General features: G+C 62.1%; 63 protein-coding genes and 4 tRNA genes (1 of these 67 running past the window's edge). 58 read left to right on the forward strand and 9 right to left on the reverse strand.

The genetic code is table 11. The features are described 5' to 3' along the window. Positions 1 to 113: 113 nt before the first annotated feature. Positions 114 to 189, reverse strand: a tRNA-Thr gene (locus NKI64_RS29760). 158 nt (positions 190 to 347) lie between these two features. On the opposite strand from NKI64_RS29760, the gene NKI64_RS29765 reads away from it, so the two are divergent. From NKI64_RS29765 to NKI64_RS29775, 3 genes are all read left to right on the forward strand, one after another. Further along, positions 348 to 530 carry a hypothetical protein gene (locus NKI64_RS29765; RefSeq protein ID WP_023667458.1) on the forward strand — a complete coding sequence of 61 codons (183 nt, stop codon included), beginning with the start codon at positions 348 to 350 and terminating at the stop codon, positions 528 to 530. Between the two features lie 120 nt (positions 531 to 650). Then, complete coding sequence (locus NKI64_RS29770; protein WP_023688402.1) at positions 651 to 860, forward strand: hypothetical protein; 210 nt, start codon at positions 651 to 653, stop codon at positions 858 to 860. Between the two features lie 202 nt (positions 861 to 1,062). Continuing rightward, a complete protein-coding gene (locus tag NKI64_RS29775) occupies positions 1,063 to 1,371 on the forward strand; it encodes a BA14K family protein (protein ID WP_023667455.1) in 309 nt (102 codons plus the stop codon). 74 nt (positions 1,372 to 1,445) lie between these two features. Here NKI64_RS29775 and NKI64_RS29780 read toward each other — a convergent pair whose 3' ends face one another. Both NKI64_RS29780 and bhcR read right to left on the reverse strand, forming a co-directional pair. Continuing rightward, positions 1,446 to 1,841, reverse strand: a complete 396-nt coding sequence (locus tag NKI64_RS29780) for a hypothetical protein (RefSeq protein WP_352563352.1) — start codon at positions 1,839 to 1,841, stop codon at positions 1,446 to 1,448. Positions 1,842 to 1,861: 20 nt separating this feature from the next. Beyond that, entirely contained in the window at positions 1,862 to 2,680 is an 819-nt protein-coding gene (gene bhcR / locus NKI64_RS29785) for an HTH-type transcriptional regulator BhcR (RefSeq protein WP_023681470.1), read from the reverse strand. A 203-nt stretch (positions 2,681 to 2,883) separates the two neighbouring features. Between bhcR and gcl the strand changes: the two genes are divergently transcribed. The 3 genes from gcl (at position 2,884) to NKI64_RS29800 (ending at position 6,733) form a co-directional block, all read left to right on the forward strand. Then, complete coding sequence (gene gcl / locus NKI64_RS29790) at positions 2,884 to 4,665, forward strand: glyoxylate carboligase (protein WP_027050436.1); 1,782 nt, start codon at positions 2,884 to 2,886, stop codon at positions 4,663 to 4,665. A gap of 168 nt (positions 4,666 to 4,833) precedes the next feature. After that, positions 4,834 to 5,631, forward strand: a complete 798-nt coding sequence (hyi, locus tag NKI64_RS29795) for a hydroxypyruvate isomerase (RefSeq protein WP_023715773.1) — start codon at positions 4,834 to 4,836, stop codon at positions 5,629 to 5,631. A 214-nt stretch (positions 5,632 to 5,845) separates the two neighbouring features. After that, on the forward strand, positions 5,846 to 6,733 hold the full coding sequence (locus NKI64_RS29800) for a 2-hydroxy-3-oxopropionate reductase (RefSeq protein ID WP_023715772.1): 888 nt from the start codon (positions 5,846 to 5,848) through the stop codon (positions 6,731 to 6,733). A 43-nt stretch (positions 6,734 to 6,776) separates the two neighbouring features. Here NKI64_RS29800 and rlmB read toward each other — a convergent pair whose 3' ends face one another. Continuing rightward, entirely contained in the window at positions 6,777 to 7,628 is an 852-nt protein-coding gene (gene rlmB / locus NKI64_RS29805; RefSeq protein ID WP_023681467.1) for a 23S rRNA (guanosine(2251)-2'-O)-methyltransferase RlmB, read from the reverse strand. Positions 7,629 to 7,838: 210 nt separating this feature from the next. On the opposite strand from rlmB, the gene NKI64_RS29810 reads away from it, so the two are divergent. Both NKI64_RS29810 and NKI64_RS29815 read left to right on the forward strand, forming a co-directional pair. Continuing rightward, positions 7,839 to 7,923 (forward strand) — tRNA-Tyr (locus NKI64_RS29810). A gap of 28 nt (positions 7,924 to 7,951) precedes the next feature. Further along, positions 7,952 to 8,025, forward strand: a tRNA-Gly gene (locus NKI64_RS29815). A gap of 16 nt (positions 8,026 to 8,041) precedes the next feature. Here the strand turns inward: NKI64_RS29815 and NKI64_RS29820 are convergent. Beyond that, on the reverse strand, positions 8,042 to 8,431 hold the full coding sequence (locus tag NKI64_RS29820) for a VOC family protein (protein WP_023688409.1): 390 nt from the start codon (positions 8,429 to 8,431) through the stop codon (positions 8,042 to 8,044). A 98-nt stretch (positions 8,432 to 8,529) separates the two neighbouring features. Here NKI64_RS29820 and NKI64_RS29825 point away from each other — a divergent pair, with 98 nt between their 5' ends. Continuing rightward, positions 8,530 to 9,423, forward strand: coding sequence for a helix-turn-helix transcriptional regulator (locus NKI64_RS29825; RefSeq protein ID WP_352671734.1), 894 nt, complete (start codon positions 8,530 to 8,532; stop codon positions 9,421 to 9,423). On the opposite strand, the gene NKI64_RS29830 is transcribed toward NKI64_RS29825, so the two are convergent. Continuing rightward, the gene (locus NKI64_RS29830; RefSeq protein WP_023667447.1) at positions 9,413 to 9,889 is read right to left on the reverse strand and encodes a YidB family protein; all 477 of its coding nucleotides are present in this window, start codon (positions 9,887 to 9,889) and stop codon (positions 9,413 to 9,415) included. The genes NKI64_RS29825 and NKI64_RS29830 overlap by 11 nt on opposite strands. A gap of 131 nt (positions 9,890 to 10,020) precedes the next feature. On the opposite strand from NKI64_RS29830, the gene NKI64_RS29835 reads away from it, so the two are divergent. Beyond that, positions 10,021 to 10,278: a GlsB/YeaQ/YmgE family stress response membrane protein gene (locus NKI64_RS29835; RefSeq protein WP_023667446.1), complete on the forward strand. Its 258-nt coding sequence runs from the start codon at positions 10,021 to 10,023 to the stop codon at positions 10,276 to 10,278. A 65-nt stretch (positions 10,279 to 10,343) separates the two neighbouring features. Here the strand turns inward: NKI64_RS29835 and NKI64_RS29840 are convergent, their stop codons facing one another. Further along, complete coding sequence (locus NKI64_RS29840; RefSeq protein WP_023681464.1) at positions 10,344 to 11,231, reverse strand: DMT family transporter; 888 nt, start codon at positions 11,229 to 11,231, stop codon at positions 10,344 to 10,346. Between the two features lie 313 nt (positions 11,232 to 11,544). Between NKI64_RS29840 and tuf (NKI64_RS29845) the strand changes: the two genes are divergently transcribed. The 16 genes from tuf (NKI64_RS29845) (at position 11,545) to NKI64_RS29920 (ending at position 32,083) form a co-directional block, all read left to right on the forward strand. Then, positions 11,545 to 12,720 (forward strand): elongation factor Tu, encoded by a 1,176-nt coding sequence (tuf, locus tag NKI64_RS29845; RefSeq protein ID WP_023723394.1) that lies wholly within the window; start codon positions 11,545 to 11,547, stop codon positions 12,718 to 12,720. Positions 12,721 to 12,868: 148 nt separating this feature from the next. Next, positions 12,869 to 14,503, forward strand: a complete 1,635-nt coding sequence (locus NKI64_RS29850; protein ID WP_352671737.1) for a COG3904 family protein — start codon at positions 12,869 to 12,871, stop codon at positions 14,501 to 14,503. A gap of 327 nt (positions 14,504 to 14,830) precedes the next feature. Next, positions 14,831 to 16,489 carry a COG3904 family protein gene (locus NKI64_RS29855; protein WP_352671740.1) on the forward strand — a complete coding sequence of 553 codons (1,659 nt, stop codon included), beginning with the start codon at positions 14,831 to 14,833 and terminating at the stop codon, positions 16,487 to 16,489. A gap of 92 nt (positions 16,490 to 16,581) precedes the next feature. Further along, on the forward strand, positions 16,582 to 17,064 hold the full coding sequence (locus tag NKI64_RS29860; RefSeq protein WP_023694880.1) for a group II truncated hemoglobin: 483 nt from the start codon (positions 16,582 to 16,584) through the stop codon (positions 17,062 to 17,064). A gap of 159 nt (positions 17,065 to 17,223) precedes the next feature. Beyond that, a tRNA-Trp gene (locus tag NKI64_RS29865) sits at positions 17,224 to 17,299 on the forward strand. Positions 17,300 to 17,727: 428 nt separating this feature from the next. Continuing rightward, positions 17,728 to 18,192 carry an Hsp20 family protein gene (locus NKI64_RS29870; protein WP_023695292.1) on the forward strand — a complete coding sequence of 155 codons (465 nt, stop codon included), beginning with the start codon at positions 17,728 to 17,730 and terminating at the stop codon, positions 18,190 to 18,192. A 73-nt stretch (positions 18,193 to 18,265) separates the two neighbouring features. Then, positions 18,266 to 18,664: a hypothetical protein gene (locus NKI64_RS29875; protein WP_352538179.1), complete on the forward strand. Its 399-nt coding sequence runs from the start codon at positions 18,266 to 18,268 to the stop codon at positions 18,662 to 18,664. A gap of 557 nt (positions 18,665 to 19,221) precedes the next feature. Beyond that, positions 19,222 to 19,425, forward strand: coding sequence for a preprotein translocase subunit SecE (secE, locus tag NKI64_RS29880; protein ID WP_023667439.1), 204 nt, complete (start codon positions 19,222 to 19,224; stop codon positions 19,423 to 19,425). A gap of 27 nt (positions 19,426 to 19,452) precedes the next feature. After that, entirely contained in the window at positions 19,453 to 19,980 is a 528-nt protein-coding gene (nusG, locus tag NKI64_RS29885) for a transcription termination/antitermination protein NusG (RefSeq protein WP_006333333.1), read from the forward strand. Between the two features lie 172 nt (positions 19,981 to 20,152). Next, entirely contained in the window at positions 20,153 to 20,581 is a 429-nt protein-coding gene (rplK, locus tag NKI64_RS29890; protein ID WP_006333334.1) for a 50S ribosomal protein L11, read from the forward strand. A gap of 4 nt (positions 20,582 to 20,585) precedes the next feature. Then, complete coding sequence (gene rplA / locus NKI64_RS29895) at positions 20,586 to 21,284, forward strand: 50S ribosomal protein L1 (RefSeq protein ID WP_023667438.1); 699 nt, start codon at positions 20,586 to 20,588, stop codon at positions 21,282 to 21,284. 374 nt (positions 21,285 to 21,658) lie between these two features. Further along, complete coding sequence (gene rplJ / locus NKI64_RS29900) at positions 21,659 to 22,177, forward strand: 50S ribosomal protein L10 (protein WP_023667437.1); 519 nt, start codon at positions 21,659 to 21,661, stop codon at positions 22,175 to 22,177. A 54-nt stretch (positions 22,178 to 22,231) separates the two neighbouring features. Then, positions 22,232 to 22,609, forward strand: a complete 378-nt coding sequence (gene rplL / locus NKI64_RS29905) for a 50S ribosomal protein L7/L12 (protein ID WP_023667436.1) — start codon at positions 22,232 to 22,234, stop codon at positions 22,607 to 22,609. Positions 22,610 to 22,857: 248 nt separating this feature from the next. Next, positions 22,858 to 26,994: a DNA-directed RNA polymerase subunit beta gene (gene rpoB, locus NKI64_RS29910; RefSeq protein WP_352671744.1), complete on the forward strand. Its 4,137-nt coding sequence runs from the start codon at positions 22,858 to 22,860 to the stop codon at positions 26,992 to 26,994. Positions 26,995 to 27,141: 147 nt separating this feature from the next. Next, positions 27,142 to 31,338 carry a DNA-directed RNA polymerase subunit beta' gene (gene rpoC / locus NKI64_RS29915; protein ID WP_023667434.1) on the forward strand — a complete coding sequence of 1,399 codons (4,197 nt, stop codon included), beginning with the start codon at positions 27,142 to 27,144 and terminating at the stop codon, positions 31,336 to 31,338. Positions 31,339 to 31,417: 79 nt separating this feature from the next. After that, positions 31,418 to 32,083: an O-methyltransferase gene (locus tag NKI64_RS29920; RefSeq protein ID WP_023702453.1), complete on the forward strand. Its 666-nt coding sequence runs from the start codon at positions 31,418 to 31,420 to the stop codon at positions 32,081 to 32,083. A 46-nt stretch (positions 32,084 to 32,129) separates the two neighbouring features. Here NKI64_RS29920 and NKI64_RS29925 read toward each other — a convergent pair whose 3' ends face one another. Both NKI64_RS29925 and NKI64_RS29930 read right to left on the reverse strand, forming a co-directional pair. Then, positions 32,130 to 33,065, reverse strand: a complete 936-nt coding sequence (locus NKI64_RS29925; RefSeq protein WP_023702452.1) for a Gfo/Idh/MocA family protein — start codon at positions 33,063 to 33,065, stop codon at positions 32,130 to 32,132. A gap of 105 nt (positions 33,066 to 33,170) precedes the next feature. Then, positions 33,171 to 33,452 (reverse strand): hypothetical protein, encoded by a 282-nt coding sequence (locus tag NKI64_RS29930; protein ID WP_023694876.1) that lies wholly within the window; start codon positions 33,450 to 33,452, stop codon positions 33,171 to 33,173. Between the two features lie 495 nt (positions 33,453 to 33,947). Between NKI64_RS29930 and rpsL the strand changes: the two genes are divergently transcribed. The 32 genes from rpsL to NKI64_RS30090 form a co-directional block, all read left to right on the forward strand. Beyond that, positions 33,948 to 34,319: a 30S ribosomal protein S12 gene (gene rpsL / locus NKI64_RS29935; protein WP_006333356.1), complete on the forward strand. Its 372-nt coding sequence runs from the start codon at positions 33,948 to 33,950 to the stop codon at positions 34,317 to 34,319. A 76-nt stretch (positions 34,320 to 34,395) separates the two neighbouring features. Continuing rightward, on the forward strand, positions 34,396 to 34,866 hold the full coding sequence (gene rpsG, locus NKI64_RS29940) for a 30S ribosomal protein S7 (RefSeq protein ID WP_008875664.1): 471 nt from the start codon (positions 34,396 to 34,398) through the stop codon (positions 34,864 to 34,866). Positions 34,867 to 34,896: 30 nt separating this feature from the next. After that, positions 34,897 to 36,987, forward strand: a complete 2,091-nt coding sequence (gene fusA, locus NKI64_RS29945; protein ID WP_023667430.1) for an elongation factor G — start codon at positions 34,897 to 34,899, stop codon at positions 36,985 to 36,987. A gap of 65 nt (positions 36,988 to 37,052) precedes the next feature. Continuing rightward, positions 37,053 to 38,228: an elongation factor Tu gene (gene tuf / locus NKI64_RS29950; RefSeq protein WP_023723394.1), complete on the forward strand. Its 1,176-nt coding sequence runs from the start codon at positions 37,053 to 37,055 to the stop codon at positions 38,226 to 38,228. Between the two features lie 69 nt (positions 38,229 to 38,297). Beyond that, positions 38,298 to 38,606 (forward strand): 30S ribosomal protein S10, encoded by a 309-nt coding sequence (rpsJ, locus tag NKI64_RS29955; protein ID WP_010909272.1) that lies wholly within the window; start codon positions 38,298 to 38,300, stop codon positions 38,604 to 38,606. A 61-nt stretch (positions 38,607 to 38,667) separates the two neighbouring features. Continuing rightward, the gene (gene rplC, locus NKI64_RS29960) at positions 38,668 to 39,396 is read left to right on the forward strand and encodes a 50S ribosomal protein L3 (RefSeq protein ID WP_023682606.1); all 729 of its coding nucleotides are present in this window, start codon (positions 38,668 to 38,670) and stop codon (positions 39,394 to 39,396) included. Beyond that, positions 39,396 to 40,016, forward strand: a complete 621-nt coding sequence (gene rplD / locus NKI64_RS29965) for a 50S ribosomal protein L4 (protein WP_023672750.1) — start codon at positions 39,396 to 39,398, stop codon at positions 40,014 to 40,016. The genes rplC and rplD overlap by 1 nt, the downstream gene beginning before the upstream one ends. Then, the gene (locus tag NKI64_RS29970) at positions 40,013 to 40,306 is read left to right on the forward strand and encodes a 50S ribosomal protein L23 (protein ID WP_023672751.1); all 294 of its coding nucleotides are present in this window, start codon (positions 40,013 to 40,015) and stop codon (positions 40,304 to 40,306) included. Before rplD ends, NKI64_RS29970 begins: the two co-directional genes overlap by 4 nt. A gap of 22 nt (positions 40,307 to 40,328) precedes the next feature. After that, positions 40,329 to 41,162: a 50S ribosomal protein L2 gene (gene rplB / locus NKI64_RS29975; RefSeq protein WP_023706515.1), complete on the forward strand. Its 834-nt coding sequence runs from the start codon at positions 40,329 to 40,331 to the stop codon at positions 41,160 to 41,162. 16 nt (positions 41,163 to 41,178) lie between these two features. Further along, positions 41,179 to 41,457, forward strand: a complete 279-nt coding sequence (rpsS, locus tag NKI64_RS29980; protein ID WP_006205463.1) for a 30S ribosomal protein S19 — start codon at positions 41,179 to 41,181, stop codon at positions 41,455 to 41,457. Between the two features lie 2 nt (positions 41,458 to 41,459). Then, entirely contained in the window at positions 41,460 to 41,849 is a 390-nt protein-coding gene (rplV, locus tag NKI64_RS29985) for a 50S ribosomal protein L22 (RefSeq protein WP_006205462.1), read from the forward strand. Further along, entirely contained in the window at positions 41,849 to 42,574 is a 726-nt protein-coding gene (gene rpsC, locus NKI64_RS29990) for a 30S ribosomal protein S3 (RefSeq protein WP_023672753.1), read from the forward strand. Before rplV ends, rpsC begins: the two co-directional genes overlap by 1 nt. 26 nt (positions 42,575 to 42,600) lie before the next feature. After that, positions 42,601 to 43,014: a 50S ribosomal protein L16 gene (rplP, locus tag NKI64_RS29995; RefSeq protein WP_006205460.1), complete on the forward strand. Its 414-nt coding sequence runs from the start codon at positions 42,601 to 42,603 to the stop codon at positions 43,012 to 43,014. 13 nt (positions 43,015 to 43,027) lie between these two features. Further along, on the forward strand, positions 43,028 to 43,228 hold the full coding sequence (gene rpmC / locus NKI64_RS30000; protein WP_006205459.1) for a 50S ribosomal protein L29: 201 nt from the start codon (positions 43,028 to 43,030) through the stop codon (positions 43,226 to 43,228). A gap of 11 nt (positions 43,229 to 43,239) precedes the next feature. Then, a complete protein-coding gene (gene rpsQ, locus NKI64_RS30005; protein ID WP_010909280.1) occupies positions 43,240 to 43,479 on the forward strand; it encodes a 30S ribosomal protein S17 in 240 nt (79 codons plus the stop codon). 72 nt (positions 43,480 to 43,551) lie between these two features. Next, positions 43,552 to 43,920, forward strand: a complete 369-nt coding sequence (rplN, locus tag NKI64_RS30010; RefSeq protein ID WP_006205457.1) for a 50S ribosomal protein L14 — start codon at positions 43,552 to 43,554, stop codon at positions 43,918 to 43,920. 12 nt (positions 43,921 to 43,932) lie between these two features. Further along, positions 43,933 to 44,247, forward strand: coding sequence for a 50S ribosomal protein L24 (rplX, locus tag NKI64_RS30015; RefSeq protein ID WP_013531428.1), 315 nt, complete (start codon positions 43,933 to 43,935; stop codon positions 44,245 to 44,247). Continuing rightward, positions 44,240 to 44,839, forward strand: a complete 600-nt coding sequence (gene rplE, locus NKI64_RS30020) for a 50S ribosomal protein L5 (protein WP_023672755.1) — start codon at positions 44,240 to 44,242, stop codon at positions 44,837 to 44,839. The genes rplX and rplE overlap by 8 nt, the downstream gene beginning before the upstream one ends. 27 nt (positions 44,840 to 44,866) lie before the next feature. Next, complete coding sequence (gene rpsN / locus NKI64_RS30025; RefSeq protein ID WP_010909282.1) at positions 44,867 to 45,172, forward strand: 30S ribosomal protein S14; 306 nt, start codon at positions 44,867 to 44,869, stop codon at positions 45,170 to 45,172. Between the two features lie 12 nt (positions 45,173 to 45,184). Next, complete coding sequence (gene rpsH / locus NKI64_RS30030; protein ID WP_006205453.1) at positions 45,185 to 45,583, forward strand: 30S ribosomal protein S8; 399 nt, start codon at positions 45,185 to 45,187, stop codon at positions 45,581 to 45,583. A gap of 41 nt (positions 45,584 to 45,624) precedes the next feature. After that, entirely contained in the window at positions 45,625 to 46,158 is a 534-nt protein-coding gene (rplF, locus tag NKI64_RS30035) for a 50S ribosomal protein L6 (protein ID WP_023688413.1), read from the forward strand. A 140-nt stretch (positions 46,159 to 46,298) separates the two neighbouring features. Further along, entirely contained in the window at positions 46,299 to 46,658 is a 360-nt protein-coding gene (gene rplR / locus NKI64_RS30040; RefSeq protein WP_352671751.1) for a 50S ribosomal protein L18, read from the forward strand. A gap of 153 nt (positions 46,659 to 46,811) precedes the next feature. After that, positions 46,812 to 47,375: a 30S ribosomal protein S5 gene (gene rpsE / locus NKI64_RS30045; protein WP_006333394.1), complete on the forward strand. Its 564-nt coding sequence runs from the start codon at positions 46,812 to 46,814 to the stop codon at positions 47,373 to 47,375. Between the two features lie 24 nt (positions 47,376 to 47,399). After that, entirely contained in the window at positions 47,400 to 47,597 is a 198-nt protein-coding gene (rpmD, locus tag NKI64_RS30050) for a 50S ribosomal protein L30 (RefSeq protein WP_006205449.1), read from the forward strand. Between the two features lie 22 nt (positions 47,598 to 47,619). Beyond that, entirely contained in the window at positions 47,620 to 48,090 is a 471-nt protein-coding gene (gene rplO / locus NKI64_RS30055) for a 50S ribosomal protein L15 (RefSeq protein WP_023672760.1), read from the forward strand. Positions 48,091 to 48,347: 257 nt separating this feature from the next. Beyond that, positions 48,348 to 49,688 (forward strand): preprotein translocase subunit SecY, encoded by a 1,341-nt coding sequence (secY, locus tag NKI64_RS30060; RefSeq protein WP_023672761.1) that lies wholly within the window; start codon positions 48,348 to 48,350, stop codon positions 49,686 to 49,688. Further along, positions 49,685 to 50,293 carry an adenylate kinase gene (locus NKI64_RS30065; RefSeq protein ID WP_023701778.1) on the forward strand — a complete coding sequence of 203 codons (609 nt, stop codon included), beginning with the start codon at positions 49,685 to 49,687 and terminating at the stop codon, positions 50,291 to 50,293. Before secY ends, NKI64_RS30065 begins: the two co-directional genes overlap by 4 nt. A 211-nt stretch (positions 50,294 to 50,504) precedes the next feature. After that, on the forward strand, positions 50,505 to 50,873 hold the full coding sequence (gene rpsM / locus NKI64_RS30070) for a 30S ribosomal protein S13 (RefSeq protein ID WP_006205445.1): 369 nt from the start codon (positions 50,505 to 50,507) through the stop codon (positions 50,871 to 50,873). A 125-nt stretch (positions 50,874 to 50,998) separates the two neighbouring features. Further along, positions 50,999 to 51,388, forward strand: a complete 390-nt coding sequence (gene rpsK / locus NKI64_RS30075; RefSeq protein ID WP_006205444.1) for a 30S ribosomal protein S11 — start codon at positions 50,999 to 51,001, stop codon at positions 51,386 to 51,388. Positions 51,389 to 51,490: 102 nt separating this feature from the next. Continuing rightward, a complete protein-coding gene (locus NKI64_RS30080) occupies positions 51,491 to 52,501 on the forward strand; it encodes a DNA-directed RNA polymerase subunit alpha (protein ID WP_023682599.1) in 1,011 nt (336 codons plus the stop codon). Between the two features lie 105 nt (positions 52,502 to 52,606). Then, positions 52,607 to 53,038, forward strand: a complete 432-nt coding sequence (gene rplQ / locus NKI64_RS30085; RefSeq protein ID WP_023691248.1) for a 50S ribosomal protein L17 — start codon at positions 52,607 to 52,609, stop codon at positions 53,036 to 53,038. A gap of 198 nt (positions 53,039 to 53,236) precedes the next feature. Beyond that, a protein-coding gene (locus NKI64_RS30090) for a DegQ family serine endoprotease (RefSeq protein WP_023688416.1) crosses the window boundary here: on the forward strand, positions 53,237 to 53,864 show its beginning. 866 nt of this gene lie beyond the right edge of the window; the window shows 628 of its 1,494 coding nt (coding positions 1–628); it begins with the start codon at positions 53,237 to 53,239; its stop codon lies off the right edge, out of view.

The following is a 53,864-nucleotide window of genomic DNA, read 5'->3' on the forward strand; positions in this document are numbered from 1 at the left end:
GATGATGAGACATGCAGGCTCGAACCACTCCAAAACCCCTTCGGGCCAAAAGTGTTACCCATGTCTCCGATATAAACCGTAACCTATGTGTCCGGAATGGACCGAGCGAAGGGTGGTGCCCCCGGACGGAATCGAACCGCCGACCTTCGGTTTACAAAACCGCTGCTCTACCAGCTGAGCTACAAGGGCACGGCGCTCCGGTTAGCATATTTCGTGCGCCAGTAAAGACAAAACTCCGTTTTCGATCGCTAATGGACCCCGCCGAGGTGGGCGGGCCGCCATGCTGAAAACCGCCAATGCGATCCCTACATATCTCTCAGGTGCAAACGCATCGAACGGGGTGTCGCATGATCAGACTTGTCATCATCCTGCCGCTTGTCGTCATTGCCTGGCTGCTTGCGGTAAAGCTCATCAGGGACGTGAAGAGCGCCAATGTCGACTGGACCGGCATCGCCGCCATCGTCGGTTTTATCGCGATGGCGTTTTGGCTGCGGCATGTGACTGGGATGGGGATGAATGGTGAATGGTGAATGGGCGAACGCCTTTCGGACCATTGACTACTCACTACTCGCTCAAAACCTCGAACCTTTCACCACGTCACCCCGACTGATCTCCAGAGGCGAATGGTCGCCTCGATCAAGGAGATCATCATGTTGAAGCGCAGTCTTACTTCGGGCCTGGTCGCCATCTTCGTCGCCACCGGCGCGCTCGCCGGTACCGTGCAGTCGTCCTCCGCTCACAGCCATCATCACCACCATCACAAGCACCACGACAAGCCCTCTTGGTGGTGGAACCATCAACACAAGCACCATCACCACAAGCATCATCATCACCACGGCAAGGTGATCATCTTCCTTTGAGCGAGACGACCTGCCTCGCGGAAGGGCGGCTTCGGCCGCCCTTTTTTGCGTTGAGCGCTCGATCGATCAGATCTTGGTTTCCATCGGCTGATTTCCGGCCTTCAAGAAAATCCCAAATTCTTTCGAACCTTTTTCCGCGCCGAAACGACAGATGATCAAGAGGCGGATGGATCGCCTCTCGCAACGAAACAAGGAGATCGTCATGTTCACGCGCAAAATCGCTTCTGCCCTCATCGCCAGCACCGTCGCCGCCACCTCGCTGGTCGGCACCGTCCAGCCCTCGGCCGCCCACAGCCATCACCACAACCGCGAAATCGGCATCGGCATCGCCGCCGGCGTCGGCGGCTTCGTGCTCGGCAGCCTGCTCAACCAGCAGCCCCGCACCGTCTATGTCGACGACGAGGGTGGTTCCTGGCACGTCCGCCGCTGCGCCAATCGCTACGCCAGCTACGATCCGTACTCCGACACCTATGTCGGCTATGACGGCTACCGCCACTATTGCCGCCTCTAAGAGGAGGCTCCCCACAAGAAGGAGGGGCTGTACGCAGCCCCTCTTTCCTACATTTGAGCGCGTGGCAGTGTCAGCTACGGTTTGGAGATCGGTAATCCGGCTGCATGGCAGGTGCCGACAACACCACCGCTCGCATTCAGCGATTGATCGCCCATGGCGATGAGTTCGAAGCTGCTTCCTTCATCCGGATAGATCTTGGCGGCGAACGGTTGGTCTGTTGTATGACCACCGGACGATGACTTCGCGGCGACATGGCCGCAGACCACGATTTCCCGGCGGCCGTTGAGCGTCCGCTCGCCGGCGCGCATCGTCCCGAATTTGGCGGATACAGGATCCTGCAAATGCTGGCGAATGCCGATCGTGATTGTCTCCTCCAAAGCGAGCGAGATCGGAATCTCGCTGACTTGCTGGGAGACAGGGGCGGGTTCGGGCGCCGTCGCCACGCATCCGCACAGTGAAGCGGCGAGCAAAAGCTGAAGCGTTCTCCGCATTATAATCGGAACCCGCCGATCATCCTCGTCACCTCAGCGGCGGCGTCGCGCACCAGCGGCCCGATCTCGTCCAGCCGCTCCATCGTCACCCGCACCGTCGGTCCGGAAACCGAGACACCGCCGATCGGCTCGCCGAACTCGTTGAAAATGGCGGCGGCCACGCAGCGCATGCCGGGATGCCGCTCCTCGTCGTCGACCGACCAGCCACGGTGCTTGATGACAGCCAGGTCATGGGCCAGCGCCGAAATGTCGGACAGCGTCTTGTCGGTGAAGCGCTGCAGGCCCGACTTGCGCAGGATGGCGGCGACGCGTTCCGGCTCGAGCTGCGCCAGCACCGCCTTGCCGATGCCCGAGGCATGGAAAGAGCTGCGCGTGCCCGGGCGGAAGAAGGCGCGGATCGCCTGATGGGTCTCGACCTGGCTGACGAAAACGACGCAATCGTCCTCGGCGACGCCGAGATTGGCGGTTTCACCGGTCTTCTCCATCAATTCCTGCATGACCACGCGGGCCCGGTCGACAAGCTTGCGGCGGCGCAGGAAGGCGGCACCCATGCGGTAGGTCTCGACGCCGATCGACCACAGCTGGTCCGATGTATCGAACTCGACCATGCCGTGGTTCTGCAGCGTCGTCAGCATGCGGTAGGCGGTGGACGCCGCGAGCTCGCTACGCGCCGAAATCTCGCTCAGCGACAGGCCACTGCCTTCAGCGACGATGGCCAGGATGCGCAAGGCCCGGTCCAGCGACTGTACAGAACCGGCCTCGGACGGACCGTTGAAAGCGCGCGGCCGGCCGCGCTGGCGTTTTTCGCTGGTTTCCATGGCGGCATTGTCGCCGGTTTCGCCGAAATCGCAATGAAAAACTTTTTCACAGATTCTGGTGCCCGGATTCATGAAAAACGGAAAAGCCAGCGAAATCAGTGGACAGGAGCCGTTTTCTAGAAATGAAAAATTATTCTGAAAAAATTGAAAAATGAAAACCATACTGGCATTGTCGGTCGACCAACAATTTGCGGAGGCTGGACATGGCCAGGATGCGCGCTGTAGATGCAGCGGTTCTCGTTCTCGAAAAGGAAGGCGTTTCCTGCGGCTTCGGCGTGCCGGGCGCGGCGATCAATCCGTTCTATTCGGCGCTGAAGGCGAGGGGCTCGATCCGCCACATCCTGGCGCGCCATGTCGAGGCGGCCTCGCATATGGCCGAGGGCTACACGAGAGCTAAATCAGGCAATATCGGGCTGTGCATCGGCACGTCGGGCCCGGCCGGCACCGACATGGTCACCGGGCTCTATTCGGCGGCGGCGGACTCCATCCCGATCCTGTGCATCACTGGTCAGGCGCCGCGGGCACGGCTCAACAAGGAGGATTTCCAGGCTGTCGATATCGCCGCCATAGCCGCACCCGTCGCCAAATGGGCGGTCACGGTCATGGAGCCCTATCTCGTGCCGATGGCGCTGCAGAAGGCATTTCACCTGATGCGCTCGTCGCGACCGGGCCCGGTGCTCATCGACCTGCCGGTCGACGTGCAATTGGCCGAGATCGAATTCGATATCGATGCCTATGAACCGCTGGTCCCGTTCAAGCCGGCAATGTCGCGCGCCCAGGCCGAAAAGGCCTTGGCGATGCTCAATGCCGCGGAAAAGCCGCTGATCGTCGCCGGCGGCGGCATCATCAACGCCGATGCGTCGGATCTGTTGATCGAATTTGCCGAGATAACGGGCGTGCCGGTCATCCCGACGCTAATGGGCTGGGGCGCGATCCCCGACGACCACCGGCTGATGGCCGGCATGTGCGGGCTGCAGACCTCGCATCGCTACGGCAATGCGACGATGTTGGAAGCCGATTTCGTCTTTGGCATCGGCAATCGCTGGGCCAACCGCCACACCGGTTCGGTCGATGTCTACACCAAGGGCAAGAAATTCATCCATGTCGACATCGAACCGACCCAGATCGGCCGGGTGTTCGCGCCGGATCTCGGCGTCGTCTCGGACGCCGGTGCGGCACTAAAGATGCTGCTCGACGTCGCCACCGAATGGAAGACGGCAGGAAAGCTGCGCGACTGGTCGGGCTGGGCGAAGGAATGCCAGACCCGCAAGAAGACGATGAAGCGCAAGACGCATTTCGAGCAGGTGCCGCTGAAGCCGCAGCGCGTCTATGAGGAGATGAACAAGTCGTTCGGCCGTGACACCACCTACGTCACCACGATCGGCCTCTCGCAGATCGCCGGGGCGCAGTTCCTGCATGTCTACAAGCCGCGCAACTGGATCAATTGCGGCCAGGCCGGCCCGCTCGGCTGGACGCTGCCGGCAGCGCTTGGCGTGCGCGCCGCCGATCCGGATCGCACCATCGTGGCGCTGTCGGGCGACTACGACTTCCAGTTCATGATCGAGGAACTGGCGGCCGGCGCACAGCACAAACTGCCGTATATCCATGTCGTCGTGAACAATGCCTATCTCGGCCTGATCCGCCAGGCGCAGCGCGGTTTTGCGATGGATTTCGAGGTGAGCCTGGCCTTCGAGAACGTCAACCGCGCCAACGATCCGGAGGCCGGCTACGGCGTCGATCATGTCGCGGTCGCAGAAGCGATGGGCTGCAAGGCGGTCCGGGTGCGCAAACCGGAAGAGTTCGCCGGCGCGTTCAAGGAAGCGCAGCGGCTGATGAAGGAATACCAGGTGCCGGTGGTGCTCGAATTCATCCTCGAGCGCGTCACCAACATTTCCATGGGCACGGAAATCGACAAGATCACCGAATTCGAGGACCTTGCCGAAAGCCATGAGGATGCGCCAACGGCGATTGTGTTGCTCGATTAGGCGCGCCGATATTCAGGTGAGACAGGCCTGCAAACGGCGCCTTCCTGCGCTTCCGGTGCTCACGTACAGAAAGTACGTTCCGCTCCGGTTTTCGAAAGTCACCGTTTTCGACTCTGCCCGACCTGAATCTCAACACGCCTAGGGCCAAGCAGAAGAAGGAGAAAAAGAATGCCGCGTTTTTCAGCCAATCTGTCGATGCTCTTTGGCGAGCATGAGTTCCTCGATCGCTTCGATGCCGCAGCCCGCGCCGGCTTCAAGGGCGTCGAATATATCGGCCCCTATGATCATACGCCTGACGTGGTCGCGGCCCGGCTGAAGAAGAACGGCCTGACACAGGTGCTGTTCAACCTCCCGGCCGGCGACTGGGGCAACGGCGAGCGCGGCATCGCGGTTTTGCCCGACCGCGCGCCGGAATTCCGGCAAGGCATCGCCAAGGCGATCAGCTATGCCCATGCGCTCGGCTGCGAGCAGGTCAATTGCCTCGCCGGCATCGCGCCGCAGGGCGTGGATCGTTCGGTGCTGGAAAATACTTTAGCCGAGAACCTCGCGTTTGCAGCCGAGAAACTGGAGCAGGCCGGCATCCGGCTTTTGATCGAGCCGATCAACACGCGCGACATACCGGGTTTTTTCCTGAACTATTCGGAGCAGGCGCTGGCGCTGATCGAGCGCGTCGGTTCGAAGAACCTGTTCCTGCAATACGACATCTATCACATGCAGATCATGGAGGGGGATCTCGCCCGTACCATCGAGGCCAACCTCGGCCGCATCGCGCATATCCAGCTTGCGGACAATCCCGGCCGTCACGAGCCGGGGACGGGCGAGATCAATTATCCCTTCCTCTACGAGCATATCGACAGGATCGGCTATTCCGGCTGGGTCGGAGCGGAATACAAACCGAAGGCGGGGACGGAGGCTGGGCTGGGGTGGTTTCGGGAGCTTAACGGGCAGGGGAGTGCCGCGGCTTAGCTGTTACGATTGAAGTCGCGTTCCTTCGCGCCCCCCTCTGGCCTGCCGGCCATCTCCCCCACAGGTGGGGAGATCGGACGTCATCCCGGCTTTCGCTCCCCAACATTGCAGGGTGAGCGAGGCGCCGAAACTGCCAATCTCCCCACAAGTGGGGGAGATGGCCGGCAGGCCAGAGGGGGCGCGAAGGAACTCAGCCTCAACAAAGGAGAAAACAATGGAAACCATCGGCTTCATCGGCCTTGGCATCATGGGCGCGCCGATGGCGGGGCATCTCCTGGATGCCGGCTACGCCGTCATTGCCAGCGACCACCGCTCGAAGCCGCCGGCCGATCTCGTCGCCAAGGGCTTGAGAAGCATCACCGGCCACGCGGCAGTGGCGAAGGCCGCGGATATCATCATCACCATGGTTCCCGACACCCCGCAGGTAGCCGAGGTGCTGTTCGGCGAGAACGGTGTCGCTTCCGGCCTGAGCAAGGGCAAGCTGGTCATCGACATGAGCTCGATCTCGCCGATCGAGACCAAGGTTTTCGCCAAGAAAATCAACGATCTCGGCTGCGACTATCTTGACGCGCCGGTGTCGGGCGGCGAGGTCGGCGCAAAGGCGGCGTCCCTGACCATCATGGTCGGCGGCGAGGACAAGGCGTTCGAGCGCGCCAAGCCCGTGTTCGAAAAGATGGGCAAGAACGTCACGCTTGTCGGCCCGAACGGCGTCGGCCAGACCACCAAGGTTGCCAACCAGATCGTCGTAGCCCTGACCATCGAGGCGGTCGCCGAGGCGCTGGTCTTTGCCGCAAAAGCCGGCGCCGACCCCGCCAAGGTCCGGCAGGCGCTGATGGGCGGGCTGGCGGCATCGCGCATCCTCGAGGTGCATGGCGAGCGCATGATAAAGCGCACCTTCGCGCCGGGCTTCCGCATCGAACTGCACCAGAAGGATCTCAGCCTGGCCCTGGAAGGCGCCAAGGCGCTCGGCGTCTCATTGCCCAACACCTCGACGACGCAGCAGCTGTTCAACTCGTGCGCGGCGAATGGCGGGGCGAAAGAGGATCATTCGGCGCTGGTGCGGGCGCTGGAGCGGATGGCGGGGCATGAAGTGGGTGAATAGTGAACGGTGACGGTAAGAACGCTTTCCATTCAGCATTCACTATTCACTTTCCAAGGAACTTCCGTGCCGCATAAAGGCTCACCGCCGCGGCGTTCGACACGTTGAGCGAGCGGATGGCGCCGGGCATGTCGAGGCGGGCGAGTGTCGTCACCGTCTCGCGCGTCTTCTGGCGCAGGCCCTTGCCTTCGGCGCCGAGCACCAGGGCTATCTTTTCGCCTGAAAAACTCGTTTCGAGTTCGGCCGGCCCGTCCGAATCGAGGCCGATGGTCTGGAAGCCGGCTTCGTGCAGCTGTTCCAGCGCGTCGGCGAGGTTCTTCACCTCGACCTGGTCGATATGTTCCAGCGCGCCGGAGGCGGATTTGGCCAGCACGCCGGATTCCTGCGGGCTGTGGCGGGCCGTGGTGATCAGCGCACCGGCGCCGAAGGCGACCGCCGAGCGCAGGATGGCGCCGACATTGTGCGGGTCGGTGACCTGGTCGAGCACCAGCACCAGTTTGGTATCGCCGAGCGCGTCAAGGCGCTTGGGCTTCAGCGGCTCGGCCTCGATCAGCACGCCCTGGTGGACGGCGTCCGAACCGGTGATCTTGTCGATGTCCTTCGGCTCGACCAGTTCGGCCTTGAACGGCAAAGCGGCGAGGTCGGCGATCGCCAGCCGCTCGGCGGCATTGCGCGTCACCAACATCTTTCTGATCCGCCGGCGCGGATTGTCGAGCGCGGCGCGCACCGTGTGCAGGCCATAAAGCCGCACCAGCCCGTCGGCGGCGTTCTCGCCCGGCGGCACCGGCTGGCGCGGCCGGAAGGCAGGCGCGCCGCCGGCCTTCTCGTCGCGATGAGCGCGACGCAGCTTGGCGTAGTGGGTGTCTTTGGCGGTCTTGGACGTGTTGTCATTGCTCATGGCCGGCTTCTATAGCCGCGTCGCCGGGCCATGGATACAGGCAGAAAGCCGGCTTGCCGGGTGAGCTGTCAAAATCAGCGCATTTTGCCTTGCGGTGCGGTTGACACCCACTGGCCTTGCCGCCATAAGGCGCTTCGCTGATTTCGGACAAAACCCTGGTTTCGACCTGATCGGCGAGAATGCCTCGTTGCAAGGCTTCGACGGCAGGCTGGAGAGGTGCCCGAGTGGTTAAAGGGGACGGACTGTAAATCCGTTAGCTTAGCTTACGTTGGTTCGAATCCAACCCTCTCCACCACTGCCAGCCCGCGAACCTTGAGGACGATGCGGGTATAGCTCAGTGGTAGAGCAGCAGCCTTCCAAGCTGAATATGCGGGTTCGATTCCCGCTACCCGCTCCAAACTCCCCACTCCGCATCAGATCTCAGCGAATATCTCGACAACGTTGCCGTCCGGATCGCGGAAGAACACTGTCCTGTGGCCCCATTCCTGGTCGGTGAGCGGCAGGACCGGCTGCACGCCCTTGGCCTGAAGCGCCTCGGCGCAAGCAGCGACCATCTCCGGCGCCACCCGGAATGCCAGCTGAAGCGACAGCGCATCCCGCTGCTGCGGCGTGTCGTTGAACATCATGCCGAGGCTGGTCAAGGCCAGCGTGTTCGGGCCGACCCGATATTCGATCCACCTGTCGCCGAGTTCGCGCTGCAGATCAAATTCCATCACATCCCCGTAGAAGTGCCGCATGGCGGCCATGTCGCGGGCGAAGATGACGGTGTAGTCGATCTGACGGATTTCATTGAGCGCATTCATTGTCGAAGTCCCGTGGGCTGATGTTCGATCGCCCGCAACCTAGCTTTCCTTTAAAGTAGTACAAGACTATAGCTTATACTGGTATCGGAGGTGACTGCATGCCATACGACGGCCCACGGCGCGACGAGCTTGCCCGCTTCCTGCGCGAGCGGCGGGACCGCTTGCCGCGGATCGATGGCGCCAATGGCCGCCGCCGGGCACCGGGCCTCAGGCGCGAAGAGGTCGCCGCCGAGGCGGGGATCAGCACCACCTGGTACACCTGGCTCGAGCAGGGGCGGGAGGTGAACGCGTCGCCGCAGGTGCTTCGCTCGCTAGCGCGGGTGCTGAAGCTGAGCCGGTCCGAGCAGGCCTATCTGTTCCAATTGGCGCGGCCCGATCTCGATTGGCGAAACCGGCTCGGCGCGCAAGGCCTGCCCAGCGCGCCGTTGCTCAGCCTGCTCGACGGGCTGGCGCCGCACCCGGCATATGTCGTCAATCGCTACTGGCAGGTCGTCGCCTGTAACCATCCGGCGGCGGTGCTGCTTGGGGATTTCGAGACGGATGATGAGTGGTCCGGCAGCCTGCTCGCCCGGCTGTTTCTCGACCTGGAATGGCGGCAGCGCTTTGTCGACTGGCCGGAGGTTTTGCGCTCGGCGGCGGCGCAGTTCCGGCTTGCCACTGTCGCCATGACTCGCGATCCGGTGCTGGCTGCGCTGGTTTCGTCACTGGAAGCGGCAAGCGAAGCGTTCGCCACGTGCTGGAACAGCCGCGACATCGCCGAGCCACCGATCTGGCGGAAATCCATCCGGCACCCTGTCGCCGGCGCGATGTCGTTCGATTTCGCCACGTGCAGCCGGGCGGCCGCGACAGTGATTTCTCGGTTTCCGTCTACACGCCGGTCGATGCGTCGACTGCCAGGCGGTTCGCCGCGCTGGTCGGAGCAACGCCCGACAGCCGCAAGGCGGTGCCGGGCGTGTTTGCGCGTGATGCAGGCGCAGAAGTCTAGCTGTTGAAGGCGGACGCGACCTGGTGTTGCTGCGGCACCTGTCCGTTCGGCGTCAGTCTGTCGACAATGCCTGGCAGGGCTGTGGACAATTGCTTGAGCAACTCCTGCTCGTCCAGTCCGGTCCTTTGCGCGATCTCTCGAATGACCTGCGGGCCGATCGCCTTGCCGAGATCATTGGCGTTGATCGGCTGGTTCTGCCCGGTGCCGACCCAGGAGTCAGCGACATTGCCTTGGCCGGCATTCTTGAGCTTGTCGAGCAGTCCGCCCAGTCCGCCGAGCAGGCCGCCATCCCCTGAGGCCGTGGTTCCGGTGGGGGCTGGCGTTTGAGGCTGGGCGGGCTCGCCCGTCTCTTCGGCACTCGTCTGTTCGGCGCTTCTGCCGCTCAGCATCTTTCCCACCAGCAGCGCGCCGAGCGCGATCATCAGCGGTTTGGTGATGTTGCCGCCAGGTACGGCGTTGTCAAAAAGTCCCATAGGTCAATCCTCCATAACGACCAAGCCCGTCCCGCCGGCTACAATGGAGCATGCGGGCGGAAATTCAAGTTGGCTTGAGCTTTTGACAATCATGTGACCATGATCGGCCGGCGGGGGAATGGAGAGGAAAAATGGGCATTATCAGTTGGATCATCCTCGGCGTCATCGCCGGCTTTATCGGCAGCAAGATCGTCAACAAGACCGGCCAGGGCCTGATCATGGATATCGTGCTCGGCATTGTCGGCGCCATCGTCGGCGGGCTGATCTTCAGCGCCTTTGGCGCCACGGGCGTGACCGGCCTCAACATCTGGAGCCTGATCGTCGCCGTCATCGGCGCGGTGGTCGTGCTGTGGGCCTATCACCAGTTCTCCGGCAAGCGAACGCTTTAGGCACCAGTCTGCCGACTGGCTGACCGCAGGACGGCCAAACCTGCTTCGACGCGTTGACTTGAAGGTCAGGCGACGACGGTCAGCCTGCGTTTGCGTTCATCAAGCGAGACGATGGTCAGCCCGCTCGCGACCACCAGCAGGATGCCGCAGACCGCCAGGGCATTCGGGAACTGCCCGAATACCAGCACGCCTGAGATGACCGCCCAGACGGTAAAGCAGTAGTAGAACGGCGCCACCACGCCGGTCGGACCGACGCGATAGGCCATGAAGATGAAGAAATGGCCGAAGATCAGGAAGAATCCGGCGCCGGCCATGAGCAGCAGGTGCCGGGCTTCCGGCATCACCCAGCGCTCGGAAACGAGATGCGCGGCGCCCGCGCCGATCAGCACCACCACGACGGCGGAAATGGCGACGATCATGCCCGGCACTTCGGCCGCGACCCGCCTGCCGGCAAGATCGCGCGCCGCCGCCAATGCCGCGTTGCCGAGCGCCAGCAACGCATAGACCGAGATGCCCTGCATGGTCGGCTGGGCCACCATAAGCGCACCGATGAAGCCGAGCCCGATCAGCGCCATGCGCACGCCGCCGATCCGTTCGCCGAACAGGATGGAGGAGCCGACCAGCATCAAAAGCGGGGTGATCTGCCCGAGCGCGGTCGAATCGGCGATCTGCATGTTGGCCAGCGCCACGACGTAGCAAAGGATGGCCGCCAGCTCGAGCAGGTTGCGGCGCAGCACGCGTTTGTCGAAGATCAAAGGGATCTGCCTGCCATAGCCCAGCAGGAACAGCAGCGGCATGCCCCATAGCGTGGCCGCGACCCCGCGCAGGAACAGCACTTCATAGGACGGCAATCCCGCTGTGGCGAGCTTCATCATCGTGTCGTTGACGAGGTACGACCCCGTCGAAACGATCATGAACAGCGGGCCGCGTATGGAGGTCGGTATGAATTGCATGGGGCAACCAAATCAGACCGCCGCCGCAGCGGCAATGGGCCAGGCGCCGGCTGCACATCCGGCAGGCAAAGGCCAGGACATGGGCGGGACAGGACATGGGCGGGAATAGCAAACAGGTGCTGGAGCCCGCAGCCCCCATTTCATTTCCGTTCGCGCGTTCCTATATCAGCGCCACATCCCCGCAATCGGATCATCGGTTCGCACCGAGTGGACAGCGCACCCGGCCACAAGGCACTTGTGTTTTTCGGCCGTAGTCGCTAATCGCCCCGCATTCGACTGAACTGAAGGTCAAGGCCGTCCAAGGAAAGAGACTATGGCAAAAGGTAAATTCGAGCGTAACAAGCCTCATGTGAACATTGGCACGATTGGCCACGTCGATCATGGCAAGACGTCGCTGACGGCGGCGATCACGAAGTATTTTGGCGAATACAAGCGCTACGACCAGATCGATGCGGCGCCCGAAGAGAAGGCCCGCGGCATCACGATTTCGACGGCGCACGTCGAATACGAGACGGCTGCGCGCCACTACGCCCATGTCGACTGCCCCGGCCACGCCGACTATGTGAAGAACATGATCACGGGCGCTGCGCAGATGGACGGCGCGATCCTGGTCGTGTCGGCCGCCGACGGCCCGATGCCGCAGACCCGCGAGCACATCCTGCTTGCCCGTCAGGTCGGCGTGCCGTCGATCGTGGTGTTCCTGAACAAGGTCGACCAGGTCGACGATGCCGAGCTGCTCGAACTGGTCGAGCTCGAGGTTCGCGAGCTTCTGTCGAAGAACGAGTTCCCCGGCGACGACATTCCGATCGTCAAGGGTTCGGCGCTGGCTGCTCTGGAAGATTCCAACAAGACCATCGGCGAAGACGCGATCCGCGAGCTGATGGCTGCGGTCGATGCCTATATCCCGACGCCGGTTCGTCCGCTGGACAAGCCGTTCCTCATGCCGATCGAAGACGTGTTCTCGATCTCGGGCCGTGGCACGGTCGTGACCGGCCGCGTCGAGCGCGGCATCGTCAAGGTCGGCGAGGAACTGGAAATCATCGGCATCCGTCCGACGACCAAGACGACCTGCACGGGCGTCGAGATGTTCCGCAAGCTGCTCGATCAGGGCCAGGCCGGCGACAACATCGGCGCGCTGCTGCGCGGCGTTGATCGTGAAGGCGTCGAGCGCGGCCAGGTTCTGGCCAAGCCCGGTACGGTGAAGCCGCACAAGAAGTTCGTGGCCGAAGCCTACATCCTGACCAAGGACGAAGGTGGCCGTCACACGCCGTTCTTCACCAACTACCGTCCGCAGTTCTACTTCCGCACGACCGACGTGACCGGCATCGTGTCGCTGCCGGAAGGCACGGAAATGGTTATGCCCGGCGACAACATCACGGTCGATGTCGAGCTGATCGTGCCGATCGCCATGGAAGAGAAGCTGCGCTTCGCCATCCGTGAAGGCGGCCGCACCGTCGGTGCCGGCATCGTCGTCACCATCAAAGAGTAATCGAGCCCGGCATCGCCGGATCGAAACGGATAGGGGCGGCCCTCGGGCCGCCCTTTTTCGTTGGCCAGATGTGCCTGTTTTGGGGTCCCAATCTCTGTTGCAAGTCTGTGAGCCTCTACAGTATAGATTGCATTGAGGGCTTGGTCGGATGGTTCCACAGCACCGTTTGCATAGTCGGTCATGGTGGGCACTGGGGCTGATCTGCCTGGTGTCGATGTTTGCCATGGGCACTGCCGCCTTGGCGGCCGAGACAAAAAATTCAGAGCCGGATCCGGATCCGCCGATGCGGTTCGTCGTCGTGCGCAGCGACGCGGCGGGCTGTGAGCCGAGCTGTCCGGAATGGATATCGGCCGAGGGTGCGATATCGGCCAAGTCGCCGGCGCTGCTCAAGGCTGCCCTGAAAACGCTCGGCGGCCGCAAATTGCCGATCGTCATCAACTCTCCCGGCGGCGATGTCGATGCAGCCATCGCCATGGGCCGGATGATACGCAAGAACAAGCTCGACATCGCGGTCGGCAGGACCTGGTTCGTCGGCTGCGAGCCAGGGGTGAAAAACTGCAAGGAGAACGACGCCAGAGGCGCGCACTATATCGGCAGCCCCTATGTGCTCGGCAGCTATTGCGCATCCGCTTGTCCAATGATGCTGGCCGGCGGCACCAGGCGCCTGGTCGGGCCGCTGGCCTATCTCGGCGTCCACCAGATCACCACCACGATCGTGCAGATGAACGTGCAATATCAGGTCCGCTACCGGATCGTGAAAGGCAAGAAGCGGGTCATCAGCAAGAAGGTCGTCAGCCGCAAGAACACCGGCAGCTACAAGACCTACGAGATGAGCAAGGGGGTGGAGCGCAAGCTGTCCGCCTATTTCAAGGAGATGGGTGTCGACCTCAGCATCATCGAGACGATGAAGAGCACGCCGGCCAGCGACATCCAGCAGATCGACCTCAGCGACATGCTGACAATGAAGCTGGTCACCAGCGAAGACGCTGCAGATCTGCTGACCAGCGCAAGCCTGTGCAGGCTGGACCTTCCGGCTCCGAATTGCCGGGAAATACCGGCGAACAAGCCAGCCGGCGGCCTGCCGGATGTGGCAAAGGCTGCGCCGCTGCAGGTGAAGCCGGAGAGCGCGCCGCACGATGACGGCATGCGCTTTGTCGTGGTTCGCGGCAGCAACCCGCTCTGCAATCCCGACTGCCCGGAATGGATTGCAGCGCAAGGCGCGATTACGCCCCAGACGCCGCAGAAACTCAGCCAATTGCTCGCCACGCTTGGCAACCGGCGGCTGCCGGTGGTGATCAGCTCGCGAGGCGGCGACCTCTCCGGCGCCCTGGCGGCGGGCCGGATCATCCATGAAAAGAAGCTCGACGTTGCCGTTGCCCGCACCGATTTCGTCGGCTGCGACCCGGCAGAGTGGAATTGCCTGGCCAGGGAAGGCGCCTATGCCGGGCTGAGCGTCGATGGCGACGGCGACTGCGATTCGGCCTGCGCGCTCATGCTGGCCGGTGGCGCCAGGCGGCTTGTCGGTACCCAGGCGCGGCTCAGCCTCTATCTGATGGGGCAGAAGCAGGCGGTCAAGTCCTACCTCGACGAGATGGCGATCAGCCCCGCTTTGTTCAGGGCGCTCCAGGGCAGTTCGGTCGAGCGCCAGCTCGAACCCGACATGATGCTGAAGGTTGGCCTGACGACCGGGCGCCAGTCGGTGGATGCGCTGACGGGTTCCAGCATCTGCAAGTCGGCGCCGAAACCTGAGAATTGCCGCGTGGTGCCGTCGTCCAATGGCTGATCGCGCCTATCGTCATGGAAGAGAAGCCTTGCTTCGCCTTCCGTGAAGGCGGCCGCACCGTCGTGCCGGCGTCGTCATCACCATCGAGAAATAGTCGAGCCGGTGTCAGCCGGATCGACCAGGAGAGGGCGGTCTTTTGGGCTGCCTTTTTGTTTCCGGCGTTGCGCGGCACAAGTATTGCACGGTTGGTCAAAGCTATTGCAAGCACCGTCGCCGCAACTATTATGGATTGCATTGAGGGGTTTGCCGGGCGTGGTTTGGGGACACCGTTCAGACAATGCTGCAAGGTGGCGGCGCGGGCTGGTTCGGCTGGCGACGGTGGCCGCGATGGCGATGGCTGCCTTCGCCGCGAAGGCCGAGGATGCCGCCCCCGGGACATGGCAGACATTGCTCCCTCTGCAGGGAGTGCCCTATCCGACGAATGATCCGACGATATGGTCCGAGGATCGCTCGGAGATGAAGTTTGTCGTCGCGCGCAGCAACGCACCGGGCTGCGAGCCCAATTGTCCGGAGTGGATCTCCGCCGAAGGCGACATCGCAGCCGGCACGCCAGCCCTGCTCAAGCGCACCTTGAAGAAGCTAGGCGGTCGCAAACTGCCGATTATCGTCAATTCCTTTGGCGGCAACGTCAATGCAGCGCTCGAACTTGGCCGGATAATCCGCAAGAACAAGCTCGATATCGCCGTAGGCAAGACCGAGTTTCCCGATTGTTGGCCCGGGACAGAGGGTTGTGGCGCCGACTACGGCAAGGGCACGGCTTTTTTCGGCAGAGCGTCTGACGGTGCCAGCTGCAATTCCGCCTGTCCGCTAATGTTTGCCGGAGGCGTCCGGCGCGTGGCCGGCGGCTGGAACTATCTGGGTGTTCACCAGATCACGACCACCTGGTTCCCCTCCACAACGCACTACCGGACCACCTATCGCGTCAAACGGGGCAAAAAATATCGGGTCACCACGCAAACCGTCACTCCCGGTGAAAGCTACAAGACCTATGAGATGAGTAAGGGGTACGCGAGAAAGATCTCGGCCTATCTCCGAGAGATGGGTATCGGGCAGGGCGTGCTGGACTTGATGAAGGCGACGCCGGCCAGCGACATCAGGCAGATCGGCCTCCACGATATGCTGACGATGAAACTGGCCACCAGCACGGACACTCTGGACCTGTTTACCAGAGCAAGTCTGTGCATGTTCGATCCGCCGGCTCCCAATTGCCGGGAAGTGCCTGGACCGGCAGGCAAGCCGACGCCGCCGGTCGCTGCCACGACGGTCGCAGTCAAGCTCGCGAATGTGGCAGCCAAGCCCGCCGCTGTCACAAAGCCTTTGCCGGACCCCGCAGCGGCTCGTGTGGATATGAGCTTTGTCGTGGTCCGCGGCAGCGACCAGCATTGCACGCCGCAGTGTCCGCAATGGATTTCTGCGCAAGGCGCGATCACGCCTCAGACACCGCAAAAATTGCGCCAATTACTCGACACGCTTGGCAACCGGCGGCTGCCCGTGGTGATCAGCTCACGAGGCGGAGACTTGTTCAGCGCTCTGGCGACCGGACGGATCATCCATGAAAAGAAGCTCGACGTCGCCGTTGGCCGCACCGATATCGGTGACCCGGTCGAGGACGGCATCTATGCCGGGCTGAGCTTCGACGCCGGAGCCGACTGCGATTCGGCCTGCGCGCTCATGCTGGCCGGTGGCGCCAGACGGTTTGTCGGCCCCCAGGCGCGACTCAGCTTCTACCTGATGGGACAGAAGCAATTGGTGAAGACGTATCTGAATGAGATGGCGATCAGCCCCCGTCTGTTCACAGCGCTTCAGGACCGTTTCGCCGAGCGTGAGCTCGACCCTGATATGATGCTGGAGGTCGGGCTGACGACCGGGCCCCAGTCGGTGGATGCGCTGACGGGTCCCGGCATCTGCAAGTCGGTGCCGAAAGCTGAGAACTGCCGCGTGGCGCCGTCGCCCAACGCCCAGGCCGAAGCGCCGGCCAAATTGTAGCGCGGCGGGTTCACACTCGCCGTCGAGGCAGGTTGAGCAGGGCGCGATTTCCGCTATCGTCGTGCCGGCGCCGGGCTGGCGGAGGATCGACAATGAGCCAGGACATCCCGACACTCTACGAATGGGCCGGCGGCATCGAAGCCCTCAACCGGCTGACGGAAACCTTTTACGACAAGGTGTCGCGCGACCCGGTGGTCGGCCCAGTGTTCAAACACATGTCGCCGGATCATCCCGCGCATGTCGCGGCCTTCATCGGCGAGGTTTTTGGCGGACCCAAGACCTACAGCGAACAGCATGGCGGCCATCGCGAGATGGTCATGCATCACTTGGGCAAGCATCTGACGGAGGAACAGCGCCGCCGCTGGATCAGCCTGCTTGCCGATGCCGCCGATGCGGTCGGGCTGCCGGACGATCCCGAATTCCGTTCCGCCTTCATGGGCTATGTCGAATGGGGGTCACGGCTTGCCAAGATGAATTCCACCCTCGGCGAGACCTGCGACCCGCAGACCGAACCGATGCCGGCCTGGGGCTGGGGCGTGCCGGGCGGGCCGTACAAGCCGCCGGCCGGGGGCTGAGCGCCGGCATGCGGCTTCAGGCAGGCGAAAAATCGAGATAGGCAGGGACAGGCTGGTCATCACCTATTCGGATTTTGGCAAAGGATCTGAAAGCGCGTCAGACAACTCTTTACAGCGCGCCCGGAAGCTTTTAGGAAGCGCCTGCGCTGAAACGCGCGTACGGGCATAGCTCAGTTGGTAGAGCGGCGGTCTCCAAAACCGCAGGTCGTAGGTTCGAGCCCTGCTGCCCGTGCCATTTTCCTCGTTGGAATCCGGCATTTTAGAAACGCCTTGTTTTGGCTCCTCGTTTGGTTGGGCTGAAGCCGCGTACTCGACGAGCGACGTTCCGAAGGCATGCGCAGAGCGAGAGCGCTGATGCGCAATGCCGAAGTCGGCGTATTTCCACGAACCGATTTCCTTGATCCAACTGCCATTGGCGAGCCAATTGCCATTTGCGTTCACAATTCAGAATAGGCATATTTTGCTGCCGCCGGCTGCTTTTCAGCGGCTGCGAATTATTGGAAGCGGGATGCTGGCCTGGCTTCTGAAATTTTCTGAACAGGGCTCTTGAACCCGTTTTCGGCCCTTCCTAATTCGTTTCGCGCCGAGGCCGATTGGCTTGGCAAAAGACGGCGCTGCTGGGCGGCGCCCTTGTACCCATGTTGCTTCAAGGAGGATGTGGCTATGAGAACCTTTGATACTCTCTATCGGACCACCGTCGGTTTCGACCGGCTTTTCGACATGCTCGACAGCGGCACGCGTCCAGACTGGCCGCCCTATAACATCGAGAAGGTCGACGAGAACGATTACCGTATCTCGATGGCCATCGCAGGCTTCAGCCAGGATGAGGTTGAGCTGACCCAGCATGGACCCGAACTGGTCGTGGTAGGCCAGAAGGCTGATGATCAGAGCGGACGCCAGCTGCTGCACCAGGGCATCGCCTACCGCAGTTTCAGGCAGACGTTCAAGCTTGCCGACCACATGAAGATCAAGGCAGCAAACCTTGAGAAGGGTCTCCTGACCATCGACATCGTCCGTGAGATTCCCGAAGAGCTGAAGCCGCGCCGCATCAGCATCGGGGCCGGCGACGCTCAGGTGGGCGGCAAGCAGATCGCCCAGGATACGGAACGCACCCGCAAAGCGGCCTGATCGTATCGATTCAGTTATCCCTGCGGTCCGCCTCCCGGCTTCGGCCGGGAGGCCCAGATTGCGGAGAATGGAGATGGACAACTTCTACGAGACACCGACACTTTCTGCGGCACGCTCGGGCAAAATTGAAACTTCTTTGTGCCTGCTCGACAATCCAGACGACGTCATCAACCATCCACGCCTCAGCCGTGGAGAAAAGCGGGCACTGCTTTCCTCGTGGGCGTCCGATGCCTGCGCGGTGGAAAACCAGCCTGCCTTGCGCCGCCTGGACAACGGCACGGTAATCCCTGTCGACCAGATTCTGAGGGCGTTGAAGGCTCTGGATGAGAAACCCACGCTGGGGAAAGAGACTTCAGGCCGGGTGCTGCCTTGGCGACCCTCCTCGCGCCGCAGCGGTCTCAAAGCTTCGCGGCGTCGTGGCCGTTCTTTCGGCCCGACGATGACGACGACCCGCCCCCGTGCCCGGCAGTGATCGCGCCGCGCCCACGCCCACCATGCGGAATGGGCGCAGTGGCCGGGGTCGAACTCGCCTGTGCCTAACTAACCCTGGGTTGATCCAGCTGCCTCGGCATGGGCAGCTGGATTCCAATCTTGCGTGCGCTTCATTTGGTTTCCAAAACAGCAGGTCGCAGGTTCGTCCGCAACGCCATTTCCTCGAACTTGTAATAGCGTGCCTGATTTCCGGATCCACCTCCTGGAATTGGGGTCCGGCATTGAAAAAGGGCAGGTGGCTTGCCATATTGGGCGAACTGAGGCATAAGGCCCCGATAGCCGGGACGGGACGACTGGATGGTTCCGAGGCGGCGTTTGGTCATAAAGCGGACACTTGCCACTTGCGTGGATCAAGAATCGGTTTTATGTAGACACAACAGACACGCGACGCGTGGAGCTGGGAAGCCGGCTTTACGCGTCCGATTTGCATGGGCGAAATGGCGCTGATTCGGCGCCGACTTGAACCCAGGCGGCACGTCCCGGCCAGCGGGATCATCCAGGAGACCCGGCCAACGGGTCTTGAAGACAGAGCGGCATATGGCTTCGAAAACCACAAATCCTTTCGTCTTTCTCCAGCAGGTTCGCGCGGAAACCGCCAAGGTGACTTGGCCGTCGCGCCGGGAGACGATGATCTCGACGGTGATGGTGCTCGTATTCGCGGTCATCGCGATGATCTTTTTCTTCACCGCCGACGTGGCCATGGGCTACGCGATCGAGCGGTTACTGAGCCTCGGCCATTAAGTCCGGCGATTACGGAGAAGTCTTGAAATGACCGCGCGCTGGTACATCGTCCACGCCTATTCGAACTTCGAAAAGAAGGTCGCTGAGGACATTGAGAACAAGGCCAAGCAGAAGGGCCTGTCCGCCGATATCGAACAGATCGTGGTGCCGACCGAGAAGGTCGTCGAGATCCGCCGCGGCCGCAAGGTCGATGCCGAGCGCAAGTTCTTTCCGGGCTATGTGTTGCTCAAGGCCAATCTGACCGATGCGGTGTTCTCGCTGGTCAAGAACACGCCGAAGGTCACCGGCTTCCTCGGTGACTCCAAGCCGGTGCCGATCACCGAAGCCGAGGCGCAGCGCATCCTGAACCAGGTTCAGGAAGGCGTCGAGCGGCCGAAGCCCTCGGTCACTTTCGAGATCGGCGAGGCGATCCGCGTTTCGGATGGCCCGTTCGCCTCGTTCAACGGTTTCGTCCAGGAAGTGGACGAGGAGCGGGCGCGGCTCAAGGTGGAAGTATCGATCTTCGGGCGCGCCGTGCCGGTCGATCTGGAATTCGGACAGGTCGAAAAGGGCTGATCCGAAAACCCTGCGCCGGTTCGCCGGCAAGGGGAGGCGGCGCGGAAAGCGCGCGGCCATGAACGGGTGGGAGGCGAATGCGGCTTTAGCCGGCCGCGCGGACCGCACCACCAGACTGCAACCGCCGGTGTTCCCGATACTGGGGCCGGCATGAGATAAAGGCAGGAAAGAGATGGCTAAGAAAATTGCAGGCCAGCTCAAGCTCCAGGTCAAAGCGGGATCGGCTACGCCGTCTCCGCCGATCGGCCCGGCACTTGGCCAGCGCGGCATCAACATCATGGAATTCTGCAAGGCGTTCAACGCGCAGACCCAGGAAATGGAAAAGGGATCGCCGATCCCGGTCGTCATCACCTATTACCAGGACAAGTCCTTCACCTTCGTCATGAAGACGCCGCCGGTGAGCTACTTCCTGAAAAAGGCGGCGAACTTGACGTCAGGTTCGAAAGAGCCGGGCAAGATCAAGGCCGGCACGATCGGCCGCGACAAGGTGCGCGCCATCGCCGAACAGAAGATGAAGGATCTGAACGCAAACGACGTCGAGGCGGCCATGCGCATGGTCGAGGGCTCCGCCCGCTCGATGGGTCTGGAAGTGGTGGGCTGAGATCATGGCAAAGATTGCAAAGCGTGTATCGAAGTCCCGTGACGGCATCGACCCCAACAAGGCCTATGCCCTTGGTGAGGCGCTGAAGCTGCTCAAGGACCGTTCGACGGTGAAGTTCGACGAGACCATCGAAGTGGCGATGAACCTCGGCGTCGACCCGCGCCATGCCGACCAGATGGTCCGCGGCGTGGTCAACCTGCCGAACGGCACCGGCCGCTCGGTCCGCGTCGCCGTGTTCGCACGTGGCGGCAAGGCCGATGAGGCTCGCGCCGCCGGCGCCGACATCGTCGGTGCCGAGGATCTGGTCGACATCGTCCAGAAGGGCACGATCGACTTCGATCGCTGCATCGCCACGCCGGACATGATGCCGCTGGTCGGCCGTCTGGGCAAGGTGCTGGGCCCGCGCGGCATGATGCCGAACCCGAAGGTCGGCACCGTCACCACCGACGTCGCCGCCGCCGTCAAGGCATCGAAGGGCGGCGCTGTCGAGTTCCGCGTCGAGAAGGCCGGCATCGTTCATGCCGGCGTCGGCAAGGTCTCGTTCGACGTCAAGGCGCTGGAAGAAAACGTCCGCGCCTTCGCCGATGCCGTGACCAAGGCAAAGCCGGCTGGCGCCAAGGGCAACTACGTCAAGAAGGTGTCGGTCACCTCGACGATGGGCCCGGGCCTCAAGCTCGACGTCTCGACGCTCGCAGCGTCTTGATACGAACATCTGGATCGGCTGCCAAGGCGCTGATCCGCAAGTGAATTCCGGGCCTCCGACTTGTCGGCGGCCCGGTACCGGAAGTCGAGAGGCTTCCGGACATCCTGTCCGAGATTGCAGGCGGCCCAGAAGCCTTAATTGAATTGGGCCTGCATGAGACGGGTGAAAACCGGACAACGGAGCGACAAGCTCCAATGAAAGGTTCGAACCGTGTTTGCCTTTTGTCTGCGCATCTCCGGCTTGCCGTCGATGTGGCGAAAGGGGGCAGGATCCTCGAGCGTCGTTCGGGAGATCTGTAATGGATGGCCCGGCCGGCAAAAAGGCAACCCGACGCCTGTCCCACTAGCGGGGCAGGGGTCAACTGGAGATAGGCAGTGGACAGAGCGGAAAAACGCGAACTCGTCACGGGCCTGAATGGTGCTTTTGCAGGCGCTGGTTCAGTCGTCGTGGCCCACTACGCCGGTATCACCGTCGCGCAAATGAACGACCTTCGGTCGAAAATGCGCGCTGCCGGTGGCACCGTCAAAGTCGCGAAGAACCGTCTCGCCAAAATCGCTCTTCAGGGCACGGACTCCGCATCGATCATCGACCTGTTCAAGGGACAGACGCTGATCGCTTATTCGGAGGATCCGATTGCGGCGCCGAAGGTCGCGTCCGATTTCGCCAAGGGAAATGACAAGTTGGTCATTCTCGGCGGCGCAATGGGCACCACCTCGCTCAACGCCGACGGTGTGAAGGCACTCGCCACACTTCCGTCGCTCGATGAGCTGCGCGCCAGGCTGGTTGGCATGATCGCCACGCCGGCAACCCGGATCGCCCAGATCGTCAATGCGCCAGCGGCTTCGGTCGCGCGCGTAATCGGCGCTTACGCCCGGAAGGACGAGGCGGCATGAGGCCGTTCCTCGCTATCACAAACACACGTTCGAACCTGATGAAGGAATACAACAATGGCTGATCTGGCAAAGATCGTAGACGACCTTTCGAAGCTGACCGTCCTCGAGGCGGCCGAGTTGTCGAAGCTTCTGGAAGAAAAGTGGGGCGTTTCGGCTGCTGCTCCGGTGGCGGTTGCCGCTGCCGGCGGCGCTGCCGCTGCTGCTGCTCCGGCTGAGGAAAAGACGGAATTCGACGTCGTCCTCACCGAGGCAGGCGCTCAGAAGATCAACGTCATCAAGGAAGTCCGCGCCATCACCGGCCTGGGCCTCAAGGAAGCCAAGGATCTGGTCGAAGCAGCTCCGAAGCCGGTCAAGGAAGCCGTTTCCAAGGCTGACGCTGAGAAGTTCAAGGCCCAGCTGGAAGCAGCCGGCGCCAAGGTCGACCTGAAGTAAGCGTAAAAGCGGCGGGCGGCCTCGCGCCGTCCGCCACTCCCTTCATCAGAGGGGAGGATGCGTAGCGCGAGATGTACGAGAACCTCTTTCCTGAGGGCCGAAACCGGCCTTCAGGAAACGGGTTTTCTCCCGTTTTAGCCGTCGCCGCCAGGCGGCGGGAAACAGATCAGGGGCCGCCGCCGAGGTGGCCGCGCATGCAAGGTGAGCCGCGGCGAGGCTCGCCCCGAGTTTATAGCTAAGGAGCGACGATGGCCCAGACCCAGACTTTCAATGGCCGCAGACGCGTACGCAAGTTCTTCGGAAAGATTCCGGAAGTTGCGGAGATGCCGAACCTGATCGAGGTTCAAAAAGCATCCTATGACCAGTTCCTGATGGTGGCGGAGCCCAAGGGTGGGCGTCCGGACGAGGGACTGCAGGCCGTTTTCAAGTCGGTTTTCCCGATCTCCGATTTCTCCGGCTCCTCGATGCTGGAGTTCGTGAAGTACGAGTTCGAAGGACCGAAATTCGACGTTGACGAATGCCGTCAGCGCGACCTGACCTATGCCGCGCCACTCAAGGTGACGCTGCGCCTCATCGTGTTCGATATCGACGAGGATACCGGCGCAAAGTCGATCAAGGACATCAAGGAGCAGGACGTCTATATGGGCGACATGCCGCTCATGACGCTCAACGGCACCTTCATCGTCAATGGCACGGAGCGCGTCATCGTCTCGCAGATGCACCGTTCGCCGGGCGTCTTCTTCGACCATGACAAGGGCAAGTCGCACTCCTCGGGCAAGCTTTTGTTTGCGGCGCGCGTCATTCCCTATCGCGGTTCGTGGCTCGACATCGAGTTCGATTCCAAGGACGTCGTGCATGCCCGCATCGACCGCCGCCGCAAGATTCCGGTGACGTCGCTCTTGATGGCGCTCGGCATGGACGGCGAAGAGATCCTGTCGACCTTCTACAACAAGATCACCTACAAGCGCGCCGGCGACCACTGGCGCATCCCGTTCAACGTCGAGCGTTTCCGCGGCCTCAAGGCCGTTGGCGACCTCGTCGATGCCGACACAGGCGAAGTTGTCGTCGAGGCCGGCAAGAAGATCACCGCCCGCCAGGCAAGGGCGCTTGGCGAAAAGGGTTTGAAGGCGATCAAGGCGACCGACGAGGATCTGCTCGGCAATTACCTGGCCGAGGACATCGTCAACTACGGCACCGGCGAGATTTTCCTCGAAGCCGGCGACGAGATCGATGAAAAGACGCTGAAGGTGCTGCTCGGCACGGGCGAAAGCGAGATCAAGGTTCTCGACATCGACCACGTCAATGTCGGCGCCTACATCCGCAATACGCTCAACGTCGACAAGAACGAGAGCCGCCAGGACGCACTGTTCGACATCTACCGTGTCATGCGCCCGGGCGAGCCGCCGACGCTTGAAACCGCCGAAGCCATGTTCAACTCGCTGTTCTTCGACTCGGAGCGCTACGACCTGTCGGCCGTCGGCCGCGTCAAGATGAACATGCGCCTCGAGCTCAAGGCTGAGGATACCGTGCGCGTGCTGCGCAAGGACGACATCCTGGCCGTGGTCAAGACGCTGGTCGAGCTGCGCGACGGCAAGGGCGAGATCGACGACATCGACAATCTCGGCAACCGCCGCGTGCGTTCTGTCGGCGAGCTGATGGAGAACCAATACCGCGTCGGCCTGCTGCGCATGGAGCGCGCGATCAAGGAACGTATGTCCTCGATCGAGATCGATACGGTGATGCCGCAGGACCTGATCAACGCCAAGCCGGCGGCTGCCGCCGTGCGCGAGTTCTTCGGTTCCTCGCAGCTGTCGCAGTTCATGGATCAGACCAACCCGCTGTCGGAGATCACCCACAAGCGCCGCCTGTCGGCACTTGGCCCGGGCGGTCTGACCCGCGAGCGCGCCGGCTTCGAAGTGCGCGACGTGCACCCGACGCATTACGGCCGCATCTGCCCGATCGAGACGCCGGAAGGCCCGAACATCGGTCTGATCAACTCGCTGGCGACCTTCGCGCGCGTCAACAAGTACGGCTTCATCGAAAGCCCGTACCGCAAGATCGTCAACGGCAAGCTGACCAATGAGGTCGTTTATCTCTCCGCTATGGAAGAGTCCAAGCACCACGTCGCGCAGGCCAATGCCGAGCTCGACAAGAATGGTGGTTTCGTCGACGAATTCGTCATTTGCCGCAGCGCCGGCGAAGTGATGATGGCGCCGCGCGAAAACGTCGATCTGATGGACGTGTCGCCCAAGCAGATGGTGTCCGTGGCCGCGGCGCTGATCCCGTTCCTCGAGAACGACGACGCCAACCGCGCGCTGATGGGCTCCAACATGCAGCGTCAGGCCGTGCCGCTGGTGCGCGCCGAAGCGCCGTTCGTAGGCACCGGCATGGAGCCGATCGTTGCCCGTGACTCGGGCGCCGCCATCGGCGCCCGCCGCGGCGGCATCGTCGACCAGGTGGACGCGACGCGTATCGTCATCCGCGCCACGGAAGATCTCGATCCCGGCAAGTCGGGCGTCGACATCTACCGGCTGATGAAGTTCCAGCGTTCGAACCAGAACACCTGCATCAACCAGCGTCCGCTGGTGCGCATGGGCGACCGCGTCAACAAGGGCGACATCATCGCCGACGGTCCGTCGACCGAGCTCGGCGATCTGGCGCTCGGCCGCAACGTGCTGGTCGCGTTCATGCCGTGGAACGGCTACAACTACGAGGACTCGATCCTGCTCTCCGAGCGCATCGTGGCCGACGACGTCTTCACCTCGATCCACATCGAGGAATTCGAGGTCATGGCCCGCGACACCAAGCTTGGACCGGAGGAAATCACACGCGACATTCCGAACGTTTCGGAAGAAGCGCTGAAGAACCTCGACGAAGCCGGCATCGTCTATATCGGCGCGGAAGTGCAGCCGGGCGACATCCTGGTCGGCAAGATCACGCCGAAGGGCGAAAGCCCGATGACGCCGGAAGAAAAGCTCCTGCGCGCCATCTTCGGTGAAAAGGCGTCCGACGTTCGCGACACCTCGATGCGCATGCCTCCGGGCACCTTCGGCACAGTCGTCGAAGTGCGCGTGTTCAACCGCCACGGCGTCGAGAAGGACGAGCGCGCCATGGCGATCGAACGCGAGGAGATCGAACGCCTCGCCAAGGACCGCGACGACGAGCAGGCGATCCTCGACCGCAACGTCTATTCGCGCCTTTCCGACGTTCTCGTCGGCAAGGAAGCGATTGCCGGGCCGAAGGGCTTCAAGAAGGGCTCGAAGCTGTCGAAGGACACGCTGGACGAGTATCCGCGTTCGCAGTGGTGGCAGTTTGCGGTGGAGAACGAAAAGCTCCAGAGCCAACTGGAAGCCCTGCGTGGCCAGTACGACGATTCCAAGAAGGCGCTCGAGCAGCGCTTCATGGACAAGGTCGAGAAGGTCCAGCGCGGCGACGAAATGCCTCCGGGCGTCATGAAGATGGTCAAGGTCTTCGTGGCCGTGAAGCGCAAGATGCAGCCGGGCGACAAGATGGCCGGACGTCACGGCAACAAGGGTGTCGTGTCGCGCATCGTTCCGGTCGAGGACATGCCTTTCCTCGAGGACGGCACGCATGCCGATATCGTGCTCAACCCGCTGGGTGTGCCGAGCCGCATGAATGTCGGCCAGATCCTGGAAACGCATCTGGGCTGGGCATGCGCGGGCATGGGCAAGAAGATCGGCGAGCTGATCGACGCGTACAAGACGGTTGGAGACATCAAGCCGTTGCGCAAGACGCTCGAGAGCTTCATCCCGGCCAACGACCGCAACGAGCCGGTCCGCGAATATGACGACGAGAGCATCGTTCGCCTCAGCGAGCAGATGCGCCGCGGCGTCTCTATCGCGACACCGGTGTTCGACGGCGCGCATGAAGTCGACATCAACATCATGCTGGAGCAGGCGGGCCTGCACACCAGCGGTCAGTCGCAGCTCTATGACGGACGCACCGGCGAGCCGTTCGATCGCAAGGTGACGATGGGCTATATCTATATGCTCAAGCTTCACCACCTGGTGGACGACAAGATCCACGCGCGTTCGATCGGTCCGTACTCGCTCGTTACCCAGCAGCCGCTGGGCGGCAAGGCGCAGTTCGGTGGCCAGCGCTTCGGCGAAATGGAGGTCTGGGCGCTGGAAGCCTATGGCGCCGCCTACACGCTGCAGGAAATGCTGACGGTGAAGTCGGACGATGTCGCCGGCCGCACCAAGGTCTACGAGGCGATCGTGCGCGGCGACGACACGTTCGAGGCCGGCATTCCCGAGAGCTTCAACGTGCTCGTCAAGGAAATGCGGTCTCTCGGCCTCAATGTCGAGCTGGAGAATACCAAGCTCGACGACAACCCTGTCCGGCTGCCAGATGCTGCCGAATAGGGGCGCGGCCGAGTAAGCAAGACATCCGGTCGCGGAACGCCGCGACCGGATGCGACAAATTCTACGGCCAGTGGGCCGACCACTCAGCGGGCATTTGGCCCGCGTTAGATGCAAGGGGTTTTCGAGGACCCCGAAAAGGAGAACGGCATGAACCAAGAGGTCATGAATCTCTTCAATCCGCAGGCGCCGGCGCAGGTGTTCGATTCCATCCGGATATCGCTCGCCAGCCCTGAGAAGATTCTGTCCTGGTCGTTCGGCGAGATCAAGAAGCCGGAGACCATCAACTACCGCACCTTCAAGCCGGAGCGTGACGGTCTGTTCTGCGCGCGCATTTTTGGCCCGATCAAGGACTATGAATGCCTGTGCGGCAAGTACAAGCGCATGAAGTACAAGGGCGTCATCTGCGAAAAGTGCGGCGTCGAAGTCACGCTGTCGCGCGTTCGCCGCGAGCGCATGGGCCACATCGAGCTGGCGGCACCTGTCGCTCACATCTGGTTCCTGAAGTCGCTGCCGTCGCGCATCGGCACGCTGCTCGACATGACCCTGAAGGACATCGAGCGCGTCCTCTACTTCGAGAACTACATCGTCACCGAGCCTGGCCTAACCGCGCTGAAGGAGCACCAGCTGCTCAGCGAGGAAGAGTACATGATCGCCGTCGACGAGTATGGCGAGGATTCGTTCACCGCCATGATCGGCGCCGAGGCCATTCATGACCTTCTGGCCGGCATGGACCTGGAGAAGATCGCCGGCGACCTGCGTTCGGAACTGGCTTCGACCACGTCCGAGCTGAAGCAGAAGAAGTATCTGAAGCGACTCAAGGTCGTCGAGAACTTCATGGAGTCCGGCAACCGTCCGGAATGGATGATCATGAAGGTGGTTCCGGTGATCCCGCCGGACCTGCGCCCGCTGGTTCCTCTGGATGGTGGACGTTTCGCGACGTCCGACCTGAACGATCTCTATCGCCGCGTCATCAACCGCAACAACCGTCTGAAGCGGCTGATCGAGCTGCGCGCCCCCGGCATCATCGTGCGCAATGAAAAGCGCATGCTGCAGGAAGCCGTCGATGCGCTGTTCGACAACGGCCGTCGCGGCCGCGTCATCACCGGCGCCAACAAGCGTCCGCTGAAGTCGCTGTCCGACATGTTGAAGGGCAAGCAGGGCCGGTTCCGCCAGAACCTGCTCGGCAAGCGCGTCGACTATTCGGGCCGTTCGGTCATCGTCACCGGTCCGGAGCTCAAGCTGCACCAATGCGGCCTGCCGAAGAAGATGGCGCTCGAACTGTTCAAGCCGTTCATCTACGCCCGCCTCGACGCCAAGGGGTTCTCCTCGACCGTCAAGCAGGCCAAGAAGCTGGTCGAGAAGGAGCGTCCGGAAGTCTGGGATATCCTCGACGAGGTCATCCGCGAGCATCCGGTGCTGTTGAACCGTGCACCGACGCTGCACCGCCTCGGCATCCAGGCGTTCGAGCCGATCCTGATCGAAGGCAAGGCGATCCAGCTGCATCCGCTGGTCTGCACGGCCTTCAACGCCGACTTCGACGGCGACCAGATGGCCGTTCACGTGCCGCTCTCGTTGGAAGCGCAGCTTGAAGCCCGCGTGCTGATGATGTCGACCAACAACATCCTGCACCCGGCTTCCGGCGCGCCGATCATCGTGCCTTCGCAGGACATGGTCCTGGGTCTCTACTATCTCTCGATCGTCAATCAGAACGAGCCGGGCGAAGGCATGGTGTTTGCCGACATGGGCGAACTCCAGCACGCGCTCGAGACCAAGGCGGTGACGCTGCACTCCAAGATCAAGGGTCGTTTCCGCACGGTCGACGCCGAAGGCAAGGTCGTGTCGAAAATCTACGACACCACGCCTGGCCGCATGATCATCGGCGAGCTGCTGCCGAAGAACGTCAATGTGCCTTACGAGACGGCCAACCAGGAGATGACCAAGAAGAACATCTCCAAGATGATCGACACCGTCTACCGCCACTGCGGTCAGAAGGAGACGGTCATTTTCTGCGACCGCATCATGGCCCTCGGCTTCAGCCACGCCTGCCGCGCCGGCATTTCGTTCGGCAAGGACGACATGCTGATCCCGGACGCCAAGATCAAGCTGGTTTCCGACACCGAGGCTTTGGCCAAGGAATACGAGCAGCAGTACAATGACGGCCTGATCACGCAGGGCGAGAAGTACAACAAGGTCGTCGACGCCTGGGCCAAGTGCTCGGAAAAGGTCGCCGACGAGATGATGGCCCGCATCAAGGCCGTCGAGTTCGAGGACAGTGGCCGTCAAAAGCCGATGAACTCGATCTACATGATGTCGCATTCGGGTGCGCGTGGTTCGCCCACCCAGATGCGTCAGCTCGCCGGCATGCGCGGCCTGATGGCAAAGCCCTCGGGTGAAATCATCGAGACGCCGATCATCTCGAACTTCAAGGAAGGCCTGACCGTGCTCGAGTACTTCAACTCGACCCACGGCGCCCGCAAGGGTCTGGCCGACACCGCCTTGAAGACGGCGAACTCGGGCTACCTCACCCGTCGTCTGGTCGACGTGGCGCAGGACTGCATCGTCAACTCCGTGGATTGCGGCACCGACAAGGGCCTCACCATGCAGCCGATCGTCGATGCCGGTCAGGTCGTCGCTTCGGTCGGCCAGCGCGTGCTGGGCCGCACCTCGCTCGACGACATCACGCATCCGGTTTCGGGTGAGGTTCTGGTCAAGGCCGGAACGCTGATGGACGAACGTGACGTGGAAAAGATCGAAAAGGCCGGCGTGCAGTCGGTCCGCATTCGCTCGGCACTGACCTGCGAGGTCAGGATCGGCGTCTGTGCGGTCTGCTACGGACGCGATCTTGCCCGCGGCACCCCGGTCAACCAGGGCGAAGCCGTCGGCGTTATCGCGGCGCAGTCGATCGGCGAGCCGGGGACCCAGCTCACCATGCGTACCTTCCACATGGGCGGTACGGCGCAGGTGGTGGACAGCTCGTTCCTTGAAGCCTCGTATGAGGGCAAGGTCGAGATCCGCAACCGCAACGTGGTGCGCAACTCGGACGGCCAGCAGATGGTCATGGGCCGCAACATGGCGGTGCTGATCCTCGACGAAGCCGGCAAGGAGCGTGCCTCGCATCGCCTTACCTATGGTTCGCGCATCTTCGTGGACGATGGCGACAAGGTGAAGCGCGGCCAGCGTATCGCCGAATGGGATCCCTATACCCGCCCCGTCCTCACCGAAATCGAGGGCAAGGTGTCGTACGAGGATCTGGTCGACGGCATTTCCGTTCAGGAAACGGCCGACGAATCGACCGGCATCACCAAGCGCGAGGTTATCGACTGGCGCTCGACGCCACGCGGCAACGACCTCAAGCCGGCGATCGCCATCCTTGACCCGAAGGGCAAGGTCGGCAAGCTGTCGAAGGGCGGCGACGCCCGCTTCCTGCTCTCGGTCGAGGCCATTCTTTCGGTCGAGCCGGGTTCGCAGGTTCGTCCCGGCGACGTTTTGGCGCGTATCCCGATGGAAAGCGCCAAGACCAAGGACATCACCGGCGGTCTGCCGCGTGTTGCCGAACTGTTCGAGGCACGTCGTCCGAAGGATCACGCCATCATCGCCGAGATCGATGGCACGATCCGCTTCGGCCGCGACTACAAGAACAAGCGCCGCATCATCATCGAGCCGCATGACTCGACGCTTGAGCCGGTCGAATACCTGATCCCGAAGGGCAAGCCGTTCCATCTCCAGGACGGCGACGTCATCGAGAAGGGCGACTACATCCTCGACGGCAATCCGGCGCCGCACGACATCCTGGCGATCAAGGGCGTGGAAGCACTTGCTTCCTACCTCGTGAACGAAATCCAGGAAGTCTACCGTCTGCAGGGCGTGTCGATCAATGACAAGCACATCGAGGTGATCGTTCGCCAGATGCTGCAGAAGGTCGAGATCACGGTGCAGGGCGACTCGACCTACATTCCGGGCGACCACGTCGACGTGATCGAACTGGAAGAGGTCAACGAGCGCCTGGTTGAGGACGGCAAGAAGCCGGCCGAAGGCCAGCCGGTGCTGCTGGGCATCACCAAGGCCTCGCTGCAGACGCCGTCCTTCATCTCGGCCGCCTCCTTCCAGGAGACGACCAGGGTGCTGACCGAAGCTGCGGTTGCCGGCAAGACCGACATGCTGCAGGGCCTGAAGGAAAACGTCATCGTCGGCCGGCTGATCCCGGCCGGTACCGGCGGCACGATGAGCCAGATCCGGCGCATCGCCACCTCGCGCGACGAACTGATCATCGACGAGCGCCGCAAGGCCTCCGGTGTCGAGGTCGCTGAGCCGATGCTGACCGACATGGTCAACGCCGCGCAGTAAGCGCGGTAGGACGAGAAGAAGGAAGGGGGCCCCAGTGGCCCCTTTTCGCGTTTTGACCCCCAATCGAATCGAGGAAAACATGAGCAAGAAGGTTTGGACTGACGTCGACGACTACATCGTTTCCTCTCTCTTCGAGGCAGATCCCATCCTCGAAGCGGTGCTTGCGGCCAACCGCGACCAGGGCCTGCCGGCCATCGACGTATCGCCGGCGCAGGGCAAGCTGCTGTCGCTGCTGGTCCGCATCAGCGGCGCCAGGAAGGTGCTGGAGATCGGCACGCTTGGCGGCTACTCGACCATCTGGATGGCAAGGGGATTGCCCGTCGGCGGCAAGATCGTGACGCTCGAACTCGAGCCGCATCATGCAAAAGTCGCGCACTCGAATCTCGAGCGGGCAGGGGTGTCGGACAAGGTCGAGCTCAGGATCGGCCCCGCGCTTCAGTCGCTTGAGACGCTGGTTGCCGAAAATGCCGCTCCGTTCGATCTGATCTTCATCGACGCCGACAAGCCGAACAATCCGAATTATCTGTCATGGGCCATGCGCCTGTCGCGGCCGGGGACGGTCATCATCTGCGACAACGTCATCCGCGACGGCACCGTGCTCAACGACGATGGCCGTGACGCGTATGTCGAAGGCGCACGCGGTGCGTTTTCCTTCATCGGCGGCGACAATGGCCTGGACGGCACCGCCATCCAGACCGTCGGCGCCAAAGGCTATGACGGGTTTGCGATTGCGATCGTCGAGTAAGGCTGCATGGTGAGTGTCCGGACTGCGGTCCGGCAGAACTCATCGCTCAATCGAAGAACGCTTCCACCACATTGCGCTTGCCGAGCATGAACGCGTCGGCGACGTGCTGCAGGGGTGCCAAATCGACATCGGAGACGCCGTCGCGTACGACTTCGGCGAAGCGCCGGTAAAGCTGGGGGTATTCGGCCTCCGGCTCGTCGTGAACCAACTTGCCGTCGATGGCAAGCTTGGTGCCGCCGCCGGACAGCACCATCTTGCCCTTGTCGGTGTCCGCCCGGATGTCCCAGCTCTGTGGTCCCGTCTGCAGCCAGTCAAGCTCCATGGTCACCGGCAACCCATCCGAGGTGCGGAAGGTCACGTGGGCCGCCACAGGCGAGGCGCGGTTTTCCGGGAAGTCGAGGACGGCCGAGGTGATGAACATCGCCGGCAGGATGTGGGTTGCGATCGACAGTGCGTTTATGCCGGGATCGAAGACGCCGAAACCGCCCGGCGCCCAGATCCAATCCTGGTTCGGATGCCAGCGGCGGACATCTTCCTTCCAGACGATGGCGGCCGAGTTGACCTTGGCCGACGCCAGGAAGGCACGCGCGGCTTCCACCGCCGGCGCGTAGCGCGAATGCCAGCTGGCGAACAGTGAGACGCCACTGGCTGCCGCCAGCCGCTTCAGGTCCTCGACCTCGCTGACGGTGGCGCCCGGCGGCTTCTCCAGGAAAACATGCTTCTTCGCCATCAGCGCGGTGCGTGCCGCGTCGTAGCGGAACTGCGGCGGCATGCACAGCGAGACGGCCTCGAGGTCGGGCACCGCGTCGAGCATCGCCTCAATGGTCGGAAAATTCGGGATGCCGTCCACCTTGCCGTGCCGGCTGGCAGCGGCGATGAGGCGGTAGTCCGCATCCTTGGCCACTGCCGGCAGATGCTGGTCGCGCACGATCTTGCCGACGCCGACGATGCCGAGCTTGATGGGACCATTGTTCGAGGGCATGGGGACTCCGCGGATTCGAATTTGGCTTGTTAAGTCGCTTGGTTCTTAGCAGAGAACCGGTGCCGGGCAAGCCGGCGCGGTACAGGCGCAAGCAGCCTGTGACGCTCAGAGCGGCACGTCAAACGTGACGATCGACACCTCACCTTCGAGGGCACCCTGAAAGGCTGACAGATGCGGCTCCTCGTCGGGTTCGCCGTCCATATCGCCGATCTGGTCGAGCTCGACTTCGGCATAGCCTTCGGCCGCAAGCGATTCGAGCACCCGGCGCACGGCCGAATCGTCGTCGGGCGCAACCAGCATCACATGGACGCCTTCCGGCTTGCCGCCCTTCTTTTTCCAGACCCGGCCGGTGACGATGGTGACCGGGCGTTCCTCATTGTCGTTCACGGGCTGATTCCTCTTGAGGCGGGGGCGGGCGAGGGGTTTCGGGCTGTCCATGGCGCCTTTTGCCATGAAGAACCCGCGCATGACAGCCAAAAGCCGGTCACTTTCTTGTCTGCCCCGGTCACTTTCTTCCTCTGCCTTGCAAAACGAAGAAAGAAAATTACATGCGTTTTTCGCATGGCTGCCAAGCCGTCGTCAGCGCGCAATATTTGGCGTGCCGGGGTTGACGGTTCACGGTCTTGCGAGTAGAAGCCGCCCAGTCAGAACCGATGTGAGGCTCTCCCTTCCGAAGCGACACGCTTTGGAGTTTGCCTCAAACAGGGTTCGTTTTACGAGCGAAAAGACATTTCCGGCGCGCATGAAGCGGTTCCCGCTTCCTCTGCATTTTGTTCGGGCAGGACCGCGAGGCGCGGTTTATGGCCCGAATTTGCGTATGGAATTGGCGCTTTGAGCGGCCCTGACCGGGCGAGACACGGAATTGAGAGACAAGAGGGTTTAATGCCTACCGTCAACCAGCTGATCCGCAAGCCGCGCATTGCGCCGGTGAAGCGCAACAAGGTCCCGGCCATGCAGCAGAACCCGCAGAAGCGGGGCGTCTGCACGCGCGTCTATACAACGACGCCGAAGAAGCCGAACTCGGCACTGCGCAAGGTGGCCAAGATCCGCCTGACCAACGGCTTTGAAGTGATCGGCTACATCCCCGGCGAAGGCCACAACCTTCAGGAACACTCCGTGGTCATGATCCGCGGCGGCCGCGTCAAGGATCTTCCGGGCGTGCGCTACCACATCATCCGCGGCGTGCTCGACACGCAGGGCGTGAAGAACCGCAAGCAGCGCCGTTCGAAGTACGGCGCCAAGCGTCCGAAGTAAGGGGCGTCCGAAGTAAGATTTTCCGGCCCTGGCGCTGCTTGAATGCGTCGGGCTACGAGATTGAGAGACAAAAGCCATGTCGCGTCGTCACAGTGCAGAAAAGCGTGAGATCAATCCGGACCCGAAGTTCGGCGATCTGATCGTTACCAAGTTCATGAACGCCGTTATGTATGACGGCAAGAAGTCGGTTGCCGAGACCATCGTCTACGGTGCGCTCGACCAGGTTCAGTCGAAGACCAAGCAGGAGCCGGTCACCGTCTTCCATCAGGCGCTCGACAATGTCGCGCCGCATGTGGAAGTCCGGTCGCGCCGCGTCGGCGGCGCTACCTACCAGGTTCCGGTCGATGTGCGCCCCGAGCGCCGTCAGGCCCTGGCGATCCGCTGGCTGATCGCCGCGGCCCGCAACCGCAACGAGACCACCATGGTCGACCGCCTCTCCGGCGAGCTGATGGACGCGGCCAATAACCGCGGCACCGCCGTGAAGAAGCGTGAAGACACCCACAAGATGGCAGAAGCCAACCGCGCTTTCGCACACTACCGCTGGTAAAGCGCGAACGAGACTGAGAAGGCATCCAAGATGGCCCGCGAATATAAAATCGAAGACTACCGCAATTTCGGTATCATGGCGCATATTGACGCCGGCAAGACGACGACCACCGAGCGCGTCCTCTATTACACGGGCAAGTCGCACAAGATCGGCGAAGTCCACGACGGCGCTGCCACCATGGATTGGATGGAGCAGGAGCAGGAACGCGGCATCACGATCACGTCCGCCGCCACCACGACCTTCTGGAAGGGTCGCAGCGGCAAGATGTACCGCTTCAACATCATCGACACTCCCGGACACGTCGACTTCACCATCGAAGTCGAGCGTTCGCTGCGCGTGCTCGACGGCGCCATTGCGCTGCTCGATGCCAATGCCGGTGTCGAGCCGCAGACCGAGACTGTCTGGCGCCAGGCCGACAAGTATAAAGTTCCGCGCATGATCTTCTGCAACAAGATGGACAAGATCGGCGCCGACTTCTACCGCTCGGTCGAGATGATCGGCTCGCGTCTTGGTGCGCATGCCGTCGTCATGCAGCTGCCGATCGGCGCCGAGACCGAGTTCAAGGGTGTCGTCGATCTCGTCGAGATGAACGCGCTGGTCTGGCGCGACGAGACGTTGGGCGCTGCCTGGGACGTCGTCGAGATCCCTGCCGACCTTCAGGCCCGGGCCGAAGAATACCGCGAGAAGATGATCGAAGCCGCCGTCGAAATGGACGAGACGGCCCTCGAGAATTACCTCGAAGGCAAGATGCCGTCGAATGACGAGATCCGCGCGCTGATCCGCAAGGGCACCATCGCGGTCAAGTTCTACCCGATGTTCTGTGGCTCGGCCTTCAAGAACAAGGGCGTGCAGCCGCTGCTCGACGCCGTCGTCGAATACCTGCCGTCGCCGGCCGATGTTCCCGCCATCAAGGGCGTCGACGCCAAGACCGATGCCGAGATCGAGCGTCATGCCGACGACAACGAGCCGCTGTCGATGCTGGCCTTCAAGATTATGAACGACCCGTTCGTCGGTTCGCTGACCTTTGCCCGCATCTATTCGGGCAAACTGACCAAGGGCATCTCGGTCGATAACACCGTCAAGGGCAAGAAAGAGCGCATCGGCCGCATGCTGCAGATGCATGCGAATTCGCGCGCCGACGTCGAAGAAGCCTTTGCCGGCGACATCGTTGCTCTGGCCGGCCTCAAGGACACGACCACCGGCGATACGCTCAGCGATCCGCTGCACCCGGTCATCCTCGAGCGCATGGAATTCCCGGATCCGGTCATCCAGATCGCCATCGAGCCGAAGACCAAGAACGACCAGGAAAAGATGGGCCTCGCCCTTCACCGCCTGGCCGCCGAGGATCCGTCATTCCGCGTCAAGACCGACGAGGAAAGCGGCCAGACCATCATTTCGGGCATGGGCGAACTTCACCTCGACATCATCGTCGACCGCATGCGTCGCGAGTTCAAGGTTGAGGCCAATGTCGGCGCGCCGCAGGTGGCTTACCGCGAGACCATCACCCGCAGGCACGAGCAGGACTACACCCACAAGAAGCAGACCGGCGGTACCGGTCAGTTCGCTCGCGTCAAGATCGTGTTCGAACCGAACCCGGAAAGCTCGGAGTTCGAGTTCGAGACCAAGATCGTCGGCGGTGCGGTTCCCAAGGAATACATCCCGGGTGTCGAAAAGGGCATCAACAGTGTCATGTCGTCGGGTCCGTTCGCGGGCTTCCCGATGATCGGCGTCAAGGCGACGCTTATCGACGGCGCTTACCACGATGTGGACTCCAGCGTCCTGGCGTTCGAAATCGCCGGCCGCGCCTGCTTCCGTGAAGCCGCACCCAAGCTTGGCGTGCAGCTGCTCGAGCCGATCATGAAGGTCGAAGTCGTGACCCCGGAAGACTACGTCGGCAGCGTCATCGGCGACCTGAACGGCCGTCGTGGCCAGATCCAGGGCCAGGAAGCTCGCGGCGTGGCTGTCGTCATTAACGCGATGGTGCCGCTGGCCAACATGTTCAAGTACGTCGACAACCTGCGCTCGATGAGCCAGGGCCGCGCGGCCTACACGATGCAGTTCGATCACTATGAGCCTGTGCCGACCGCGGTCGCCCAGGAAGTCCAGAAGAAATACGCGTAACCTGAACGGGTTGCATCGGTAACTTAATTCAAGGCCCGTACGGGCGAGCAGATTGGAGACATCACATGGCAAAAGGTAAATTCGAGCGTAACAAGCCTCATGTGAACATTGGCACGATTGGCCATGTCGATCATGGCAAGACGTCGCTGACGGCGGCGATCACGAAGTATTTTGGCGAATACAAGCGCTACGACCAGATCGATGCGGCGCCCGAAGAGAAGGCCCGCGGCATCACCATTTCGACGGCGCACGTCGAATACGAGACGGCTGCGCGCCACTACGCCCATGTCGACTGCCCCGGCCACGCCGACTATGTGAAGAACATGATCACGGGCGCTGCGCAGATGGACGGCGCGATCCTGGTGGTGTCGGCCGCCGACGGCCCGATGCCGCAGACCCGCGAGCACATCCTGCTTGCCCGTCAGGTCGGCGTGCCGTCGATCGTGGTGTTCCTGAACAAGGTCGACCAGGTCGACGATGCCGAGCTGCTCGAACTGGTCGAGCTCGAGGTTCGCGAGCTTCTGTCGAAGAACGAGTTCCCCGGCGACGACATTCCGATCGTCAAGGGTTCGGCGCTGGCTGCTCTGGAAGACTCCAACAAGACCATCGGCGAAGACGCGATCCGCGAGCTGATGGCTGCGGTCGATGCTTACATCCCGACGCCGGTTCGTCCGCTGGACAAGCCGTTCCTCATGCCGATCGAAGACGTGTTCTCGATCTCGGGCCGTGGCACGGTCGTGACCGGCCGCGTCGAGCGCGGCATCGTCAAGGTCGGCGAGGAACTGGAAATCATCGGCATCCGTCCGACGACCAAGACGACCTGCACGGGCGTCGAGATGTTCCGCAAGCTGCTCGATCAGGGCCAGGCTGGCGACAACATCGGCGCGCTGCTGCGCGGCGTTGATCGTGAAGGCGTCGAGCGCGGCCAGGTTCTGGCCAAGCCCGGTACGGTGAAGCCGCACAAGAAGTTCGTGGCCGAAGCCTACATCCTGACCAAGGACGAAGGTGGCCGTCACACGCCGTTCTTCACCAACTACCGTCCGCAGTTCTACTTCCGCACGACCGACGTGACCGGCATCGTGTCGCTGCCGGAAGGCACGGAAATGGTTATGCCCGGCGACAACATCACGGTCGATGTCGAGCTGATCGTGCCGATCGCCATGGAAGAGAAGCTGCGCTTCGCCATCCGTGAAGGCGGCCGCACCGTCGGTGCCGGCATCGTCGTCACCATCAAAGAGTAATTTAGACTTAAACCGATCTGTCGCGGGCGCAGGATTTGCCCGCGCCGCGCCAGAACAAGGAAGTGACGCATGAACGGACAGAATATCCGCATCCGCCTGAAGGCGTTTGATCACCGCGTGCTCGACGCCTCGACGAAAGAAATCGTGTCGACGGCCAAGCGCACCGGAGCAAACGTCCGCGGCCCCATTCCGCTGCCGACGCGGATCGAAAAGTTCACGGTCAACCGGTCGCCTCACGTCGACAAGAAGAGCCGCGAGCAGTTCGAGATGCGCACGCACAAGCGTCTGCTCGACATCGTCGATCCGACCCCGCAGACGGTCGATGCTTTGATGAAGCTCGATCTGGCCGCCGGTGTCGACGTCGAGATCAAGCTCTAAGGGAATGAGAGCGCGGTAAGGGGCGGTGCCCCTGGCCCGGAACTCTAAAGGAATTGAACCGATGCGTTCAGGTGTGATTGCAAAGAAGGTGGGAATGACCCGCATCTATAATGATGCCGGGGAACATGTTCCCGTCACCGTTCTCCAGATGGAGAACTGCCAGGTCGTGGCTCAGCGCACGCAGGAGAAGAACGGCTATACCGCCGTCCAGCTCGGCGTTGGCCTTGCCAAGGTGAAGAACACGTCGAAGGCGATGCGCGGCCATTTCGCGACCGCTTCCGTCGAGCCGAAGGCGAAGGTCGCCGAGTTCCGCGTCTCCGCCGACAACATGATCGATGTCGGCGCCGAGATCACCGTCGAGCACTTCGTCGCCGGCCAGAAGGTCGATGTGACGGGCACGACGATCGGCAAGGGTTTCCAGGGCGTCATCAAGCGCCACCACATGGGTGGTGGCCGCGCGACGCACGGTAACTCGGTTTCGCACCGTACGCACGGTTCGACCGGCCAGCGTCAGGATCCGGGCAAAGTGTTCAAGGGCAAGCATATGGCTGGCCACATGGGCGACACCCGCGTCACCACACAGAATGTCGAGATCGTTTCGACCGACGCCGATCGCGGCCTGATCCTGATCCGCGGTGCGGTTCCCGGATCGAAGGGCGCCTGGATCCTGGTCCGCGATGCGGCCAAGGTGGCACTGCCGGCCAATGCGCCGAAGCCTGCCGCGATCCGCGCCGTTGCCGCCGAGAGTGGCGCCAAGAACGAGGCTCCGGCCGCAGAGGGAGCAGAATAATGGATCTCAAGATCACAACGCTTGGCGGCAAGGACGCCGGCAAGGTGAAACTCTCCGAGGAGATTTTCGGCCTTGATCCGCGCGAGGACATCCTGCAGCGCGTCGTGCGCTGGCAGCTGGCCAAACGGCAGCAGGGCACGCACAAGGCCAAGGGCCGCGCCGAAATCGCGCGCACCGGCGCCAAGATGTACAAGCAGAAGGGTACGGGCCGCGCCCGTCACCATTCGGCACGCGCTCCGCAGTTCCGCGGCGGCGGCAAGGCCCACGGCCCGGTCGTTCGCAGCCACGAGCACGATCTGCCGAAGAAGGTGCGCGCTCTGGGCTTGCGGCATGCTCTCTCGGCCAAGGCCAAGAGCGCGTCGATCATCATCATCGACGAGCTGAAGCTGACCGAGGCCAAGACGAAGGCGCTGATCGCGAATTTCGCGACGCTGGGCCTGACCAATGCCTTGGTGATTGGCGGTGCCGAGCTTGACCAGAACTTCAAGCTGGCGGCGACCAACATCCCGAACATCGACGTGCTGCCCATCCAGGGCATCAACGTCTACGACATTCTGCGCCGCGGCACGCTGGTCCTTTCGAAGGCCGCCGTCGAGGCTCTCGAGGAGCGCTTTAAATGACCGACCTCCGTCATTACGACGTGATCGTCTCGCCGGCGATCACCGAAAAGTCGACCATGGCTTCCGAGAACAACCAGGTTGTTTTCAACGTCGCCAAGAAGGCGTCGAAGCCGGAAATCAAGGCCGCTGTCGAAGCGCTGTTTGGCGTCAAGGTTACGGCCGTGAACACGCTTGTCCGCAAGGGCAAGATCAAGCGCTTCCGCGGCACGATCGGCCGCCAGAGCGACGTCAAGAAGGCGATCGTGACGCTGGCCGACGGCCAGTCGATCGACGTCGCGACGGGTCTCTGAGCTAGGCCGCGAGGACAGGACAATGGCACTTAAAAAATTCAACCCGGTAACGCCGAGCACCCGCCAGTTGGTCATCGTCGACCGCTCGGGCCTCTACAAGGGCAAGCCCGTCAAGGGCCTGACCGAAGGCCTGACGAAGTCGGGCGGCCGCAACAATCACGGCCGCATCACGGCCCGCTTCATCGGCGGCGGTCACAAGCGTTCGTACCGCATCATCGACTTCAAGCGCCGCAAGTTCGACGTCGTCGGCACGGTCGAGCGCATTGAATACGATCCGAACCGCACCGCCTTCATCGCGCTGATCAAGTATGACGATGGCGAGCTGTCCTACATCATCGCTCCGCAGCGCCTTGCCGCCGGCGACAAGATCGTGGCCGGTGAATCGGTCGACGTGAAGCCGGGCAATGCGATGCCGCTGGCCTCGATGCCGGTCGGCACGATCGTCCACAACATCGAGCTGAAGCCGGGCAAGGGCGCCCAGGTTGCCCGCTCGGCAGGTGGCTACGGCCAGCTGGTCGGTCGCGATCAGGGCATGGCGATCCTGCGCCTCAACTCGGGCGAGCAGCGTGTCGTTCACGGCTCCTGCATGGCCACCGTCGGCGCCGTGTCGAACCCCGACCACGGCAACATCAACGACGGCAAGGCCGGCCGCACGGTCTGGCGCGGCAAGCGCCCGCACAATCGCGGCGTGACCATGAACCCGGTCGACCATCCGCATGGCGGTGGTGAAGGCCGCACCTCCGGTGGCCGTCATCCGGTCAGCCCGTGGGGCAAGCCGACCAAGGGCAAGAAGACGCGGTCCAACAAGGCGACCGACAAGTTCATCCTGCGCTCGCGCCATCAGCGCAAGAGCTAAGAAGAGGTAACGCCAAGTGACTCGTTCTATTTGGAAAGGCCCCTTCATCGACGGCTACCTTCTCAAGAAGGTGGACAAGGTTCGTGAAGGTGGTCGCAATGAGGTGATCAAGATGTGGAGCCGTCGCTCCACCATCCTGCCGCAGTTCGTCGGCTTCACCTTCGGTGTCTATAACGGCCAGAAGCATGTTCCCGTCTCGGTGAACGAGGACATGGTCGGTCACAAGTTCGGTGAATTCGCTCCGACCCGGACCTATTACGGTCACGGCGCGGATAAGAAGGCGAAGAGGAAATAATCATGGGCAAGGCCAAAGCTCCGCGCAGGCTTGCTGACAACGAAGCGCGCGCCGTTCTGCGCACGATCCGTATCAGCCCGCAGAAGCTGAACCTGGTTGCCGCGCTGATCCGCGGCAAGAAGGTCGCGACAGCGCTTTCCGACCTCGAATTCTCGGCCAAGCGGATTTCCGGCACGGTCAAGAAGACGCTGGAATCGGCGATCGCCAACGCGGAAAACAACCACGACCTCGACGTCGATGCGCTGATCGTGGCGGAAGCCTATGTCGGCAAGTCGATCGTCATGAAGCGGTTCCATGCTCGTGGCCGCGGTCGCGCCAGCCGTATCGAGAAGCCGTTCTCGCACCTCACGATCGTCGTTCGTGAAGTCGAAGAAAAAGGGGAGGCCGCATAATGGGTCAGAAAGTCAATCCGATCGGTCTGCGCCTCGGCATCAACCGCACCTGGGATTCGCGCTGGTTCGCGAACACCGGCGAGTACGGCAAGCTGCTGCATGAGGACATCAAGATCCGCAAGTATCTTGAGAAGGAACTCAAGCAGGCTGCGATCTCCAAGGTCGTGATCGAGCGTCCGCACAAGAAGTGCCGCGTCACCATCCATGCGGCGCGTCCGGGTCTGATCATCGGCAAGAAGGGCGCCGACATCGAGAAGCTTCGCAAGAAGCTGATGGAGATGACGAAGTCCGAGACGCACTTGAACATCGTTGAAGTGCGCAAGCCGGAAATCGACGCGACCCTGGTCGCCCAGTCGATCGCCCAGCAGCTCGAGCGTCGTATCGCGTTCCGCCGCGCCATGAAGCGCGCCGTTCAGTCGGCCATGCGCCTGGGCGCCGAAGGCATCCGCATCAACTGCGCCGGCCGTCTCGGCGGCGCCGAGATTGCACGCATGGAATGGTACCGCGAAGGCCGCGTGCCGCTGCATACGCTGCGCGCCGATGTCGACTATGGCACGGCCGAAGCGCATACGGCTTACGGCATCTGCGGCGTCAAGGTCTGGGTGTTCAAGGGCGAAATCCTCGAGCACGATCCGATGGCTTCGGAGCGTCGCGCGACCGAGGGTGATGCTGCGCATGGCGGTGGTGGTGATCGCGAACGCGGTCGTCGTCGCGAAAACGCCTGATTATTTAGGAATTTGGAGTTAGAACGATGCTGCAGCCAAAGCGCACAAAGTTCCGCAAGCAGTTCAAGGGCCGTATCCATGGTACCGCAAAGGGCGGCACCAACCTGGATTTCGGTGGTTTCGGGCTGAAGGCGCTGGAGCCGAACCGCGTCACCGCGCGTGAGATCGAGGCGGCCCGCCGCGCGATCACTCGTGAGATGAAGCGTGCCGGCCGCGTGTGGATCCGTATTTTCCCTGATGTGCCGGTGACGTCGAAGCCGACCGAAGTGCGCATGGGCAAGGGCAAGGGCGCTGTCGATTACTGGGCGGCGCGCGTCAAGCCGGGCCGCATCATGTTCGAGATCGACGGCGTCAACGAAGAAACCGCCCGTGAGGCGCTGCGTCTCGGCGCGGCCAAGCTCTCGGTCAGGACGCGCTTCGTACAGCGCATCGCAGAATAAGGACGGGCTGATCATGAAAGCCGAAGACATCCGGACGAAGACCCAGGACCAGCTGACCGACGATCTGGCCAGCCTGAAGAAGGAGCAGTTCAACCTGCGCTTCCAGAAGGCCACCGGCCAGCTCGAGAAGACCGCGCGCGTGCGGCAGGTTCGCAAGGACATTGCGCGTATCAAGACCATCGCTGCGGAAAAGTCCGCGGCCAAGAAGGCTTAAGGACGAAAATCATGCCAAAGCGCATTCTGCAGGGCACTGTCGTCAGCGACAAGAACGAGAAGACGGTAGTCGTCAAGGTCGAACGGCGCTTCACGCATCCCGTGATGAAGAAGACCGTGCGCATGACCAAGAAGTACAAGGCGCACGACGAGAACAACGCCCACAAGGTCGGCGATCAGGTGTTCATCCAGGAATCGAAGCCGATTTCCAAGGACAAGCGCTGGATCGTCGTGTCTTCGGACCAGGCGTAACAAACCGAATTTTGGACAGACCGGGGAGGGGCTTTGAGCCCGTCCCGTTAGAAGAGAAGAAGGCGGCCAGTCATGATTCAGATGCAAACAAACCTCGACGTCGCGGATAATTCCGGCGCCCGTCGTGTCATGTGCATCAAGGTGCTGGGCGGCTCGAAGCGGAAATACGCTTCCGTAGGCGACATCATCGTGGTGTCGATCAAGGAAGCCATTCCGCGCGGCCGCGTTAAGAAGGGCGATGTGATGAAGGCGGTCGTGGTTCGCACGGCCAAGGACATCCGCCGCCCGGACGGCAGCGTGATCCGTTTCGACAAGAACGCGGCCGTTCTCGTCGACAACAAGAAAGAGCCGATCGGCACGCGTATCTTCGGACCGGTTCCGCGCGAACTCCGCGCCAAGAACCACATGAAGATCATCTCGCTCGCGCCTGAAGTGCTGTAAGGAGCCGGACCAATGCAAAAGATTAGAAAAGGCGACAAGGTCGTCGTGCTGGCCGGCAAGGACAAGGGCCGTTCGGGCGAAGTCCTCTCGGTTCAGCCGAAGGAAGACACCGCGCTGGTGCGCGGCGTCAACATGATCCGTCGTCACCAGAAGCAGTCCCAGTCCCAAGAGGGCGGGATCATCACCAAGGAAGCGCCGATCCAGCTGTCGAACATCGCGCTCGCCGACCCCAAGGATGGCAAGCCGACCCGCGTCGGCTTCATCTTCCAGAAGGACGGCAAGAAGGTGCGCGTCGCCAAGCGCTCGGGAGAAGTCATCAATGGCTAAGGCTCAAACCACGAAGCCCAAGGCTGAAAGCAAACAGTCCAAGGCCCAGAACACGCCGCGCCTCAAGCAGGTCTACAACGAGACCATCCGCAAGGCGCTGCAGGAGCAGTTCGGCTACGAGAACGAGATGCAGGTTCCGCGCATCGACAAGATCGTGCTGAACATGGGCGTCGGCGAAGCGACCGCGGATTCGAAGAAGCCTTCGATCGCGGCCGAAGACCTGGCGATGATCGCCGGCCAGAAGGCCGTCGTCACCCGCGCCCGTAATTCGATCGCCGGCTTCAAGGTCCGCGAGAAGATGCCGATCGGCGCCAAGGTCACGCTGCGCAAGGAACGCATGTACGAGTTCCTCGACCGTCTCGTGAACATCGCACTGCCGCGCGTCCGCGACTTTCGCGGACTGAATCCGAAGAGCTTCGATGGCCGTGGCAACTACGCCATGGGCATCAAGGAACACATCGTGTTCCCGGAGATCAACTACGACAAGGTTGATCAGATCTGGGGCATGGACGTCATCGTTTGTACGACTGCGAAGACGGACGACGAAGCCAGGGCATTGCTCAAGGCCTTCAACTTCCCCTTCCGCCAGTAACGGCAGCGAGAAAAGGAAAAATCTGAAATGGCAAAGACCAGCTCAGTCGAGAAGAACAACAGGCGCCGCAAGCTTGCCGACCAGTACGGTCCCAAGCGCGCAGCGCTCAAGGCGATCATCATGGACCAGTCCAAGCCGATGGAAGAGCGTTTCCGCGCTCAGCTGAAGCTTGCTGCCCTGCCGCGCAACTCGGCCAAGATCCGCATCCGCAACCGCTGCGAAGTTACCGGCCGTCCGCGCGCCTATTATCGCAAGCTCAAAGTATCGCGCATCGCGCTTCGTGATCTCGGCAATAACGGCCAGATCCCGGGCCTGGTCAAGTCGAGCTGGTAAGGAGGACATAACATGTCATTGAGCGATCCTCTCGGCGATATGCTGACCCGCATCCGCAACGCGTATGGCCGTAAGAAGTCGAGCGTTTCGACGCCGGCGTCGCGCCTGCGTACCCGCGTCCTCGACGTGCTGAAGGCTGAAGGCTATATCCGCGACTACAGCCAGACCGACTTCGACAACGGCAAGTCCGAAATCGAAATCGAGCTGAAGTATTTCGACGGTGCTCCGGTCGTGCGCGAAATCGCCCGCGTCTCGAAGCCTGGCCGCCGCGTTTACGTCTCGGCCAAGTCGATCCCGCACGTCGCCAACGGCCTCGGCATCGCCATTCTTTCGACGCCGAAGGGCGTGATGGCCGATCACGAAGCACGCGAACAGAATGTCGGCGGCGAAATCCTCTGCCAGATTTTCTAAATCGGCAGACCTGAAACAAGAGAAGTGACGAGGACAACCAAATGTCTCGTATTGGAAAGAAACCCGTTTCGCTGCCGCAGGGCGTGACCGCGACCGTCAACGGCCAGACCGTGACGGCGAAGGGCCCCAAGGGCGAGCTGAAGTTCGTGGTGAACGACGAAGTGCTGGTCAAGATGGAAGGCAGCGAAATCGCTGTCCAGCCGCGCGACCAGACCAAGGCCGCCCGCTCCAAGTGGGGCATGTCGCGCACGCAGATCGTCAACATCCTGCAGGGCGTCAAGGACGGTTTCGAGAAGAAGCTCGAGATCACCGGCGTCGGCTATCGCGCGGCACTCCAGGGCAAGAACCTGCAGCTGGCGCTTGGCTTCAGCCACGACGTCGTTTACGAGACGCCGGCCGGCATCACGATCACTGTGCCGAAGCCGACGGAAATCACCGTGACCGGCATCGACAAGCAGCAGGTCGGCCAGGTTGCAGCCGAGATCCGCGAGTATCGCGGTCCCGAGCCCTACAAGGGCAAGGGTGTCCGCTATGCCGGCGAGAAGATCGTCCGCAAGGAAGGCAAGAAGAAGTAGTAGGCCTGGTCCCGAAAAGTTGCAGACTTTTCGGAAAAGGCCAAGCCAAAGAAGTGCAACGCCGCGGGGAGCGGTCGCGGGAGGCGCTTTCGCCTACCGCACATGGCGGCCCCCGTTTTTTGAAGGCAAGGAAGATTATCATGGCTACCAAGGAATCCATCCAGCGCCGCGCGCAGCGCGTCCGCCGCCAGATCAAGAAGGTCGCCGGCGAACGTCCGCGTCTCTCGGTCCACCGCACGTCGAAGAACATTTACGTGCAGGTCATCGACGACGCCAAGGGCCACACCATCGCGGCTGCATCGACGCTCGAGAAGGACATCAAGGGTTCGCTCAAGACCGGCGCCGACACCGAGGCAGCAGCCGCTGTTGGCAAGCTGATCGCCGAGCGTGCTTCGAAGGCCGGCGTCAAGGAAGTCGTCTTCGACCGCGGCGCCTACATCTATCACGGCCGCGTCAAGGCGCTGGCCGAGGCTGCCCGTGAAGGCGGTCTGAGCTTCTAATTGCCTGTTCCCGAACCGAAGGTCAGCGCAGCAAAAAGTTGCAGACTTTCGGACAAGATCATGCAAGGAAAAATAATTCGCCCCCGGTGACCCAAAGAGGCGCACCGGATCTTATCAGCAACCGTGCTTCCGGAAAAAAACAAGGAACAGGATATGGCACAGGAACGTAGGGATGGCGGCCGCGGCCGCGATCGTGAAGAACGCGATGACGGCATGGTGGACAAGCTCGTCCACATCAACCGTGTCGCCAAGGTCGTCAAGGGCGGCCGTCGCTTCGGTTTTGCAGCACTCGTCGTCGTCGGCGACCAGAAGGGCCGCGTCGGCTTCGGTCACGGCAAGGCGCGCGAAGTGCCGGAAGCGATCCGCAAGGCAACCGAGTCGGCCAAGCGCGACATGATTTTCGTGCCGCTGCGCTCGGGCCGCACGCTGCACCACGACGTCGAAGGACGCTGGGGCGCCGGACGCGTGCTGCTGCGCGCTGCCAAGCAGGGTACCGGCATCATCGCCGGCGGCCCGATGCGCGCTGTCTTCGAGACGCTCGGCATGCATGACGTGGTCGCCAAGTCGATGGGTTCGTCGAACCCCTACAACATGGTTCGTGCCACGTTCGACGCGCTGAAGAGCCAGATGCATCCCAAGGATGTGGCTGCTGCGCGCGGCATCAAGTATTCGACCCTTCAGGCCCGCCGCGGCACCGCCGTTGCGGCTGAAGAATAGTCGATCTGACCAGGGATTTTGACCATGGCCAAGAAAGCAACCAAGACCATTACCGTTGAGCAGATCGGTTCGCCGATCCGCCGCCCGAAGGAACAGCGCGCAACGCTGGTCGGCCTCGGCCTCAACAAGATGCACAAGCAGCGCACGCTGGAGGACACTCCCTCGGTGCGCGGCATGATCGCTGCCGTCCAGCATCTCGTCCGCGTCGTGGACGAGGGCTGAGCAAAAGCGCAGGAGAACCCAGATGAAACTCAACGATCTGCGTGACAAGGACGGCGCGACGCACTCCAAGAAGCGTCTCGGCCGTGGCATCGGCTCCGGCTCCGGCAAGACCGGCGGTCGCGGCGTCAAGGGCCAGAAGGCGCGCTCCGGCGTTGCCATCAACGGCTTCGAGGGCGGCCAGATGCCGCTCTATCGTCGCCTGCCGAAGCGTGGCTTCAATAACATCTTCGCCAAGAGCTTTGTCGTCGTGTCGCTGGCTCGTATCCAGACGGCGCTCGATGCCAAGAAGCTCGACGCCAAGGCGACCGTGACGGCCGAGGCACTCGTTGCCGCCGGCGTCATCCGCCGCGTCAAGGACGGCGTGCGCATCCTCTCGGACGGCGAGCTCAAGGCAAAGCTTGCCTTCGACGTCGCCGGCGCCTCCAAGGCCGCGATCGAGAAGATCGAAAAGGCCGGCGGTTCGGTCAAGCTGCCGGAAGCGGCAGCGGAGTAACGGCAATTTGAAGCGCGGTCGGCAGGAACGGTATCCGTTTTTGTTCACGATTGCGCTTTGATCCGATCAATTAGGCGGCCGCGTCAACGCGGCCGCTTGCATGTTTGGAGCCCGGAGCTTATCTCGTGAGCTTCGGTGCCACGCGCCGCCTGAGCTGCGGGCATCGAGCGTGACATACAAATCAAAGAAGTAGCGCATGACGTTGTCCGAAAACCGCTTCACACTTTTCGGCATCATGCTCTAGCGGAGAATCAGGCATGGCTTCGGCTGCTGAACAACTAGCCTCGAATCTGAATTTTGCGGCTTTCGCCAAGGCGGAGGACCTGAAGAAGCGAATCTGGTTCACCGTCGGCGCGCTGCTCGTCTATCGCCTCGGCACCTATATCCCGCTGCCCGGCATCAATCCGGATGCATTCGCGCAGGCCTTCTCTTCGCAGGCCAAGGGCGTGCTCGGCATGTTCAACATGTTCGCCGGCGGCGCCGTGCAGCGCATGGCGATCTTCGCGCTCGGCATCATGCCTTACATCTCAGCCTCCATCATCATGCAGCTGATGACCTCCGTCATTCCGTCGCTGGAAGCGCTGAAAAAGGAAGGCGAGCAGGGCCGCAAGGTCATCAACCAGTACACGCGCTACGGCACGGTACTCCTTGCGCTGGTGCAGGCCTACGGCATTTCGGTGGGCCTGGAAGGCGGCAACGGCATCGTCAACGATCCCGGCATGTTCTTCCGCATCTCGACCGTCGTCACGCTGGTTGGCGGCACCATGTTCCTGATGTGGCTGGGCGAGCAGATCACCGCCCGCGGCATCGGCAACGGCATTTCGCTGATCATCTTTTCCGGCATCGTCGCCGGCCTGCCGCGCGCCATCTCCGGCACGCTGGAGCTCGGCCGCACCGGCGCCCTATCGACCGGGCTGATACTCGCGATCATCGTGCTGGCCATCATCGTCATCGCGCTGATCGTGTTCTTCGAGCGCGCGCAGCGCCGCCTGCTGATCCAGTATCCGAAGCGCCAGGTCGGCAACCGCATGTTCCAGGGCGATACCTCGCATCTGCCGCTGAAGCTCAACACGTCGGGCGTCATTCCGCCGATCTTCGCGTCGTCGCTGCTTTTGCTGCCGGCAACGGTCGCTGGCTTCTCGCAGACGACAAACCTGCCGGCATGGGCAAGCACCGTGCTCGCTTCGCTCGGCCACGGCCAGCCGCTCTACATGCTGTTCTATGCGGCAATGATCGTGTTCTTCGCCTTCTTCTACACGGCCATCGTGTTCAATCCGAAGGACACCGCCGACCAGCTCAAGAAGCATTCCGGCTTCATTCCGGGCTACCGTCCGGGTGAGCGCACCGCCGATTACATCGACTATGTCCTGACGCGCATCACCGTCGTCGGCGCCATCTATCTGGTGCTGGTGTGCCTGCTGCCCGAGTTCCTGATTTCGGCGACTGGCGTACCATTCTACCTCGGTGGCACATCGCTTCTGATCGTGGTCAGTGTAACCCTCGATACGGTGGCGCAGATCCAGGGTCACCTGATCGCGCACCAGTATGAGGGCCTGATCAAGAAGTCGAAGCTGCGCGGGGGGAAGAAGGCCAGATGAGATTGATATTGCTTGGGCCGCCAGGAGCGGGCAAGGGGACGCAAGCACAAAGACTGGTAGAAAAATACGGCATACCGCAGCTGTCGACGGGCGACATGCTGCGGGCGGCCGTGCAGGCCGGCACCGAAGTCGGCAAGCGCGCCAAGGCGGTGATGGATGCCGGCGAGCTGGTTTCCGACGCAATCGTCAACGCCATCGTGGCCGAGCGCATCGATCAGCCCGATTGCACCAACGGTTTCATCCTCGACGGATATCCGCGCACGCTGGTGCAAGCCGATGCGGTTGAATCGATGCTCGCCGAGCGCGGCATTGGCCTCGATGCCGTGATCGAGTTCGTCGTCGACGACAAAGCGCTGGTCGGCCGCATCGTCAAGCGCGCCGACGACGCCAAGGCCGCCGGACAGCCGGTGCGCAAGGACGACAATCCGGTGGTGTTCGAAGAGCGCCTGCGGGAATATTACAAGAAGACGGCGCCGCTGATCGGCTATTATTACGCCAAACGCTCGCTTAGGAGTGTCGACGGCATGGCTCCTGTCGACACCGTGACGGCGGAGATTGAAGCGCTGCTCGCGGCGGTGACGCGGGAGACCGTTACGGTAAAGTAAAGATTGCGCTTGACCGGAACGGTTCGCTGGGTTATGGCGGCCCGTCTTCCTATCAGGCATGAGGCTTGCTTGTCCGCAAGGGCAAGGCAGCCGCATTGAAACCAGGGAACTCCCGCAAGGGCCGGCCTCCACCGGACGCGGGGTAATTTGAACAGCGCCGCGCATGCCTTGTTTTGAAGGCCGGCCGGTCCCACATGGAGAAGAGAAGAATATGGCTCGTATAGCCGGCGTCAACATTCCGACCAACAAGCGCGTCGTCATTGCGCTTCAGTACATTCACGGCATCGGCAAGAAGTTCGCCCAGGAGATCGTCGACAAGGTCGGCATCCCGGCCGAGCGCCGCGTCAACCAGTTGACCGACGCGGAAGTGCTGCAGATCCGCGAGACCATCGACCGCGACTACCAGGTCGAAGGCGACCTGCGCCGCGAAGTGTCGATGAACATCAAGCGTCTCATGGACCTCGGCTGCTACCGCGGCCTGCGTCACCGCCGTTCGCTACCGGTTCGCGGTCAGCGCACGCACACCAATGCACGCACCCGCAAGGGCCCGGCCAAGTCGATCGCCGGCAAGAAAAAGTAAGTGAGCGAATAGCGAGTAGCCATTAGCGAGTAGGGTCCCTATTCGCTAATCCCTGCTCACTACTCGCTTTCAAAGGTGGAGCCGCTGGCATTACGGCGGTGTAGAGATCAACTGAAAGGACTATCATGGCCAAGGAAGCCGCTCGTGTTCGCCGTCGCGAACGCAAGAACATCTCGTCGGGCGTTGCCCACGTCAATTCGACCTTCAACAACACGATGATCACCATCACCGACGCGCAGGGCAATTCGATTGCCTGGTCGTCGGCCGGTGCCCAGGGCTTCAAGGGTTCGCGCAAGTCGACCCCGTTCGCCGCCCAGATGGCTGCCGAAGACGTCGCCAAGAAGGCCCAGGAACACGGCATGCGCATGCTCGAAGTCGAGGTCTGCGGACCCGGCTCCGGTCGTGAATCGGCGCTTCGCGCCCTGCAGGCTGCCGGCTTCACCATCACCTCGATCCGTGATGTGACGCCGATCCCGCACAATGGCTGCCGCCCGCGCAAGAAGCGCCGCGTCTAAGACATTACCGAACGCCGCGTGAGCGCCTCAAGGCGCTCCTCCACGGCACTCCAGGTCGCCCGCCACGATTGGATGGTGGCGGGTCAACGGAAGGAAAGCATCATGATCCAGAAAAATTGGCAGGAACTGATCAAGCCGAACAAGATCGAGTTCTCGTCGAAGAAGAAGACGCTGACCACGCTGGTCGCCGAGCCGCTCGAGCGTGGCTTCGGCCTGACGCTCGGCAACGCGCTGCGCCGCGTGCTTTTGTCTTCGCTGCGCGGTGCGGCTGTCACCGCCGTGCAGATCGACGGCGTTCTGCATGAATTCTCGTCGATTGCCGGCGTGCGTGAGGACGTGACCGACATCGTCCTCAACATCAAGGAAATCGCCATCCGCATGGAAGGCGATGGTCCCAAGCGCATGGTCGTTCGCAAGCAGGGCCCGGGTGCGGTTCTGGCTGGCGACATCCAGACGGTTGGCGACGTCGAGATCCTCAACCCCGACCACGTCATCTGCACGCTGGACGAGGGCGCTGAAATCCGCATGGAATTCACCGTCGACACCGGCAAGGGTTACGTGCCGGCCGACCGCAACCGCGCCGAAGACGCGCCGATCGGCCTGATCCCGGTCGACAGCCTGTATTCGCCGGTCAAGAAGGTCTCCTACAAGGTCGAGAACACCCGCGAGGGCCAGGTTCTCGACTATGACAAGCTGACCATGACCATCGAGACCGACGGTTCGATCTCGGGCGAGGACGCGGTGGCATTCGCTGCCCGCATCCTGCAGGACCAGCTTGGCCTGTTCGTCAATTTCGACGAGCCGCAGAAGGAAGTCGCCACCGAGGCAGTCACCGAGCTTGCCTTCAACCCGGCGCTGCTCAAGAAGGTCGACGAACTCGAGCTTTCGGTGCGTTCGGCCAACTGCCTGAAGAACGACAACATCGTCTACATCGGCGATCTCATCCAGAAGACCGAAGCCGAGATGCTGCGCACCCCGAACTTCGGCCGCAAGTCGCTGAACGAGATCAAGGAAGTGCTCGCGGCGATGGGCCTGCACCTCGGCATGGAAGTGCCGGACTGGCCGCCGGAAAACATCGAAGACCTCGCCAAGCGTTACGAAGACCAATATTGAGCATGAATTTCCAAGGATCGGCGGCGTGGGCCGCTCGATCCGACGGTCATGCGGAAAACCATCAGAGGCCGTGGCCTCTTGAACAACTGAAGAAGGAAAAGAGCCATGCGCCACGGTTTTAAAGGCCGCCGCTTCGCCCGAAGCATTAGCCATCGCAAGTCGATGTTCGCCAACCTCGCCGTGTCGCTGCTCGAACATGAGCAGATCGTCACCACCCTGCCGAAGGCGAAGGATTTGCGTCCAATCGTCGAGAAGCTGGTGACGCTCGGCAAGCGCGGCGACTTGCATGCGCGCCGCCAGGTCATTGCCCAGATCGGCAATGAAGGCGTCGTCAAGCGTTTGTTCGACACGATTGCGCCGCGCTACGCCGACCGCAACGGCGGCTATCTGCGCATCATGAAGGCGGGCTTCCGCCACGGCGACAATGCCGCCATGGCGGTCATCGAGTTCGTCGACCGCGACACCGACGCCAAGGGCGCCGGCGACCGCGCCCGCCTCGAAGCCGAAGGCGCCAACGAGGAAGCCACTGCCGCATAAGGCTCGGTTTTCGCAAATGACTTTCAAGGGGCCTTCGGGCCCCTTTTTTGCATTGTCGCAAGGGCATGCTTCGCCGGGCTTTTTTTGCCTGCCGGCCAAGTGCTTTTGCACGACAATCGCCGCATTTCAGTGCATTAGCCTTTCATTCTGCACAATCGTCGGGACAATGCCCCCGAACTTGCCTTGGAGGATTCGCGAATGCGCGCCAACCGACTGTCTCTTGTTCTGCTCTTCGCCATGATGGCGTTCGCAGCCGCGCCGACAGTCAGGCAGGCTCTGGCTGAGGACGCCGCCAAGCCAGCCGATCCAGGGCTCTCCGATGTGCTGACCGACCTCCTGCATGGCGTCGAAGGCGAGAACGGCACCTCCGGTCCCGACAAGCGCGTGCCGTTCGGCCGCGAAGAGGTGCAGCTGTCGTTTGCGCCCCTGGTCAAGCAGACGGCGCCGGCGGTGGTCAATGTCTATGCGTCGCAGACGGCCAAGGTCACGTCGCCCTTTGACGGCGATCCGTTCTTCGAGGAATTTTTCGGCCGCGCGCAGCCGCGCGCTCAATCCTCGCTCGGCTCGGGCGTGCTGGTCGACCCGAGCGGCGTCGTCGTCACCAATTTCCACGTGATCAAGGATGCCGACGAGGTCAAGGTCGCGACCGCCGACGGGCGCGAATTCACCTCGAAGGTCATGCTCAAGGACGAGACGCTCGACCTCGCCGTGCTCAAGATCACCTCCGACAAGCCGTTTCCGGTGATCGCCATCGGCGATTCCGACGCGCTCGAGGTCGGCGACCTGGTGCTGGCCATCGGCAATCCGTTCGGCGTCGGCCAGACCA

The sequence above is a fragment of the Mesorhizobium sp. M0478 genome (genome assembly GCF_040321305.1).
GTDB lineage: Bacteria > Pseudomonadota > Alphaproteobacteria > Rhizobiales > Rhizobiaceae > Mesorhizobium.

What these genes read in the sequence shown, in the direction of transcription:
- NKI64_RS29830 (WP_023667447.1), bottom strand. Translation starts at nt 9,889, where the DNA reads ATGGGACTTTTTGACAACGCCGTACCTGGCGGCAACATCACCAAACCG.
- rplF (WP_023688413.1), top strand. Translation starts at nt 45,625, where the DNA reads ATGTCTCGTATTGGAAAGAAACCCGTTTCGCTGCCGCAGGGCGTGACC.
- rlmB (WP_023681467.1), bottom strand. Translation starts at nt 7,628, where the DNA reads ATGAGCAATGACAACACGTCCAAGACCGCCAAAGACACCCACTACGCC.
- rplX (WP_013531428.1), top strand. Translation starts at nt 43,933, where the DNA reads ATGCAAAAGATTAGAAAAGGCGACAAGGTCGTCGTGCTGGCCGGCAAG.
- rplK (WP_006333334.1), top strand. Translation starts at nt 20,153, where the DNA reads ATGGCTAAGAAAATTGCAGGCCAGCTCAAGCTCCAGGTCAAAGCGGGA.
- rpsE (WP_006333394.1), top strand. Translation starts at nt 46,812, where the DNA reads ATGGCACAGGAACGTAGGGATGGCGGCCGCGGCCGCGATCGTGAAGAA.
- rplR (WP_352671751.1), top strand. Translation starts at nt 46,299, where the DNA reads ATGGCTACCAAGGAATCCATCCAGCGCCGCGCGCAGCGCGTCCGCCGC.
- rplV (WP_006205462.1), top strand. Translation starts at nt 41,460, where the DNA reads ATGGGCAAGGCCAAAGCTCCGCGCAGGCTTGCTGACAACGAAGCGCGC.
- NKI64_RS29860 (WP_023694880.1), top strand. Translation starts at nt 16,582, where the DNA reads ATGAGCCAGGACATCCCGACACTCTACGAATGGGCCGGCGGCATCGAA.
- rplP (WP_006205460.1), top strand. Translation starts at nt 42,601, where the DNA reads ATGCTGCAGCCAAAGCGCACAAAGTTCCGCAAGCAGTTCAAGGGCCGT.
- rplC (WP_023682606.1), top strand. Translation starts at nt 38,668, where the DNA reads ATGCGTTCAGGTGTGATTGCAAAGAAGGTGGGAATGACCCGCATCTAT.
- nusG (WP_006333333.1), top strand. Translation starts at nt 19,453, where the DNA reads ATGACCGCGCGCTGGTACATCGTCCACGCCTATTCGAACTTCGAAAAG.
- NKI64_RS29875 (WP_352538179.1), top strand. Translation starts at nt 18,266, where the DNA reads ATGGACAACTTCTACGAGACACCGACACTTTCTGCGGCACGCTCGGGC.
- tuf (WP_023723394.1), top strand. Translation starts at nt 11,545, where the DNA reads ATGGCAAAAGGTAAATTCGAGCGTAACAAGCCTCATGTGAACATTGGC.
- NKI64_RS29855 (WP_352671740.1), top strand. Translation starts at nt 14,831, where the DNA reads ATGGCGATGGCTGCCTTCGCCGCGAAGGCCGAGGATGCCGCCCCCGGG.
- NKI64_RS29800 (WP_023715772.1), top strand. Translation starts at nt 5,846, where the DNA reads ATGGAAACCATCGGCTTCATCGGCCTTGGCATCATGGGCGCGCCGATG.
- NKI64_RS29825 (WP_352671734.1), top strand. Translation starts at nt 8,530, where the DNA reads ATGCCATACGACGGCCCACGGCGCGACGAGCTTGCCCGCTTCCTGCGC.
- rpoC (WP_023667434.1), top strand. Translation starts at nt 27,142, where the DNA reads ATGAACCAAGAGGTCATGAATCTCTTCAATCCGCAGGCGCCGGCGCAG.
- rplO (WP_023672760.1), top strand. Translation starts at nt 47,620, where the DNA reads ATGAAACTCAACGATCTGCGTGACAAGGACGGCGCGACGCACTCCAAG.
- NKI64_RS29835 (WP_023667446.1), top strand. Translation starts at nt 10,021, where the DNA reads ATGGGCATTATCAGTTGGATCATCCTCGGCGTCATCGCCGGCTTTATC.
- rplQ (WP_023691248.1), top strand. Translation starts at nt 52,607, where the DNA reads ATGCGCCACGGTTTTAAAGGCCGCCGCTTCGCCCGAAGCATTAGCCAT.
- NKI64_RS29850 (WP_352671737.1), top strand. Translation starts at nt 12,869, where the DNA reads ATGGTTCCACAGCACCGTTTGCATAGTCGGTCATGGTGGGCACTGGGG.
- rpsK (WP_006205444.1), top strand. Translation starts at nt 50,999, where the DNA reads ATGGCCAAGGAAGCCGCTCGTGTTCGCCGTCGCGAACGCAAGAACATC.
- NKI64_RS29840 (WP_023681464.1), bottom strand. Translation starts at nt 11,231, where the DNA reads ATGCAATTCATACCGACCTCCATACGCGGCCCGCTGTTCATGATCGTT.
- NKI64_RS30065 (WP_023701778.1), top strand. Translation starts at nt 49,685, where the DNA reads ATGAGATTGATATTGCTTGGGCCGCCAGGAGCGGGCAAGGGGACGCAA.
- rplN (WP_006205457.1), top strand. Translation starts at nt 43,552, where the DNA reads ATGATTCAGATGCAAACAAACCTCGACGTCGCGGATAATTCCGGCGCC.
- NKI64_RS30080 (WP_023682599.1), top strand. Translation starts at nt 51,491, where the DNA reads ATGATCCAGAAAAATTGGCAGGAACTGATCAAGCCGAACAAGATCGAG.
- rpsJ (WP_010909272.1), top strand. Translation starts at nt 38,298, where the DNA reads ATGAACGGACAGAATATCCGCATCCGCCTGAAGGCGTTTGATCACCGC.
- secY (WP_023672761.1), top strand. Translation starts at nt 48,348, where the DNA reads ATGGCTTCGGCTGCTGAACAACTAGCCTCGAATCTGAATTTTGCGGCT.
- NKI64_RS29775 (WP_023667455.1), top strand. Translation starts at nt 1,063, where the DNA reads ATGTTCACGCGCAAAATCGCTTCTGCCCTCATCGCCAGCACCGTCGCC.
- rpsC (WP_023672753.1), top strand. Translation starts at nt 41,849, where the DNA reads ATGGGTCAGAAAGTCAATCCGATCGGTCTGCGCCTCGGCATCAACCGC.
- NKI64_RS29770 (WP_023688402.1), top strand. Translation starts at nt 651, where the DNA reads ATGTTGAAGCGCAGTCTTACTTCGGGCCTGGTCGCCATCTTCGTCGCC.
- rpmC (WP_006205459.1), top strand. Translation starts at nt 43,028, where the DNA reads ATGAAAGCCGAAGACATCCGGACGAAGACCCAGGACCAGCTGACCGAC.
- NKI64_RS29970 (WP_023672751.1), top strand. Translation starts at nt 40,013, where the DNA reads ATGACCGACCTCCGTCATTACGACGTGATCGTCTCGCCGGCGATCACC.
- rplA (WP_023667438.1), top strand. Translation starts at nt 20,586, where the DNA reads ATGGCAAAGATTGCAAAGCGTGTATCGAAGTCCCGTGACGGCATCGAC.
- NKI64_RS29820 (WP_023688409.1), bottom strand. Translation starts at nt 8,431, where the DNA reads ATGAATGCGCTCAATGAAATCCGTCAGATCGACTACACCGTCATCTTC.
- rplD (WP_023672750.1), top strand. Translation starts at nt 39,396, where the DNA reads ATGGATCTCAAGATCACAACGCTTGGCGGCAAGGACGCCGGCAAGGTG.
- rpsL (WP_006333356.1), top strand. Translation starts at nt 33,948, where the DNA reads ATGCCTACCGTCAACCAGCTGATCCGCAAGCCGCGCATTGCGCCGGTG.
- NKI64_RS29870 (WP_023695292.1), top strand. Translation starts at nt 17,728, where the DNA reads ATGAGAACCTTTGATACTCTCTATCGGACCACCGTCGGTTTCGACCGG.
- rpmD (WP_006205449.1), top strand. Translation starts at nt 47,400, where the DNA reads ATGGCCAAGAAAGCAACCAAGACCATTACCGTTGAGCAGATCGGTTCG.
- rpsN (WP_010909282.1), top strand. Translation starts at nt 44,867, where the DNA reads ATGGCAAAGACCAGCTCAGTCGAGAAGAACAACAGGCGCCGCAAGCTT.
- hyi (WP_023715773.1), top strand. Translation starts at nt 4,834, where the DNA reads ATGCCGCGTTTTTCAGCCAATCTGTCGATGCTCTTTGGCGAGCATGAG.
- rplL (WP_023667436.1), top strand. Translation starts at nt 22,232, where the DNA reads ATGGCTGATCTGGCAAAGATCGTAGACGACCTTTCGAAGCTGACCGTC.
- rpsM (WP_006205445.1), top strand. Translation starts at nt 50,505, where the DNA reads ATGGCTCGTATAGCCGGCGTCAACATTCCGACCAACAAGCGCGTCGTC.
- rplE (WP_023672755.1), top strand. Translation starts at nt 44,240, where the DNA reads ATGGCTAAGGCTCAAACCACGAAGCCCAAGGCTGAAAGCAAACAGTCC.
- NKI64_RS29765 (WP_023667458.1), top strand. Translation starts at nt 348, where the DNA reads ATGATCAGACTTGTCATCATCCTGCCGCTTGTCGTCATTGCCTGGCTG.
- bhcR (WP_023681470.1), bottom strand. Translation starts at nt 2,680, where the DNA reads ATGGAAACCAGCGAAAAACGCCAGCGCGGCCGGCCGCGCGCTTTCAAC.
- secE (WP_023667439.1), top strand. Translation starts at nt 19,222, where the DNA reads ATGGCTTCGAAAACCACAAATCCTTTCGTCTTTCTCCAGCAGGTTCGC.
- rpsG (WP_008875664.1), top strand. Translation starts at nt 34,396, where the DNA reads ATGTCGCGTCGTCACAGTGCAGAAAAGCGTGAGATCAATCCGGACCCG.
- rpsH (WP_006205453.1), top strand. Translation starts at nt 45,185, where the DNA reads ATGTCATTGAGCGATCCTCTCGGCGATATGCTGACCCGCATCCGCAAC.
- NKI64_RS29925 (WP_023702452.1), bottom strand. Translation starts at nt 33,065, where the DNA reads ATGCCCTCGAACAATGGTCCCATCAAGCTCGGCATCGTCGGCGTCGGC.
- NKI64_RS29920 (WP_023702453.1), top strand. Translation starts at nt 31,418, where the DNA reads ATGAGCAAGAAGGTTTGGACTGACGTCGACGACTACATCGTTTCCTCT.
- gcl (WP_027050436.1), top strand. Translation starts at nt 2,884, where the DNA reads ATGGCCAGGATGCGCGCTGTAGATGCAGCGGTTCTCGTTCTCGAAAAG.
- tuf (WP_023723394.1), top strand. Translation starts at nt 37,053, where the DNA reads ATGGCAAAAGGTAAATTCGAGCGTAACAAGCCTCATGTGAACATTGGC.
- rpsQ (WP_010909280.1), top strand. Translation starts at nt 43,240, where the DNA reads ATGCCAAAGCGCATTCTGCAGGGCACTGTCGTCAGCGACAAGAACGAG.
- rplB (WP_023706515.1), top strand. Translation starts at nt 40,329, where the DNA reads ATGGCACTTAAAAAATTCAACCCGGTAACGCCGAGCACCCGCCAGTTG.
- rpoB (WP_352671744.1), top strand. Translation starts at nt 22,858, where the DNA reads ATGGCCCAGACCCAGACTTTCAATGGCCGCAGACGCGTACGCAAGTTC.
- fusA (WP_023667430.1), top strand. Translation starts at nt 34,897, where the DNA reads ATGGCCCGCGAATATAAAATCGAAGACTACCGCAATTTCGGTATCATG.